This is a genomic window from Blastococcus sp. TF02A-35 (genome assembly GCF_004571075.1).
Taxonomy (GTDB): Bacteria; Actinomycetota; Actinomycetes; order Mycobacteriales; family Geodermatophilaceae; genus Blastococcus.
Genome location: NZ_SPQP01000004.1, coordinates 114,117 through 159,609, shown reverse-complemented (window position 1 = coordinate 159,609; position 45,493 = coordinate 114,117). Strand labels below are relative to the sequence as shown.

Here is a 45,493-nt window from a genome sequence, read left to right as displayed (position 1 = left end):
CACACCGCGCCGTTCGACTCCGTCGCGTCCGCGGGTGTCCAGCCGGGTGCCAGGACCACGGCCCACCTGTCCCGGTGCTCCGGCGCCACCGCGTCCAGCGCGGAGGGGACCGCCGTCAGCGGGTCCCGGCGGCCGGGTCCACCAGCACGAGCGCCGCGGCGGTGAGCACGGTGACGACCGCCGCGACGGCGACCGGCGGGCGCACCCGCACCGTCAGGTCCTGCACGACCCCGACGTCGCCGACGACCCGCGCCAGCGCCGAGCCGGGGGTCCGGTCGGCGGCCAGCCCCTGCGCGGCCAGCGCGCTCCACACCCGCACCCGCAGCGCCGCGGCCTGCCGGAACGCGGCGTCGTGCGCGACCAGGCGCTCCAGCCAGCGCAGGACCGCGCGGGCGATCCCGAAGAAGCGCACGCCGGCGGTGGCGACCAGCAGGGTCAGCACGGGTGGCATCTCGGCGGCCCGGACGATCAGCCACCCGGAGACGGCGGTCAGGGCGATGCCCGCCCCCGCCGAGAGCGCGCCGGCGGCGACGGCCCGGCGCATCGTGCCCGCCACCGGCGCGGGCACGGCGTCGGCCGGAGTGAGCGGCGGCTCCTGCGGACCCGCGGCGGCGAGCACCGGCGCGGCCGGCGGCGGCGGGCCGGGGAGGTGGGGGGCCGGCAGGTCGACGGTGCGGTCGGCCAGGGCCGCGAGCGCGGGGTCGTGGGTGACCAGCACCGTCGTCACCGTCCCGCGGAGCGCGGCCAGCACGGCGGCGACCCGGTCCCGCGCGGCGTCGTCCAGGTGCGCGGTCGGCTCGTCGAGCAGCAGGAGGCCCGCGCCTCGGCGGAGGCGAACCAGCGCCCGCGCCAGGGCCACCCGCTGCAGCTCGCCGGGGGAGAGGGAGTGCGGCGAGCGGCCGGCGAGCTCCTCGGCGCCCACCCGGGCCAGCGCCTCGATCACGAACGCCTCCCCGGCGACCTCGTCGAGGCCGGGGTCGGACGCGGCGTGCCGCCGCAGCTCGTCGGCGACGGTGGCGCCGGTGGTGCGGGGGAACTGCGGGACGACCGCGACGGCGCCCGCCCCGGTCACCGAGCCGCCGACCCGCGCCTCGGGGCCGGTCAGGCCGGCGAGCGCGGCGAGGAGGGTCGACTTGCCCGACCCGCTCGCGCCGCGCAGCACCAGGAGCTCGCCCGGGCGGACGACCAGGTCGGTCGGGGGCAGCGCGGCGACGGCCCGGCCGGGGTAGGAGACCGTGAGCCCCGAGACGGCGACGTCGGCCCCGCGCGGGTCGTCGTGCACCGGCCGGGCGGCGGGGGCCGGGGCGGGCGCGGACAGCACCGCCCGCGCCTCGGCGGCGGCCAGCGCCGCGTCCTCCGAGGCGTGGTGCGCCGAGCCCAGCGCCCGCAGCGGGGCGAACGCCTCCGGGGCCAGCAGGAGAGCGGTCAGGCCGAGGGGAAGCGCCATGTGCCCCTCGGCCAGCCGGATGCCGACGGTGACGGCGACCAGGGCGACCGAGAGGGTGGCGACCAGCTCCAGCACCAGCGCGGAGAGGAACGCGACCCGCAGGGTGGCCAGGGCGCGGGTGCGGTGGCCCTCGCCGAGCGCGGCCAGCGCCGCGGTCTGCTCGGCGGCGCGGCCCAGCCCGACCAGCACCGGCAGCCCCCGCACCAGCTCGGCGACGTGCGCGGCGATCCGGTCCAGGGCCCGCGCGGAGCCCGCCGTCGCCGTCCGGGTGTGCCGGCCCACCAGCACCATGAACAGCGGCACCAGCGGCAGCGTCACCGCGACCAGGACCGCGGAGAGCAGGTCGGTGAATGCCAGCACGAGGAGCAGCGCCGGCGGGACGACGACGGTCTGCGCGAGCGCGGGCAGGTAGCCGGCGAGCGCGGGGCCGAGGTCGTGCAGCCGGGTGGTGGCCAGCACCGCGGCCGGGCCGGGGCCACCCGCCGCGCCCACCGCGGCCGGGGAGGACACCAGCCGGTCGAGCAGGGCACGGCGCAGCACGTCCTCCGCGCGGCGGGCGTCCCGGGCGGCGACCGCCTCCCCGACGGCGCCGGCGGCGGCGCGCAGGGCGGCACCGGCGGCGGCCAGGACGAGCGGGGTGGCCGGCGGGCCCTCGGCCATGCCGGCCGCGCGGGCCACCGCGTGCGCCAGGCCTGCGGCGAGGAGGACCAGGCCGCCTGCCTGCGCCAGGGCGGCGAGCGCGGCGCGGACGAGCGCACCGCTCAGCCCGGGGACGCCGGCGAGCGCGCCCAGCGGCCCCCGCCCCCGAGGGGCCGAAGTGGCCATGTCGGCCCTCATGCCGGGACTTCTTCGTGCTCCTCGTGGACCGGGTCGGCGGTCAGGCGCTCGCGGAACACCCAGTAGGTCCAGGCCTGGTAGCCGAGGACCACGGGGAGGCCGAAGCCCGCGGCCCAGGTCATGACCGTGAGGGTGTAGTCGCTGACCGACGCGTCGGCGACAGTGAGGTCGAAGGCGGCGTCGATGGTGGACGGGACGACGACGGGGTAGGCCGCCCCGAAGATCGTCGCGGCGGCGGCGACCAGCATCGCGCCCCACGCCGCGAAGGCCTGCCCCTCGCGGCCGACCCGGATCCGCGCCCAGGCCACGACCACGGCCAGGGCGGCGACGAGCCAGAGCACCGCGGTGGCCGGCGTGCCGTACCGCAGGTGCGTGACCCCGGCCCAGGCGAGCAGGGGCAGCGCGGCCAGCGGCGACCACCGGACGGCGAAGGCCCGGGCGCGCTCGCGCACGTCGCCGTCGACCTTGAGCGCGAGGAACAGCGCGCCGTGCACCGTCGAGTACGCCAGCACCGCGACGGCGCCGAGCAGCGCCGGCCAGCCGAGCCCGGAGAACGCGCCGCCCACGCGGTTGCCGTCGTCGTCGATCGGCAGGCCGAGGGTGGTCGCGCCGAGGGCGGCGCCGATGCCGAGCGAGGCGATCAGCGAGCCGGCGACGATCACCCGGGTCCACGTGGCGTCCCACTGCTCGGTGTGGTGGGAGTGCCGCCACTCGAAGGCGACGGCCCGGATGATCAGGCCGAAGAGCACCAGCACGAACGGGAGGTAGAGCGCCGGCAGCCAGCTGGCGTACCAGCCGGGGAAGGCGGCGAACACCGCACCGACCGCGGTGATCAGCCAGACCTCGTTGCCGTCCCACAGCGGGCCGATGCTGCGCAGCATCAGGTGCCGGTCGGCGGTGCGGCGGCCGAGCACGGGCAGCAGGGCGGCGACGCCGAAGTCGAAGCCCTCCAGGAGCAGGAAGCCGATCCAGAGGACGGCGACGGCGGCGAACCAGACGGTCTGCAGGTCCATGTCAGCGTTCCGTTCTCAGTAGGCGAACGAGAGGACGTCGTCGTCGGCGCGGCGCGCTGGGCCGTCGGCGCCGCCCGGGGTGTCGTCGTCGGGGCCGCCCTCGGGGGTGTGGCCGGGCACGGGCGCACCGTCGGCGGTGGTGACGCCGCGGCGGACGAAGCGGGTGACCAGCCAGAGCTCGACGACCGCCAGCGCCCCGTAGACGACGGTGAGCGAGACCAGCGACGTCCAGACCTCGGCGGCGGTGATGCCGGGGGAGACGGCCTGGGCGGTGAAGAAGTACACCTGGTCCTCGACCGGCACGTCCGGGTTCGGGTAGACGACGAAGGGCTGGCGGCCCATCTCGGTGAAGATCCAGCCGGCGGCGTTGGCGACGAACGGCGCGCCCATGGCCAGCAGCGCCCCGGTGACGCCGATCCGCGAGGTGGGCACCCGGCCCTTCCGGGTGGACCAGAGGGCGTACGCGGCGACGGCGGCGGACGCGGCGCCCATGCCGATCATGAGCCGGAAGTTCCAGTAGGTGACGGCCAGCAGCGGCGTGTAGTCGATCGGCTCCCCGGCCTTGTCCCCGAAGGAGGGGTCGTCGGGGTAGGTCTCGCCGTAGACGGCGGCGTACTCCTCCTGCAGCTCGTTGACGCCGGGGACCGCGCTGGTGAAGTCACCGTTGGCGAGGTAGGAGAGCAGGTAGGGCACGGTGATCGAGTGCACGTCGTCGCACTCGTTGGAGCCGAACTTGGCGAAGGCGAAGATCGAGAAGGACGCCGGTGCCTCGGTCTCGCAGAGCGCCTCGGCCGAGCTCATCTTCAGCGGCTGCTGCTGGTACATCAGCTTGGCCTGCCAGTCGCCGGTGACCGCGACGAGCAGGAACGCGGCCAGCGACACCCAGCCGCCGAGGCGCACCGACCGCCGCCAGACCCCGTCATCGACGCTCTGGCGCGCGGGGTCGGTGGTGCTCTGCTCGGCCAGCTTCCGCTTGCGCAGGTGCCACAGCCCGATGCCCACCAGCAGCGCGCCGGCGACCATCAGCGCGCCGACGAGGGTGTGCGCGTAGGCGGCCAGTGCCGTGTTGTTGGTCAGGACGGCGACGAAGTCGACCTGCAGCGGCCGACCGGTCGCGTCGTCGGTGACGACGCCCACCGGGTGCTGCATCCACGAGTTGGCGGCGATGATGAAGTACGCGCTGACCCAGGAGCCGATGACCGCCGCCCACAGCGCGGCGAGGTGCACCTTCTTCGGGATCCGGCCCCAGCCGAAGATCCACAGCCCCAGGAACGTGGACTCGAGGAAGAAGGCCAGCAGCGCCTCGAGCGCGAGCAGCGAACCGAAGACGTCGCCGACGAAGCGCGAGTACTCGCTCCAGGCCAGGCCGAACTGGAACTCCTGGACCAGGCCGGTGGCCACGCCGAGGACGAAGTTGATGAGGAAGATGCGGCCCCAGAAGCGGGTCATCCGCAGCCACTCGGGCTTGTCGGTCCGCACCCACATCGTGTGCATGACCGCGACGAGCACACCGAGCCCGAGGGTCAGCGGCACCATCAGGAAGTGGTAGACGGTGGTGATCCCGAACTGCCACCGAGCGATGTCCAGCACGTCCACGGGCCGGCTCCTTCTCCTCGACGAGGCGACCGTCGTACGATCGTCGCGTTCTTTCTACGCCCAGTAGAAGAAGAAGTTCTACAGCACGTAGAAGAGTGTCGTGTGATCCGCGGAACAGGGGGGCCGATGGCATCGCTGGGGGAGCTGGAGCGGGCCGTCATGGAGCGGCTGTGGGCCGCCGAGGGCCCGGTGGCCGCGACCGAGCTGCGGGACCAGCTGGCCGACCGCGGGGTCGCGCTGACCACGGTGCACACCGTGCTCACCCGGCTGGAGCAGAAGGGCTTCGTGCGGCACGACGACGCCCGGCCGCGGCGGTTCTCCGCCCGCGCCAGCCGTGAGGACCACGCCGCCGAGCTGATGCACGAGGTGCTCGGCCAGGCAGCCGACCGGCAGGCCGTGCTGGCCCGCTTCGTCGGCAGCGTGAACGACGACGAGGCCCGCATGCTGCGCGAGCTGCTCGCCGGCGGCCCCACCGGCTGACGGGGTGCTGCCTGCCACCGCGGTCGCCCTCGCCGTCCTGGCCGCGCTGCTCGCGTGGCCCGTACCGGCGCTGCTGGCCCGCGCCCGCTGGCCGGTGCGGGACCCGCTGGTCGCGCTGGTCTGCTGGCAGGCGGTGGGCCTGGCCGGCGGGCTGTCGATGGTCGGCGCGCTCCTGGTGCACGGTCTCGCGCCCTGGGGGCACTCGCTGCCCGAGGCCGCCTGGGCGGTCGTGCGCGGGCACCCGGCCACGGACCCGGTCCGCGGTGACCACTGGGTCGCCCTCACCCTCGCCGGGGTCCTGGCCTTCCAGCTGGTCGGCGTCCTCGTGCTCTCCTGGGTGCGGATCGCCCGCACGCGCCGCCGGCACCGCGAGCTGCTGGAGCTGGTCGTGCAGCCCGGCCCGCAGGCCGACGCGCGGCTGCTCGACCACCCGGCGCCGGTCGCGTTCTGCATCCCCGGCGCCCGGCCGCTGCTGGTGCTCTCCTCCGGCATGGTCGCCGAGCTCGACGAGGACCAGCTGGCCGCGGTGGTCGCGCACGAGCGCGCCCACCTGGCCGAGCACCACCACCTGCTGCTGCTGCCGTTCGTGGCGTGGAAGGCGGCGCTGCCGGTGCTGCCCGCGGCCGAGCGCGCCCACGCGTCGGTGCGGGAGCTGGTCGAGATGCGGGCCGACGACGTCGCGCTCGCCTCGCTGCCCGGGGCGACGCCGCGGCGGACGCTCGCCGAGGCGATCGTCGCGGCCGCCGGTGGGTCCGGGGGAGTGCCGTCGGGGGCGCTCGCCGTCTCCGGTGCCGGGGTGCGGGCGCGGGTCGTGCGGCTGCTGGAGCCCGCCGACCCGTTGCCGCCGGCGGCTCGCTGGTCCGCCCTGGCCGCCGCCGTCCTGCTGCTGCTGATCCCGACCGCGCTGCTGCTGCTACCCGCGCTCTGACGGCGCCATCGCCGGCCCGAGCAGTGCGTACGCCGCGGCCAGCCCGCCGGTGACCAGTGCGAACCTCCGGTAACGGGGGAGCGCGAGCACCGGCAGCATGCTCGCCGCGTGCAGCCCGTCGACGGCGGCGGCGGCCCGGACCACCGCCGGCTCGGGCGCGGCGAGCACCAGGGCGTGCTGGGCGACGAGCCGTGCTCCGAGCACCCGGGCCACCCACAGCCGCTCGCGCGGGAAGCGCGGCGCGACCGCGGCGGCGACCGCGCCCGGCCGGGCCAGCAAGGCGAGGCCGGCCAGGAGGCCCGCACCGGAGAGGGCGCGGGTCAGGTCGCGCCGAGCGGCGTCGTCGTCCATGGGTCGAGCATGCCCCGGTCAGCGACAGGCCGCGTCCCGGTTCTCCGCCAGCGGCAGTATGGGCCGCCGCTGAGGCTTCCCTTCAGATGGACGTCGAGACTGCCGCGGCACCATCTGTCAGGCTGGGTCTGTGACCAACGCTGCTGGCTTGCTGGCGGATCTCCTCGAAGCCTGGAAAATCCCAGCTGGCCAAAATGCCAGGAGTGCAAGGCAGAAGACCGCGGGAGAACGTGGATTCTGGCACCAGCATCGGCTCGCGGTGGGCTACTTGCTTCAGATCGAGCGGGACCTCGACGCGATGGAAGCTGCTGGCGACGTTGTCGAGCACTACCGCGAGACCCTGGGTGACTGGACGGCCGCCGTCTTCTCCTACGAGTACCATTGGAAGTCGGGTCAGACGCAAGACGTCTCTCTCTTGGACGGTCGGGACATGCGACTCCTTCGCGCCCTCGCAGCCCAGATCGACAGCATCAACTTGGCACCAACGGCGGCGGCGGACGAGCTGGCGCAGCTGAGGCTCAAGCTCGGCGAGGCTCGGGAGCTGATCGAGGCTGCGGGGCCCCCGCTGTTGGAGGCTGGTGCGCGGCGCTACCTGCTCGGGCTTGTCTTCGAGGCGGACCGGTGTCTTGACGAGATTCGGACCTTTGGCGCAGCGACTCTTCGGTCTGTCACGTTTGAGCTGGGCGGCGCGATGCACACGGTGGCCGATCATGCGTCCGATGAAAACGATAAGAAGCGCTGGCGAGAAAGGGCGCGGGGCGTCCTCGTGGAATGGGCTGGTTTGATTCCTGCTACGGCGATCACCACGACCGTCGCCGAAGGCATCAAGGCGATCGGAAGTTAGCGGAATCCCCTCTGTGGTGACGATTTCTCGGATCGGCGTCCACGCCTCGGGATTGTGAGGCGACTCGGTCAGTGCTCGGCTGCCTCGCGGTTCTCGGCCAGCGGGGTGAAACCGCGCAGCCGCAGGCTGTTGGTCACCACGAAGACCGAGCTGAACGCCATGGCGGCCCCGGCGATCATCGGGTTGAGCAGCCCGGCCACGGCCAGCGGGATCGCGGCCACGTTGTAGGCGAACGCCCAGAACAGGTTGCCCTTGATGACCGCCAGCGTCCGGCGGGAGAGCCGGATCGCGTCGGCCGCCGCGCGCAGGTCGCCGCGCACCAGGGTCAGGTCGCTGGCCTGGATGGCGACGTCGGTGCCGGTGCCCATCGCCAGGCCGAGGTCGGCCTGGGCGAGGGCAGGGGCGTCGTTGACGCCGTCGCCGACCATGGCGACGACGCGGCCCTCGTCCTGCAGCCGACGGACGACGTCCACCTTGTCCTGCGGGAGCACCTCGGCGACCACCTCGTCGATGCCCACCTGGGCGGCCACCGACCGCGCGGCGCGCTCGTTGTCGCCGGTGAGCAGGACCGGCGTGAGGCCCAGGTTGCGCAGCTGGCGGACCGCCGCGGCCGAGGTCTCCTTGACCGCGTCCGCGACGACCAGGACGCCGCGGGCGGCGCCGTCCCAGCCGACGGCGATCGCCGTCCGCCCGGCCTCCTCCGCCTCGTCGGCGGCCCGGCCGAGCGCCTCCGGCAGGGGCAGCGACCAGTCGGCCAGCAGCCGCGGGCGGCCGACGACGACCGCGGCGCCCTCGACGACGCCGTGCACGCCCAGGCCCTCGACGTTGGCGAACCCCTCGACCGCGGGCAGCGGACCGCGCTCGGCGGCGGCCGCGGCGACGGCGCGGGCGATCGGGTGCTCCGACGCGGCCTCCAGCGCGCCGGCCAGCCGCAGCAGCCGGCCCGCGTCCTCGCCCTCGGCGGGGACGACGTCGAGCAGCGTCATGTGCCCGGTGGTGACCGTGCCGGTCTTGTCCAGGACGACGGTGTCCACCCGGCGGGTGCTCTCCAGCACCTCGGGGCCCTTGATCAGGATGCCCAGCTGCGCGCCGCGGCCGGTGCCGACCATGAGCGCGGTCGGCGTGGCCAGCCCGAGGGCGCAGGGGCAGGCGATGATCAGGACGGCGACCGCGGCGGTGAACGCGGCCGGCAGTCCGGCGCCGGCGCCGACCCAGAACCCGAGCGTGGCCGCGGCGAGGGCCAGCACCACCGGGACGAAGACGGCGGAGACGCGGTCGGCCAGCCGCTGGACGTCGGCCTTGCCGTTCTGCGCGTCCTCGACCAGCCGGGCCATCTGGGCCAGCTGGGTGTCGGACCCGACCCGGGTGGCCCGGACGACCAGCCGGCCGCCGGCGTTGACGGTGCCCCCGGTGACGGCGTCGCCCGGCCGGACCTCCACCGGCACCGACTCGCCGGTGAGCATCGAGGCGTCCACGGCGGAGGCGCCCTCGGTGACCTCGCCGTCGGCGGCGACCTTCTCCCCGGGCCGGACGACGAAGAGGTCGCCGACGGCGAGCTGGTCGACCGGGACCCGGCGCTCGGTGCCGCCGCGCAGCACCGAGACCTCCTTCGCGCCCAGCTCCAGCAGGGCGCGCAGTGCCGCGCCGGCCCGGCGCTTGGAGCGCGCCTCGGCGTAGCGGCCGGCGAGCAGGAAGGTGGTGACGCCGGCGGCGGCCTCCAGGTAGATGTTCCCGGCGCCGTCGGACCGGGCGACGGTGAGCTCGAAGGGGTGCGTCATGCCCGGCTCGCCCGCGGTGCCCCAGAACAGGGCGTAGAGCGACCAGCCGAACGCGGCGAGGGTGCCGAGGGAGACCAGCGTGTCCATGGTCGCCGCGCCGTGCCGGAGGTTGGTCCAGGCGGCACGGTGGAAGGGGGCGCCGCCCCAGACGACGACCGGCGCGGCCAGGGTGAGGGAGAGCCACTGCCAGTACTCGAACTGCAGCGCGGGGACCATCGCCATGGCCACCACCGGGATGGTGAGCGCGGCGGAGACCAGGAGCCGGGTGCGCAGCGGCGCGGTCCCGTCCGGCTCCTCCACCGTCTCGGGCCGGGGAGGCGCGGGCAGCGTCGCGGTGTAGCCGGTCTTCTCGACGGTGGCGATCAGGTCGTCGGTGGTGACGTCGCCCGCGACGCTCACCTTCGCCTTCTCGGTCGCGTAGTTGACGGTGGCGGTGACGCCGTCGAGCTTGTTGAGCTTCTTCTCGACCCGGGCCGCGCACGAGGCGCAGGTCATCCCGCCGATGATCAGCTCGACGTCGGTGGTGGTGCCGGTGGCGGTCATGACCCGTGCTCCTCGTGGCCCTCGACGGTGACCGTGAACGCGGCGGTGCGGACGACGCCGCCGTGGCGGAAGTCGAGGAACAGCCGGTAGGTGCCCGCGGACGGGGCGGTGGTGGCGAAGCGGACGTGCGGCCCGGGCGCGGGCCGGCGGCCGTCCTCCAGCGGGTGGACGTGCAGGTAGCCCAGGTCGCCCTCGCGCAGCGCGACGAGGTGGCCGTAGGCGCCCAGGTAGGGCTGGAGGTCGGTGACCGGAACGCCGTCCCGGCTGACGGCCAGCGTCAGCCGGGACTCCCGGCCGGGGGCCAGCTCCCCGTCGAGCACCACGGTGAAGCCGTCGACCTCGGCGACCGCGGAGGGGGCGGGCAGGGCCCGCGGCTCGTAGGGGCCGGCGACCGAGAGGTCCACGCCGAGCGTGCGGTTCTCGCCGTCGGCCGCCGGGGTGAAGTCGGCGAACAGCCGCCAGGTGCCCGGGTCGAGCGCCAGCGGGGCGCGCCAGGTGCCGTCGGGGCCCAGCTCGGGGTGCACGTGCTGGTAGCCGGACAGGTCGCGGCGGACGGCGACCAGGTGCAGGTCGACGTCGTGCTCGCGCTGGTAGCCGGTGACGGGGTGGCCGTCGGGGCCGAGGACCCGGAAAGCGACCTCGGTGGCCGGCCCGGCGGGCGCGGAGGGGGAGGAGAGGTCCAGCGTGTAGCCGTCCTCGCTCACCTGGAGCCCGCCGGGGCCGGTGCCGGCCGCCCCGGTGTGGGCCGCCTCGGTGTGGTCCCCCTCGGAGTGCGCGCCGTCCCCGTGGGCCGGGGGCGGCGTCGCGGGGGAGCCGACCGGCCCGACCGCCGCGCCCACCCCGGCGGCGGCGCCGAAGACGGCGGTGAGCCCTAGTGCGAACGCGGCGATGCGGGTCGGTGTGTTCATGGCTCCGGCCTCAGCGGCCGCTCACCTCGTACCCGGCCTCCTCGACGGCGGCGCGCACGGCGGCCTCGTCGACCGGCTGCTCGCTGGTGACGGTCAGGCCGCCGGTGGCCAGGTCGACGTCGACGGCGGTCACGCCGGGCACCTGGGAGACCTCCTCGGTCACGGCGGTGACGCAGTGGCCGCAGGTCATGCCGGTCACGGTGTAGCTGGCGGTGCTGCTCACGGGGGTTCCTCTCGGGGTGGGGGAGCGGTCAGGAGCGGACGAGACGGGCGATGGCCTCGGTGGCCTCGCGCACCTTCTCCTCGGCCTCGCGGCCACCGGCCTTGGCGGCGTCGACGACGCAGTGGCTGAGGTGCTCCTCGAGCAGGCCGAGGGACACCGCCTGGAGCGCCTTCGTCATGGCCGACACCTGGGTGAGGATGTCGATGCAGTACTTCTCGTCCTCGACCATCCGCTGCAGGCCGCGGGCCTGCCCCTCGATGCGGCGCAGCCGCTTGAGGTAGTCGTCCTTGCGGTGGATGTAGCCGTGCGCGTGGTCGTGGCCGGCGCAGCCGCTCTCGGTCGTCTCCACGTGGTCCCTCCTGACGGAGCCGCGGGTCCGCGGCGTCACGAGGAACCATACCCCCCTAGGGTTCCTGTCGTCCACCCTCGAGGCGGTCCAGGTCGGCCCGTGCTGCGGCGAGCTCGTCCTGCAGGCCCACGATGACCTCTGCGGAGGCGAGCGGGTGCCCGTCGTCGAGGAGGACGCGGACCCGCGCGGCGAGGGTGAGCTGCTGGCGCGAGTAGCGGCGGTGGCCGCCGCGCGACCGGTGCGGGGAGAGGACGCCGGAGCTGTCCAGGCTGCGCAGGAACGCCGCCTGGACGCCGAGGAGCTCCGCGGCCTGGCTCATCGTCAGCGCGGGGTAGTCCGGGTCGTCCAGCCGGCGCAGCGGGTCGGCGGCCGGGTGGTCGTCCATCGCCGTGCTCCCGTCGTCGGTACCGGTTCGTGGAAGGAAGAGGGGGCCGGGCCCGTGCGGGCCCGGCCCCCGTGGTGCCGTTCCGGTCGCGGTCAGCTCTCGACCGCGGGCTGCTCGCCCTCGATGGTGCGCGCCTCCACGGCGGCCGGCGCGTCCGCGCGGGTCACCGTGATCTTGCGGGCCCGCGCCTTCTCGGCGACCGGGATGCTCACGGTCAGCACGCCGTCGTGGTAGCTGGCCTCCAGCCGGTCGGTGTCCAGGCTGCGGCCCAGCACCAGCTGCCGGGTGTAGCTGCCGTAGGGGCGCTCGGCCGCGACCCACTCGGCGTTCTCCAGCTGCGGCACCGAGCGCTCGGCGCTGATGGTCAGCGTGGTGCCCTCGACGGAGAGGTCGATCGAGCCCGGGTCGACGCCGGGGAGGTCGAAGTGGGCGACGAAGTTGTCACCGACCTTGTAGGCGTCCATCGGCATGCCCGACAGCGGGCGGGCGGTGGTGGACCCGCTGCGGCCGGTGAGCTGGTCCAGCGCGCGGAAGGCGGCGGACGTGGCGGCGAACGGGTCGTAAGCGGTCAGCATCATGGCTGGTACCTCCTCAGACGGTGGGTCCGGTGTTCGCTGCCCGAGGTAGAACCTCTAGTGGCGACTGGAGATTACCTCGGTGGCGCACCCAGGTAAACGTCCGTCGGTGGAAAATGTTCCCGCTCGTCGTTCCCAGGGGACGAGCAGTCGTGCGTGAACCGGCGCCGCCCGGGGCAGAGGGACGACGTGGAGGAGACGACCGTGCCGCAGACCCCGCCCGCCGGCGAGACCCCGGTTGCCGAGCCCAGCGTCAGCCACGAGGTCGACGGCGACACCGCACGGCTCACCGTCACCGGTGAGCTCACCGACGCCGCCCGGCGCCCGCTCGTGCGCGTGCTCACCGACCTGCTCCTGGCCGAGCAGGGCCTGCGCCGGGTGGAGCTGCACCTGGCCGGCGTCGGCTTCATGAACTCCGCCGGGCTGGCGGTGCTCGTGCAGCTGCAGAAGCTGGCCGCGCCCCGCAGCATCGAGATGGTCCTGGTCGAGCCGACGTCCCCGGTCACCCGCCCGCTGCAGCTGACCGGGCTGTGGCACCGCTTCACCGTCGTCGAGGCCGGTGGCGGCGTGACCGCCGAGGCGACCGGCGACGGCGGCCCGCGTCCCGGACCGGCCGACCACTCCTGACCGGTGTCCTGGCGGCCGCCCGGCCGCCGTGCTCCTAGCCTGACCGGGTGTCGTCTCACGCTCACAGCCACGGTCCCGACCCGGACGCGCCGCCGCCGACGGAGGAGGCCCTCGGCCGTCGCCGCCGCGCGGTCTGGCTGATGCTCCTGCTGCTGGTCCCCGTCGGCCTGGCCACCGTCATCGGGTTGTTCGTCCTGTGGCCGGGCGGCGAGCCGACCCGCGCCCAGGAGGTCGCCGCCACCTACCTCCCTCCGGGGACCACCTACCCCGACGGCAGGGTCGTCTCCGTCGAGACCTTCGACTGCGGTGACCCCGAGGGCGTGCCCGCCGACTGCGCCCGCGCGGTGGTGGAGATCCTCGACGGCGAGGGCGAGGGCGACTACCAGCAGGTCGAGCTGCAGTCCGACGTCGTGGCCAGCGGCGTGGAGGAGGGCGACACCCTCGTCCTCACCCGCGACCCGGCAGCCGAGGGCGGGCCGTCCTACCAGTTCTACGACTACCAGCGCGACGCCCCGATCATCACCCTGGCCGTCGCCTTCGCGCTGGTGGTGGGGCTGGTCGCCCGGTGGCGGGGCCTGGCCTCGCTGGTGGGGCTGGCCTTCGCCTTCTTCGTCCTGCTGCAGTTCGTGCTGCCCGGGCTGCTGACCTACGACTCGCCCGCGCTGGTCAGCCTGGTCGGCTCGGCGGCCATCATGTTCGTCGTCCTCTACCTCGCGCACGGGTTCTCCGCGCGGACGACGACCGCCCTCGTGGGCACCCTGTTCGGCCTGTCGCTGGTCGCCGTCCTCGGCTCGGTCGCCGTGGCCACGGCCCGGCTCACCGGGCTGACCAGCGAGGAGACGACCACGCTGAACAACTTCGACCCGACGCTGGACTTCTCCGGGCTGGTGCTCGCCGGGATCGTCGTCGCCGGCCTCGGGGTGCTCAACGACGTGACGATCACGCAGGCGTCGGCGATCTGGCAGCTGCACGAGGTCGACCCGTCGATGACGTGGAAGGAGCTCTACACCCGCGGCATGGCCGTCGGCCGCGACCACATCGCCTCCACCGTCTACACGATCGTCTTCGCCTACGCCGGTGCCGCGCTGCCCCTGCTGCTGCTGTTCGAGCTCTACGACCAGCCCGGCTGGGTCGTGCTGACCTCCTCGGCCATGGCCGAGGAGGTGATCCGCACCCTCGTCGGGGCCATCGCGCTGGTGCTGGCGGTGCCGGTGACGACCGCCGCGGGCGCCTTCTTCGCCAAGGCCGCCGACACCGAGGCCGGCGCCGCGACCGAGCGCCGGGTGACCGCCCTGCGCACCCGGTTCGCCCGATGAGCGAGGCTGTGGGCGTGACCGCCACCGCCACCGACCTGCTCGCCGCCGCCCAGGCCGCCCCCGGGTTCATGCCCGACGACGAGGGCCGCGCGCTCTACGAGGCCGCCCGCGCCGTCGGCGTCCCCGGCCCGCTGCTCGAGGTGGGCAGCTGGATGGGGAAGTCCGCGCTGTACCTGGCGGCCGCGGCCCGGGAGACCGGCCGGCAGGTGGTGACCGTCGACCACCACCGCGGGTCCGAGGAGCACCAGCCCGGCTGGGAGTACCACGACCCGACGCTGGTCGACCCCGCCGTCGGCCGGATCGACACCCTCCCGCACTTCCGCCGGACCATCGCGCAGGCCGGTGCCGAGGACGTCGTGGTCGCCGTCGTCGCCCGCTCGGAGACCCTGGCCCCGCTGTGGGCGACGCCGCTGGCGCTGCTGTTCCTCGACGGCTCGCACACCGAGGAGTCCGCCCGCCGCGACCAGGACGCGTGGGTCGCCAAGCTGGCGGTCGGCGGCACCCTGGCCATCCACGACGTCTTCCCCGACCCCGCCGACGGCGGGCAGGCGCCCTACGGCGTCTACACCCGGGTGCTGGAGTCGGGGGACTTCACCGAGCTGCCGGGCACCGGGTCGATGCGGCTGCTGCGCCGTGAGCGGTGACCCGCTCGGCGCCGAACGGCAGGCCGCGCTCGCCCAGATCGAGGCGCTGACCCGCCAGTTCGACGAGATCGTGGCCGCCTCGCAGTCGTCCAACGCCGACGACGAGCACGACCCGGAGGGCGCGACGATCGCGTTCGAGCGCCAGCAGGTGGCCGCGCTCCTCGACCAGGCGCGGCGGCGGCTGGCCGACGTCGACGCCGCGGTGGCCGCCGTCGAGGGCGGGACCTACGGGCGCTGCGAGTCCTGCGGCCGGCCGATCGCGCCCGAGCGGCTGGCCGCCCGGCCGACCGCACGCACCTGCATCGACTGCGCCCGCTGACCCGTCCCCGGCGAGATCTGCACACTCGTCCCGATCAGGCGGCTGATGGGGACGAGTGTGCAGATCTCGCCTTCGGGGTCAGGAGACGTAGCGGCGGGCCGTGGAGGTGCGCTGCGCCTCCTCGAGGGCGGCGAACCGGGCCTCGGCGACGTCGGGCAGCACCCGCCGCTCGCGCAGCACCCACGGCAGCCCGCGCAGGGCGGCGAGCAGCCCGCGCGCGGTGACCCGGTCCCGCGGCACGGTGCGCAGCAGGTGCACGGTGCGCCGCAGCGCGGGGCGGAACGGCCGTCGCAGCCACGTCGTCCACAGCGTGTTGCGGATGCCGTCGGCCCGGCGCTTGTGCGGGTCGCGGGCCCGGCTGGCCTGGTGGTGCACGGTGAGCGCGGGCAGGTAGCACAGCTCCCAGCCGGCGGCGGCCAGGTCGCCGGCCATCAGCTCCTCCTCGCCGCCCAGCCAGAGCCGCTCGGAGAAGCCGCCGACCTCCTCGAACGCCGCCCGGCGCAGCACCGAGGCGCCCGCGAGGAAGGAGCCGAGGGCCGGGCCGGGCAGCCAGTCGGCCCCGCGCACGGGGGAGTCGCGCAGCTCCGCGACGATCGGGTCCTCGCGCCCGCCGGGCTCGACCAGGATCCGGGCGGTCACCACCGCCAGGCGCGGGTGCGCGTCCAGGACGTCGGCGGCGGTGCGCAGCGAGCCGGGCTCCCACCAGGTGTCGTCGTCGCAGAAGGCGACGTAGTCGGTGTCCAGCCGGGCGACGCCGAGGTTGCGGCCGACGGCGCCGAGGTTCTCCGGCGAGGCGATCAGCTCCACCTGCGGGAACCGCTCGCCGACGGCGGCCGCCGTGCCGTCGGTCGAGCCGTTGTCCACCACGACCACGTGCGGCTGCTCGGGGAGGGCGACGAGACGCTCCAGGGCCAGCAGCAGCTCGTCGCGCCGCTGGTGGGTGATGACGACGACGGCCACCCGCGGGTCGGCGCTCACGCCCCGCTCCCGGCGAGGACCCGCAGCTGCTCCCGGACGCCCGCGGGCAGCGCCTGCCGGGAGCGCAGCGCGGCCGGGACGTCGGGCAGCGCCCCCAGCAGGCCCCGCCGCTCGGCCGGGCCGGTGCGCACCGCCCGCAGCACCACCCGGCCCACCTCGGGCAGGGGCTGCCGCATCACCGCGGTGAGCACCCGGCTGCGCCAGATCGCCGTCCGCCGCTGGTCGGGCGCGGACCGCCGCGGCGAGGGGTGGTGGTGCACGGTGACCTCGTCGACGTAGGCCATGCCCCAGCCGGCCGCCGCCAGGTCGAGGGCCAGCCGCTCCTCCTCGCCGGGGAACCGCACGACCCGGTCGAAGCCGCCGACGGCGAGGAACGCCTCGGTGCGCACCATGGCGGCGCAGGCCACGAAGCCCAGCAGCGCCGGGCCGGGCAGGTCGGCCGGGGTGCCCAGCGGGCTGGCGGCCATCTCCGCGCAGACGGGGTCCAGCCGCTCCTCGGGGCCCACGAGGATCCGCGCGTTCAGCACGGCCAGCCGGGGGTGCGCGCGCATGAGCCCCGCGGCCCGGGCGAGGTCGCCGGGCGCCCACCACGAGTCGTCGTCGGCGAACGCGACGAACTCCGTGCCGGCGTGCTGCACGCCGACGGTCCGGGCGTAGGAGCCGACGTTCTCCGGCAGGGGCACGACCTCGACCGCGGGCAGCGCGGCCCGGACCGCCTCGACGGTGCCGTCGGTCGAGGCGTTGTCGACCAGCACGACCGGCGCCTCGTGGCGGGGCAGCGTGGCGAGCAGGTCCTCCCGCCGGTCGCGGGACATGACGACGACGGTGACGTCGGGGGAGCGGGGCGGGGTCACGGACGGACCGTGCCCGCACCTCCCGCCAGCCAACCCGCCGATCCGGTGGGATCGGGCATACCCGCTCCGGGCAGGTCGCCGGGCGAGGCGAACAGCCCGGACCCCGGCGTCGCGCGGGAGATGGCGTCGGCGGCGAGCACCACCGCGCCGGCGGTCCAGGTGGTGCGCTCGATCGGCCACCGCGCGTCGTCGGCGAACACGAAGCCGGTCCAGTAGGAGCCGTCGTCGTGCCGCAGGTGCTGCATCGCGGCCACCTGCTCCAGGGCGTCGTCCGGCCGCCCGGCCGCCGTGAGCGCCAGGGCCAGCTCGCAGGTCTCCGCGCCGGTGACCCAGGGCCGGTCGGAGACGCACCGGATGCCGAGGCCCGGGACGACGAAGGTGTCCCAGGAGGCGGCGAGCCGGTCCTGCGCGGCGGCGCCGGACAGCGCGCCCCCGAGGACCGGGTAGTACCAGTCCATCGAGAACCGGGACCGGTCGCCGAACGCCTCGGGCCGCTCCCGCAGCGCGCTGCCCAGGTCGGTGACCGCCAGCTCCCAGTCCGGCTGGGCGTCCCCGGCCAGCTCGGCCAGGGCCAGCCCGCAGCGCAGCGCCTGGAACAGGCTGGCGCTGCCGGTGACCAGGGCGAGGTCGTCGGGGGTGCCGTCGGGGCGCAGCGCCCAGCTCACCGCGCCGCCGGGCAGCTGCATCCGGGTGACCAGGTCCAGGGCCCGCCGGACGACCGGCCACAGCTCGCTCACCAGCTCCTCGTCGCCGGTGACCAGCCAGGAGTGCCAGGCGCCCACGGCCAGGTAGCCGGCGTGGTTGCTCTCGGCCGCAGGAGCGCTCTCGGCGCCGTCGCGGTACTCGGCGGCCCAGCTCCCGTCCGGGCGCTGCCGGCCGGCCAGCCAGCGGTAGGCAGCGGCCGCCCGCTGGTGCTCGCCACCGACGTCGAGCGCCATGGCGGCCTCGACGGAGTCCCACGGGTCGAGCTGGCCGCCGTGGAACCAGGGGAGGGCGCCGTCGGCGTCCTGCTGGCCGGAGATCCAGTCGACGGTCTGCCGCACCTGGTCCCCGGACAGGACCCCGGTCAGCTCCGGCAGGAGCACCGACCGGTCAGCGGGCGGCAGCGGACCGCTCCCGCCCCTCGGCGGCGCCGAACGCCCCGGTCCGGAGGTCGGTCCCGGAGCCGGCCGGCTTGTCGGCGTAGACGACGAAGCTCTTGCCGATCAGCGGGTCGAGCACCTTCTCCGCCAGCCGGGTCACCAGCGGGCGGTCGGTGAGGTCCCAGACCAGCAGTCGGTGGTACGCGCGCACCAGCGCGGAGTCCTTCTCGACGCCCACCGCGCACTTCAGCCACCAGAACGGGGCGTGCAGGGCGTGCGCGTGGTGGCTCCTCCCCGGGACCAGCCCGGCCGTGGCCAGCCGGGCGCGCAGCACGCCGCCGCGGTAGATGCGGATGTGCCCGCCCTCGTTGGCGTGGTACTCGTCCGACAGCGCCCAGCACACCCGCTCGGGGCCGTAGCGGGGCACGGTCACGACGGCGCGGCCGCCGGGCTTCAGCACGCGGAAGATCTCCCGCATCGCCGTCGCGTCGTCGGGGATGTGCTCGAGCACCTCAGAGGCCATGACCCGGTCCACGCTGGCGTCGGGGAAGGGCAGGTGCAGCAGGTCGCCGCGGACCACCTCGTAGCGGGCGCCCTCCGGGGCCTCGCCGGCCTCGGCGATCGCACCCAGCCAGCGCTTCGTCGTCTCGACCTCGTGCTGGCCCCAGTCGACGGCGACGACGCGGCCGCCCCGGCGGTAGGCCTCGAAGGCGTGCCGGCCCTCGCCGCACCCGAGGTCGAGGACGGTCATCCCCGGCCGCAGGTCCAGCAGGTCGTAGTCGACGGTCAGCAAGGCCGCCCCTTCCGCTCGAGGATCTCCGCGTACCAGTCGGCGGTGCGCTCGGCCGTGGCCCGCCAGGTGAACATCTCCAGGACCCGCCGGCGGCCGGCGCGGCCGAGCTGCTCGGCGAGCGAGGGCGAGTCCAGGACCAGCTTCAGCGCCGCGGTCAGCTCGCCGACGTCACCGGCCTTCACCCGCAGCCCGGCCTTGGTGCCGACGACCTCGGGCAGCGCCCCGGCGTCGGTGGTGACCAGCGGTGTCGCGCACGCCATCGCCTCGATCGCCGGCAGGGAGAAGCCCTCGTACAGCGACGGGATGGCCAGCACGGTGGCGCGCTGCAGGAGCGTGACCAGCTCGGCCTCGGGGACCGGCCCGGTGAACCGGACGGCGTCGCGCAGGCCGAGCCGCTCCAGGGCGGCCTCGGCCGGGCCGCCGGGCCGGGCGCTGCCGACGACGGTGAGCCGGACCGGGCGCTCGGTGCGGAGCTTGGCCAGGGCCTCGAGCAGGTGCACCAGCCCCTTGAGCGGGACGTCGGCGCTGGTGATGGCCAGGATCGAGTCGGCCTCCCGCGGCTGCCCGTCCGGTGGCGGGGTCAGCCGGTCGGGGTCGATGCCGACCGGGACGACCTGCATGCGCTCCGGCGCCAGGCCCATGTGCGTGGTGATGTCGCGGCGCGAGTTCTCCGAGACGGTCGTGACGCCGTCGAGCCGCTGCACCACGCGGGCCTGCATGCCGGTGAAGGCGTACCAGCGGCGCAGCGTCAGCTTCCTGCGCAGCGTCGGGGCCGCGGCCAGCTCCAGCTCGCGGTCGATCGCGATCGGGTGGTGCACCGTGGCGACGGTCGGGACGCCGGCGTTGACCAGGCGCAGCAGGCCGTAGCCCAGGGACTGGTTGTCGTGGACGACGTCGAACTCGTCGCGCCGGGGGAGCAGGTGGCGGGCGGCGCGCAGGCTGAAGGTCAGCGGCTCGGGGAAGCCGGCGGTGCACATGGTGGCCCACTCGGCGACGTCGACCCAGTCGCGGAACTCCGAGGGCCGCGGGGTGCGGAACGGGTCGGGCTCCCGGTAGAGGTCCAGGCTCGGCAGCTTCGTGAGCGGCACGCCGTCGTCGAGCTCCGGGTAGGGCTGGCCGCTCAGCACCTCGACGCGGTGCCCGAGCTCGGCGAGCTCGCGGGAGAGGGCGCGGACGTAGACGCCCTGGCCGCCGCCGTGCGGCTTGCTCCGGTAGGACAGCAGTGCGATGCGCAACGACCGTCCCATGAGGCGGACTCTAACCAGCCGCGCCCGTGCGCCCGACGCCAGCCGGGCGGTGCCACCCGGTCGGGGCTGGCAAGGTGGCGGGCATGATCCGTCACGTCGTGGTCTTCACCTGGTCCCCGGACGCCGACGCCGAGCGGCGGGCGGCGACCGTCGCCGCTCTCCGCGGCCTGCGCGAGACCGTCGGGGGGATGACGTCGCTCGTCGTCGCGGACGACGCCGGCCTGACCGAGGGCAACGCGGACACGGTGCTGATCGCCGAGTTCCCCGACGCCGAGGCGTTCCGCCGCTACGCGAAGGACCCGGTGCACCAGGCGGTCATCGCCGAGCACGTCCGGCCGATCCTGGCCGCCCGCAGCGCGGTGCAGCACGAGGCCTGAGCGGGCGCCGATCGACGGCGGAGCGGCTAGCGTTCTCCCCATGGCGACTGCTCTCCACGTCCGCGGCCGGCTCCGTCTCCCCGGCGCGCTCGCCGCCGGCCTCGTCTCGGCCGTCGTGCTCGCCGGGTGCAGCGGGGACGGCGGCTCCGAGGAGTCGGCGTCGAGCACGTCCGCGTCCTCCTCGGCGGAGGAGACGGAGGCCGCCTCCGACCTCGCCTCCGGGCTGCTCCCCGCCGAGGCGTTCGGCGCCGAGGCGTCCGTCGTCGCCATCTCCCCGGAGCAGCTGCGCCAGGGCGCCGGCATCTCGGCCCTCACCGAGGGCGTGGAGATCCAGCCGGAGAGCTGCCGGGTCGCGGTCGAGGGCACGCAGCCGGACCTCGACGACTTCGAGGACGTGGCGGCGCAGAGCGCCAGCCTGGGCGGCACGGCGACGGTGGAGATGCTGGTCCGCGGCGGCCCGCTGGAGGACGCCGTCGGCCAGCTCTCCCAGGCCGGCGAGCGGTGCCCGCAGGCTCAGGTGGAGCTGCCCGACATCGGGCAGGCGACGATCACCTTCGAGAACCTGCCCGTCGACGACCTCGGCGACGGCTCGGCGCTGCTCCGGTACACGACGGCGGTCACCGCACCGGACGGCACGCAGATCTCGGTGCCCACGCTGGTCGGCGCGGTGGAGGACGGCGACCGGCTGCTCCTGCTGCTCACGGTCGTGGCCGACCCCACCGCCGGCGCCGAGCTGGACGCGGCCGCTTTCGCCGACCTCCTCGCGCAGGCCTACGAGACGCAGGCCGACGCGCTCGGCTGACCCGCGCGTCCACACCCGCCGGGGCCGTCCACAGGCCGCGGCCGACCCTGGTCAGCCCCCGGCGGCGTGACCAGGGTCGGGGCATGGACACCTCGACCGCCCACCCCGCCCCGGACCGACCCGAGGTCCGGATCTCCGACCCCGGCGAGGTGGCGGCGGCGCTCCCGCACCTGCTGGGCTTCCACCCGCAGGAGTCCGTGGTCCTCATCGGCCTCGGCGGCCCGTCCGGGGGCCGGGTGGGGCTGACCGTGCGCGCGGACCTGCCCGCCGCGCACGACGCCGCGGCTGCGGCCGCGGTGCTGACGAGGAGCCTGCGGACCGACCGGCCCGACGCCGCGCTCGTGGTCGTGGTCTCCGAGGAGCCCGATGTCCTCGAGCCCTGGGAAGAGGAGCCCCTGGCCGGCGCCGCGCTACCGCACCGGTCGGTGGTGCACGCCCTGGTCGGAACGCTGGCCGCCGCCGGGGTCGCCGTCCGGGACGTCCTGCTCGTGCGTGGCGGGCGGTGGTGGTCCTACGACTGCCCGTACCCCTGCTGCCTCCCCGGGGCGGGCACGCCGGTGCCCGGCGGGGTCAGCCCGCTGGCCGCCGCGGCGGTCAGCACGGGCCAGGTGCTCGCCCCCGACCGCGCCGCGCTGGCGGCGCGGCTCGACCCGCCGCCCGGTGCGCGCGAGGGCGTGCGGGCGGCCTGCTCCCGGGTGGCGTCGCGTCGGGCGGCCCGGGCCCGGGGCTCCGGCTGGGCGGCGCTGCTGGAGGAGTCGTGGACGGCGGTCCTCGCGGCGGTGGCGCGCTGCGGACCCGGGGCGCCGTCGCCGGCCGGCCCGCTCACCGACGAGGAGACGGCGATGGTGCTCTGGGCGCTGCGGGACGCACGGGTGCGGGACCGGGCGCTCGCCCTGGCCCTGGGTGACGACGCGGCCGCCGCCGAGACGCTCTGGACCGAGTGCACCCGTCGCGGGTCGCCCCCGCTGGACGCGGCGCCGGCGACCCTGCTGGCCGTCAGCGTGTGGCTGCGCGGGGACGGCGCCATGGCCAACGTGGCGCTGGGGCGGGCGCTGGACAGCGACCCCGGCCACGTCCTGGCCCGCCTGCTGCGGCAGGGCCTGGACGCCTGCCTCACCCCCGGCGACCTGCGCGAGCTGGTCGAGCAGGCCGTGGGCCGGGGGTGACGGGCGCGCCGGCCTCAGAGCAGCTCGGGCCGCCGCCACTCCTCGCCGAGGACGTGCTCGGCGAGGAAGGCGAGCACCGCCTCGTACCAGATGCGGCTGTTGCCGGGCGTCAGGACCCAGTGGTTCTCGTCCGGGAAGTAGAGGAACTTCGAGGGGATCCCGCGCTTCTGCAGCGCGTACCAGAGGGCCAGCCCCTCGCCGATCGGCACGCGGTAGTCCTTGTCGCCGTGGATCACCAGCATCGGTGTGCGGATCGCGTCGGCGAACCGGTGCGGCGAGTTCTGCTCGTACCGCTTGGGGTCGGTGAGCGGGTCGCCCCACTCCTTCTCCCAGTAGTAGGCCGCGTCGGTGGTGCCGAGGAAGCCCTCGAGGTTCCACAGGCTGGCGTGGGTGACGATCGCCTTGAAACGGTCGGTCTGCGTGGCGATCCAGTTGGCCATGTAGCCGCCGAAGGAGCCGCCCATGGCCGCGGTGCGGGTCTCGTCGACGTCCGGGCGCTGCTCGGCGGCGTCCACCGCCGCCATGAGGTCGGTGTAGGGCGCCTCGCCCCACTCGCCCCAGCCGCGGCGGACGAAGTCCAGCCCGAAGCCCTGCGAGAGCGCCGGGTTGGGCAGCAGCACCGCATAGCCCCGCGCAGCGAGGACCCAGGGGCACCAGCGCCAGGACCAGGAGTTCCAGCTCATCAGCGGGCCGCCGTGCACCCACAGCACCAGCGGGGCCGGCGCGTCGGCGGAGGCTCCCTCGGGCAGCACCAGCCAGGACTGCACCTCGGCCCCGTCGGCGGCCGTGGTCCTGAGCTCGTGCAGCGTGCCGGGCAGCGTCCCCACGGAGGCGGGGCTGGGGATGGGGGCGGGGTCCTGCATCGGCGTCGCCGGGTCGAGCCGGACCGGGACGGGCGGGGAGTCGTAGGCCGACCGGAGGGCGAACAGCGCACCGCCGTCGCGCGCGACCTGCAGGTGGCTGTAGGCGCCGTCCCCGGTCAGCCGGAGCGGCTCACCACCGTCGACCGGCACCCGGAAGACGGCGTGGCGGCCCTGGTCGTCGGCCAGGAAGTAGACCGCCGCGCCGTCGGCGGCGAACTGCGGAGCGCTGGGCCACCGGTCGAAGCCCGGCGTGAGCTCGCGGGCGGAGCCGTCGGCGACGTCCACCAGCAGCAGCGTGTAGTCCGGCGGGTCGGCGTAGGTGGACATCGACTCGCGCACGCACACCAGCCGGCTGCCGTCGGGGGAGAACGCGGCCCCGTAGACGTCGGCCAGCGGGTCGTCCACCAGCACCCGGGTCTCGCCGGAGGCGGTGTCGGTGACCACCAGCCGGGTGCGCCGGCCGGCCGGCCCGTCGGGCACGTCGTCGGCACGGGCGAGCAGGCTGCCGTCGGGGGAGAGCGTGACCTCCTCGCCGGCCCCGTTCGGGGGCAGGGCGTCGGGCGTGAGGTCCCGCAGCGCGACGGCCGCGGGGCCGGTGGGGTCCTCGTCGGCGGGCAGCCGGCCGGCCCAGAACACGTGCGGCGCCGCCGGTCCGAGGTCGTGGTCCCAGTACCGCACCGGGTAGGCCTCGTGCAGGATCGCCGTCACCCCGGCGTCGGCCCGGGCCTTGCGCCGCTCCTCGTCCGCCTCGGGCTCTGCGCCACCGGCCAGGGTCGAGGAGACGACCACCACGTCACCGCTGTCGGCGGCGACCGCGAAGGCGCCGATGCCGCCCGGCCGGGCCACCACCGGCCGGGCCTCACCGCCCTCGGCCGGCAGCCGCCACAGGGCGGGCCTGGGCTCGTCGGATGCCGGCGCGCCGGGGTCCGGCCGGGCGGAGGTGAAGAGCAGGGAGCCGTCGGGCGCCCAGGTGGGGGACGACTCGCCGGGCGCGCTCCGGGTCAGCCTGCGGGCCGGCCGGCGACCCTCCGGGTCCAGCTCCCAGAGCGCGGACTGCCACTTCTTGCCCTCGCGGTCGAGCGTGACCAGCGAGACGGCCAGCCGGCCGTCGGGCGAGAGCGCCAGCGAGCCGATCCGCGGGATCGCGACGAAGTCGGCCAGCCGGTGGAAAGGGCTGGGCGCCGGCTCGGGGGCCGGGTCGGCGGACGGGGACGCGGACGAGGTCACCAGGGCCTTCTCTCACCGTGGAGCAGGGACGCGCCCACCGTAAGAGCCGGGTCCCCCCGGCGCCGCCCGGGTGCCCGCCCGCGCCCGCCGCGGTCAGAGCAGGGGAGCCGCCTCCAGCGGGGTGAGCTCCTCGTCGACGGCGCTCACGAACATGTGCTGGGCGATGCCGACCGGCAGCACGTAGCCGTCGAGGCTGACCGACCCCTCCACCAGCTGGGCGGTCATGGTGACCCCGGGGCGCACCCCGTGGTCGGCCAGGGCGCGGAGCAGCTCCGCGTTCTCCTGCAGCTGCTCGCTGATCCGGCGGACCACCACCGGCCGTCCCTCGGCGCTGGCCGTGGTCGACAGCAGGGTCAGCGAGTCCAGGACGGCCGAGGTCTCGCCGCCCAGCGGCTCCTCGCCGCGCAGGGCGTCCAGGCCGGGGATCGGGTTGCCGAACGGCGACACCGTGGGGTTGCCCAGCAGCGAGAGCAGCCGGCGCTCCACGGCCTCGCTCATCACGTGCTCCCAGCGGCAGGCCTCCTCGTGGACGTCGGCGTAGTCCAGGCCGATCACGTCCACGAGCAGGCACTCGGCCAGCCGGTGCTTGCGCATGACGGCGGTGGCCAGCTGGCGGCCCTCCTCGGAGAGCTGCAGGTGGCGGTCGCCCTCCACGGTGAGCAGCCCGTCGCGCTCCATGCGGGCCACGGTCTGGCTGACCGTCGGGCCGCTCTGGTGGAGGCGCTCGGCGATGCGCGCGCGGAGCGGGGTGATCCCCTCCTCCTCCAGCTCGAAGATGGTCCGGAGGTACATCTCCGTGGTGTCGATGAGGTCGTTCACAAGCACTCCTCCGTGTCAGCGGACAGTCTACGGGGCCGAAGGCCCCTGGCCGCCCCTCCCGGGAGTGGTCTCGGTGACCAGCGCGGAGGGCCCGGCGGCAGCCCACGGCGGGGACGGCGAACCGGTAGCGTCCGGCCCGAGCGGGCGCGCCCGGGGCGCCGGCAGGGGAGGGGGCCCGTGAGCGACTCGATCACCGTCGTCTGGGACGACGCGCTGCTGGGCTACACCATGGGTGGTGACCACCCGCTGCACCCGGTGCGGCTGGACCTCACCATGCGGCTGGCCGACAGCCTCGGCGTCCTGTCCACCGACCGCCTGCGCGTGGTGGCCCCCACGCCGGCCGACACCGAGCTCCTCACGCTCGTGCACGACCCGGCCTACCTGGAGGCCGTGCGCCGGGCGCCGGGCGACCCGGGGGTAGGGCACGGGCTCGGCACCTCCGACAACCCGATCTTCGAGGGCATGTACGACTCCGCCGCCCTGATCACCGGTGGCAGCGTGCTCGCCGCGCAGCAGGTGCACAGCGGGGCCGCGCAGCACGCGGTCAACATCTCCGGCGGCCTGCACCACGCGATGCGGGGGAGCGCGTCGGGCTTCTGCGTCTTCAACGACGCCGCCGTCGCCATCGCCTGGCTGCTGGGCCAGGGGTACGAGCGGATCGCCTACGTGGACCTCGACGTGCACCACGGCGACGGCGTCCAGGCCGCCTTCTACGAGGACCCGCGGGTGCTCACCGTGAGCATCCACCAGACGCCGCTCACCCTGTTCCCCGGCACCGGCTACCCCGAGGAGACCGGCGACCCGGACAAGGCCCTCGGCAGCGCGGTCAACCTGGCGCTGCCCAACGGGACCGACGACTCCGCCTGGCTGCGCGCCTTCACCGCCGTGGTGCCCAGCGTGCTCAAGGCGTTCGAGCCGCAGATCATCGTCACCCAGTGCGGCTGCGACGCCCACCACGAGGACCCGCTCGCCGACCTCGCGCTCACCGTCGACGGCCAGCGCGCCAGCTACAAGGCGATGCACGAGCTGGCCCACCAGCTGTGCGACGGCCGCTGGGTCGCCCTCGGCGGCGGCGGCTACGGCCTGGTGCGCTGCGTCCCCCGCGCCTGGACCCACCTGCTCGCCGAGGTCAGCGGCTCCCCGCTCAGCCCGGCGACGGAGATCCCGGAGTCGTGGCGGGAGGACGTCGTGCGCCGCGGGCTGCGGGCGCGGCCGCCCACGCACATGACCGAGGGCGGGTACACCGGCTTCTCGCGCTGGGACACCTTCACCGAGTCCCGCGTGGACCGGGCGATCATGCGCACCCGCCGCGCCGCCTTCCCCTACTTCGGCCTGGACCCGGACGACCCCCGTGACTGAGCAGACCACCACCCCCGGCACCACCGACGACGACGGCGTCCCCACCCCGCCGCCCGGCTGGGAGGCCGACATCGTCGCCGCCGACGGCGGCACCGTGCACCTGCGCCCGATCTGCCCGGACGACGCCGAGGGGCTCACCGGGCTGATGGAGCGCAGCAGCGACCAGACCCGCTACTACCGGTTCTTCGGGCCGATGAAGCGGCTCTCGGACAAGGACCTGCACCGGTTCACCCACGTCGACCACGACAAGCGGGTGGCGTTCGTGATCCTGCTCGGCGAGCAGGTCATCGCCGTGGGCCGCTACGACCGCTACCCCGGCACCGACGACGCCGAGGTCGCCTTCCTCGTCGAGGACGCCCACCAGGGCCGGGGGCTGGGCTCGGTGCTGCTCGAGCACCTGGCCGCGGCCGGTCGCGAGCGGGGCATCCGCCGCTTCGTGGCCGAGGTGCTGGCCCAGAACAGCAAGATGGTCCGGGTCTTCCGCGACGCCGGGTACGACGCCGAGCGGTCCTACGAGGACGGCGTCGTCCACCTGACCTTCCCCATCGAGCAGACCGAGGACGCCCTCGCCGTCGCCTACGAGCGGGAGCAGCGCAGCGAGTCCCGGTCGATCGCCCGGCTGCTCACGCCGTCGTCGGTCGCCGTCGTCGGCGCGAGCAACGACGAGGGGAAGATCGGCAACGCGCTGCTGCGCCACCTGCTCGACTACGGCTTCGCCGGCCCGGTCTACCCGGTGAACCCGACCGCCCGGCACGTCCGCGGGGTGCCCGCCTACGCCGACATCGAGTCGATCCCCGACGACCTGGACCTCGCGGTCCTGGCCGTGCCCGCCGACGAGGTGGCCGGGGTCGTGGAGGCCTGCCGGCGCAAGCGCGTCCGCGGGCTCGTCGTGGTCTCCGGCGGCTTCGGCGAGGCCGGGCCCGAGGGCCGCGCCCGCGAGCGGGAGCTGGTCGCCGCCGCCCGCGCCTCGGGCATGCGGGTCGTGGGGCCGAACTGCCTGGGCGTGGTCAACACCGACCGCGAGGTCCGGCTGAACGCCAGCCTCGCGCCCATGGTGCCCGCGCGCGGCCGCGTCGGGTTCTTCGCCCAGTCGGGGTCCCTGGGCGTGGCCCTGCTGGAGCGGGCCCGGAGCCGCAACCTGGGGCTGTCCACCTTCGTGTCGGCCGGCAACCGGGCCGACGTGTCCGGCAACGACATGCTGCAGTACTGGGCCACCGACCCGGGGACCGAGGTGGTCCTGCTGCACCTGGAGAGCTTCGGCAACCCGCGCAAGTTCGCCCGGCTGGCCCGCACCGTGGGCCGCACCAAGCCCGTCGTGGCGGTGAAGAGCGGCCGGCACGTGCAGGTGACCCGGGGGCTCGCCGGCACGTCGGTGGCGGTGCCGGAGCAGTCGGTGGCGGCGCTGTTCGCCTCGGCCGGCGTCATCCGTGTGGAGACCGTCGCCCAGATGTTCGACGTCGGCACGCTGCTGGCCTACCAGCCGCTGCCGGAGGGGCGACGCGTGGCGGTCGTGGGCAACTCCACGGCCATCGGCTGGCTGGTGGCCGACGCCGTCCTGGAGGAGGGGCTGGAGCTCGCCTGCGAGGAGCCGGTGGACATCGGGGTCACCGGCACGCCGGAGGACTTCCGGGCCGCGCTCCAGCAGGCCGTGGACGACGACGGCGTCGACGCCGTCGTGGCGGTCTTCCTGCCGCCGCTCATGGCCGGCTCGGCGGAGTTCGGCCCCGCCCTGCGCGACGTGGCCAGGAGCTCGGCCAAGCCGGTGGTCGCCAGCTTCCTCTCCACCGAGGGCGTCCCCGAGGAGCTCGCCGTCCTGGACGAGCAGGGCGTGGCCGCCCGGGGCTCGGTGCCGTCGTACTCCACACCGGAGCGGGCGGTGATCTCGCTGGCCAAGGCCGTGGAGTACGCGGAGTGGCGCCGGCGCCCGGTCGGTGACCTGCCCGAGCTGCCCGACGTCGACGAGCCGGCGGCGCAGCAGCTCGTGCGCCGTGTCCTGGCCGAGGAGCCCGCCGGGCGGGAGCTCCGCGACGACGAGCTGCTGGCCCTGCTGGGCGCCTACGGCGTGCCGCTGCTGGGCACCCGCACGGTCACCGACGCGGAGGCGGCCGTGGCCGCCGCCGAGGAGATCGGCTACCCGGTGGTCCTCAAGTCCACCGCGCCGTGGCTGCGGCACCGCTCCGACCTCGGGGGCGTGCGGCTGGACCTGGTGGACGCCGAGGCGGTGCGCCAGGCGTTCGCGGCGATCCCCTCCGGCGACCCGGTGATCGTGCAGGAGATGGCCGCACCCGGGGTGGCGACCGTCGTGGAGATCGTCGACGACCCGTCGTTCGGTGCGCTGGTCAGCTTCGGCGTCGGGGGAGTGGCCACCGACCTGCTCGGCGACCGCGCCTTCCGGACGCTGCCGCTGACCGACCTGGACGCCGCCGAGCTGGTGCGCGCCCCCCGGGCCTGGCCGCTGCTCGACGGCTGGCGCGGCTCGGAGCCGGTCGACACCGACGCGCTCGAGGACCTGCTGCTGCGGGTGGCCCGGCTGGCCGACGACCTGCCCGAGGTGCTGCGGCTGACCCTGGAGCCGGTGATCGTCGGGCCGCCGAACCCGTGGCACGGCGGCCGGTCGCTGGTGGTCGCCGGGGGCACCGCGCTGGTCGGCCCGCCCACCGCCCGGGTCGACCCCGGCCCGCGCCGGATGCGCTCGCCGGTCTAGCCGGGAACGACGACGGGCCGCCTCCCGGTGGGGAGGCGGCCCGTCGTGGCGCGGCTGTCAGGCCAGGTAGTCGCGGAGGGCGTCGGCGCGCTGCGGGTCGCGCAGCTTGGCCATCGTCTCCCGCTCGATCTGGCGCACCCGCTCGCGGGACAGACCGAACTGCTTGCCGATCTGCTCGAGCGTGCGGGGCTGGCCGCCGTCCAGGCCGAAGCGGAGGACGACGACGTCGCGCTCGCGCTCCTCGAGCGTGTCCAGCACGTGCCGGACGTCGCCCTTCATCATCTGGAAGGCGACCGCGTCCTCGGCGACCGCGGCGTCGGCGTCCTCGATGAAGTCACCGAGGCGCGACTCCTCGTCGGTGCCGACGGTCTGGTCGAGGCTGACCAGGTCACGGCTGTACTCGAGCAGCTCGACGATGCGCTCCTCGGCCATGTCCAGCTCGAGGCCGAGCTCCTCGGCGGTGGGCTCGCGCTCGAGCTCCTGGTGCATCCGCCGGCGGGTGCGCACCACCTTGTTGACCTGCTCGGCCAGGTGGACGGGCAGCCGGATCGTGCGGCCGGAGTCCGCCATGGCGCGGGTGATCGCCTGGCGGATCCACCACGTGGCGTAGGTCGAGAACTTGAAGCCCTTGGTGTAGTCGAACTTCTCGACCGCGCGGATCAGGCCGACGTTCCCCTCCTGGATGAGGTCCAGGAAGGTCATGCCGTGCCCGGTGTAGCGCTTGGCCACGGAGACCACGAGCCGGAGGTTGGCCTCCAGCAGGTGCGCCTTGGCGGCCTTGCCGTCGGTGGCGAGGATCTTGTAGTCGCGCTTGCGCGCGGCGGTGAGGTCCTTCTTCTCGTCCAGCAGCCGCTCGGCGTAGAGGCCGGCCTCGATCCGCTTGGCGAGCTCCACCTCCTGCTCGGCGGTGAGCAGCGCGGTCTTGCCGATGGTGTTCAGGTAGACGCGCACGAGGTCGGTCGAGACCAGACCGCTGGCGTCGGGCTCACGGCGCGGGGCGCGCACGTCGAGCGAGTCGGAGGGGGAAGACTGCAGCAGCGTCACGATGGGTCTTCGTCCTTGCCTTGGATTCGGATGCATCCGCGCCGCGTCGGTGACGGGCGGAAGGTCATCCAGGCGTTCAGCGGGTGGGCCCGGGGTGTCCGGCCGGTTCCGCTCTTCTCTGTCCGGTGTGGTACGCCCTGCACAACGGTCGCCAGGGGGCCTGGTGTTCCAGGAACCCACCCTTGACAGCAAACCGACAGGGAGTGTCTTCGGTCACCCGCACATACCCGGTGACGCAGAGTCCCAGACATGTAATTCGGCCGGAGCCGTTCCCCGAGGTCAGACCTCCAGGAGCAGGGTCATGGGGCCCTCGTTGACCGACGAGACCCGCATGCTCGCCCCGAACCGCCCGGTGGCCACCGTCGCCCCGCGGCGGCGCAGCTCGGCCACCACCTCGTCGACGAGCGGCTCGGCCAGCTCACCGGGGGCGGCGTCCTGCCAGGACGGCCGGCGACCCTTCCGGGTGTCGGCGTAGAGCGTGAACTGGCTGACGACGAGCACCGGCAGGCCCAGGTCGGCGGCCGACACCTGGCCCCCCTCGGCGGGGAAGATGCGCAGCTCGTGGATCTTGCGGGCCAGCGCCCGGGCCGCGTCCGCGTCGTCCTCGCGGCCCACTCCGACCAGTGACAGCAGCCCGGGGCCGATCTCCCCGACCACGACCCCGTCGACGGTTACAGCGGCTGTACTGACTCGGCTCACGACGGCGCGCACCTGGGCATTCTCCCGTGCCGCCACGGCGGGCCGCCCCGCGGCGCCGCGACCTGTTGCGCGCAAGAGTTTCGAAAACCATGGAAATCGTTGACGTAACAGAATGTGAGCCGCTTCACTCCCCTCGGTTGCATCACGGCGAGGTCACGACGGCCCGCCGAACGATCGGGGCGAGGGGTTCACATGTCAGGACGTCGTCTGGCCGCCGGGGGTCTCGCCCTCGGCATGACCGCCGGGCTGGCGGTGATCGGGGCGCCCGTCGCGGGAGCCGCTCCGGCCACCGTGCACGAGACGAGCTTCGAGAACGGCACCAGCAGCTGGTACGGCCGTGGTGGCGCGAAGGTGGCGACGACGACCGACGCCGCCCGCACCGGGGCGCAGAGCCTCGCCGTCACCGGCCGCACCCAGAACTGGGAGGGGCCGGGGCTGAACGGGCTCTCGCTCATGCCTCCCGGGAACTACAGCCTGGAGGCCTGGGTGCGGCTGCCCGCCGGCAGCGGCACCGACAAGGTGACCTTCGCGGTGAAGCGCACGCCCACGGGCGGCGCGACCGCCTACGACTGGATCCAGCAGGGCGACGTCACCGACGCCGGCTGGACGAAGCTCTCCGGCACCTACTCGATCGCCGCGCCCACCTCCGAGCTGGAGGTCTACCTCGAGAGCCCCGACGCCACCCAGAGCTTCTACGTCGACGACGTGAAGATCGTCGGCGAGGCGGCGCAGCCGCCGGCCGAGCCGGGCACCGTCCAGCCGGTCAGCACCGACTTCGAGAGCGGTCTGCAGGGCTGGGGCCCCCGGGGCGACGCCAAGGTGGAGGTCGTCACCTCCGACGCCCACGGCGGGGCGCAGAGCCTGCTGGCGACCAACCGCCTGCAGTCCTGGCAGGGCCCGGTCCTCGACCTCACGAAGAGCGTCGCGGTCGGCAAGACCGTGCAGGTCTCCCTGTGGGCGAAGCTGGCCCCCGGCCAGGGCTCCGCCTCGCTGCTGGCCTCGGTCCAGCGTGACCGCGCCGGCGCCGCCACGGGCTACGACAACGTCGCGGGCGCGAGCGCGGTGGTCACCGATGCCGCGTGGGTCCAGCTGAAGGGGACCTACACGCTGGGTGCTCCGGTCGACAAGGCGCAGCTCTACGTCGAGGGGACCGCCGGCGCGAGCTTCCTCATCGACGACGTCACGGTGAAGGAGTTCGCCGAGACGCCGATCCAGGACGTCCCCGCGCTCAAGGACGTGCTCGGCGCCCAGGGCTTCGAGCACGTCGGCGTCGCCGTCGACGCCCGCGAGACCGTCGGCCGGCCCTCCCAGCTGCTGCAGAAGCACTTCAACGCGATCACCCCGGAGAACGACGGCAAGCCCGCCGAGATCCAGCCGACGGAGGGCACCTTCACCTTCGGTGACCTCGACGCGCTGCTCGACTACGCCGACAGGAACGGCGAGAAGGTCTACGGCCACGTCCTCGCCTGGCACTCCCAGACCCCGGCCTGGTTCTTCAAGGACGGGGAGCGCGACCTGACCAACAGCCCGGCCGACCAGGCGCTGCTGCGCTCCCGCATGGAGACGCACATCAAGGCGATCGCCGACCACGTGAACGCGCGCTACCCGAACGGCACCAGCCCGATCTGGGCCTGGGACGTCGTGAACGAGGTCATCGCCGACGGCGACAACGCCAACCCGCACGACATGCGGGACAGCCGCTGGTTCCAGGTGCTCGGCGAGACCTTCGTCGACGACGCGTTCCGCTTCGCCGACAAGTACTTCCCGCAGGCGAAGCTGTTCATCAACGACTACAACTCCGAGATGCCGGAGAAGCGGGCCGACTACCTGTCCCTCATCTCCGCCCTCATGCAGCGGGGCGTCCCGATCGACGGCGTCGGCCACCAGGCGCACATGGACTTCGCCCGCCCGGTCCAGTGGCTCGACGACTCGCTGACCGCCGTCGAGAAGCTCGACCCGACGCTGCTGCAGGTCATCACCGAGCTGGACATCAGCACCTCGGCGGAGAACAACGGTGCCGACGTCAGCGCCGGGACGGTGCCGCAGCACCGTCCCGGGATGGCGAACCAGGCCGAGTCGGAGACGGAGAACGGGTACTACTACCGCGACCTGTTCCAGGTGCTCCGCAAGCACTCGGGGTCGATCGAGTCGGTGACCTTCTGGGGCATCAGCAACGCCCGCAGCTGGCTGCGGACGTGGCCGGCCGCCCGCCCGTGGGAGGCGCCGCTGCCCTTCGACGACGACCTGCAGGTGACCCCCGCCTACTGGGGCATCGTGGACCCGGCCAGGCTCGCCCCGCGTCCGGCCGACCAGCTGGCCCCGCGCATCGCCGGCAAGGACCCCGTGCGGGTTCCCTCGACGAGCGTCAACGGCGCGAAGGTCACCTACTCGGTCGTCGCCGGTGACACGCGGGACGGTGCCGTCACCCCGGTCTGCTCGCCCCGCTCGGGCTCGCAGTTCCCGCTCGGCACCACGACGGTCACCTGCACCGCGACCGACAAGGCCGGCAACAAGGCCAACCCGATGACCTTCGACGTGGTGGTCACCGCACCCGCCACCCGCACGAAGCTCGTGCAGGAGGTGAACATCGGGCTGCCCGTGCAGGGCAGGGTGGGCAAGCCCGTCGCGCCCGTCGTCATCTTCGGCAACATCGGCTCCGGGAAGCTGCTCGGCAGCACGCTGGAGTACGGCTGCGTGCAGACCAACGCCGGTGCGCCCGGAGCCGGTGCGCTGTCGCTGACCGCGAAGCCGGCGACGGTGCAGAAGGCGGCCAGGCGCGACTACTCGGCGTGGCAGTTCGGCAACCTCTCCCTGCAGGGGACGCCCACCGCGGCCGGCACCGCGCGCTTCGAGTGCACGATGTCGATGACCGACAGCCTCGGGGCGGAGGTCACGGCCACCGACACGGTGACGGTCACCATCCGTCGCTGACCGCTGCCGCACCGACCGGCCCCCGACCGCAGCCGCGGCCGGGGGCCGGTCCGCGTCGGGGGGCAGGCCCCCGGGTCCCGCCGGTCAGTAGGGGGCGACGGCGGGGACGTCGGGCACCGAGGCGTCCAGCCGGTGGGCCGCGCGCTGCCCGCGCGCGGCGAGGGGGACCAGGCCGGTGGCGCCGCCGAGGCCGAAGCCGGCGGGCATGTTGACGTAGACGCTCTCGGAGCGGTCCAGGACGTAGGTCTCGTGGAAGATGCCGACGTCGCCGTTGTCCCGGACCCGCTTGTTGAACTCCCGCCAGGCGGGCAGGTGGGCGTGGTCCCGGGCGCGGGCGTAGCGGTCGAGGTCCTCGGCGCTGCGCCAGTACTGGACCGTGAGCACGATGCGCCCGCTGACGTAGGTGCGGGCGGCGAGCAGCCCCAGGTCGGGCTGCGCGAGCAGCTCCTGCAGCATCCGAGGCATCGCCGTGGCGACCGGCAGCCACTGCCGGACCTTGCGCAGCCGGTTGACCCGCATGCCGATGAGGAAGGCGACCGTGCCGGGCGGTGCGTCGGCGGTCACCCGGCCGGCGAGTGCGGTGCTGCTCATGGCGGTTCTCCTGTCGGTGGCGCGGAGGCGGAGGAGGGGAGCGCCGATGTGGGCACCGGCAACATGGACACCACAGCACGGAAGGTGGACACTGTCAACATGGTCGAAGGTCCCGGCGCCGCTCGCCGCTACCACCACGGCAACCTGCGGGCCGCGCTGATCGACACCGCCGTCGACCAGGCGCGGGCCGGAGGCGCCGACGCGGTCGTGCTGCGCGACGCCGCCCGGCGTACCGGCGTCTCGCACAACGCGGCCTACCGCCACTTCGCGGACCGGGACGACCTGCTCGCCGAGGTCTCCTCGCGCGGCATGGCCGAGCTGGAGCAGCGGATGCGCGACCGGCTGGCCGACCTCCCCGCCGACGACCACGGTCGGCCCGCCGCCGCGCGGCTGCGTGCCGTGGGCCGCGAGTACGTGCACTTCGCGCTCGCGGAGCCGGGCCTGTTCGCCACGGCCTTCGCCTGCGGCCGGCCGGAGGAGGGGGCACCGGGCCAGGGCCCCTACGGGGTGCTCTCCACCGTGCTCGACGAGATGGTCTCGGCCGGAGAGCTGCCCGCCGAGCGACGTCCCGGTGCGGACCTCACCTGCTGGGCCGCGGTGCACGGGTTCGCCGTGCTGTGCCTGCAGGGCCCGCTGCAGGAGCTGTCGGAGCAGGAGCGCGAGGCCCAGCTGGACGGGCTGCTCGAGCGGGTGGCGCGGGGGCTCTAGGCGCCGGGACGCTGCCCGGGTCGGTGCTCCAGGACCGGGGTGGGGCACGATTCCGGGCGTGCCGACCCTTCGCATCGCCCAGGACGACGCCGCGGACGAGCTGCTCGGACGCGACCCGCTCGCGCTGCTGATCGGGATGCTGCTGGACCAGCAGTTCCCCATGGAGCGCGCCTTCGGGGCCCCGCGGCTGCTGGCCGACCGGCTCGGCGTGGACACGCTGTCGGCCGAGCAGATCGCCGCCACGGACCCCGAGGAGCTCGTCCGGCTCTTCCAGGGGCCGCCGGCCCTGCACCGCTACCCCGGCTCCATGGCCGGGCGGGCGCAGGAGGTGTGCCGCGCCCTGGTGGAGCAGTACGACGGCCAGGTGGCCGGCCTGTGGGCCGACGGGCCGGACGGCGCCACCCTGCTGAAGCGGCTCAACGCGCTGCCCGGCTTCGGTGCGCAGAAGTCGAAGATCTTCCTGGCGCTGCTCGGCAAGCAGTACGGCGTGACCCCGCCGGGCTGGCGCGAGGCCGCCGGTGACTACGGCGCCGACGGGTCCCGGCGCTCGGTCGCCGACATCACGGGACCGGAGTCGCTTGCGGAGGTGCGGGCGTTCAAGCAGGAGCAGAAGCAGGCAGCGAAGGCGGCCCGCCAGGCCTCCGCCGGCTGAGCACCGGCGCCCCGCCGCCGGACCGCGTTCCGGTGGCACCATGGGAGGGGTCCGGGGCGCCCCGAGCGACCCGGCCGGCGGAGGGAAGGTACCCGTGGCCTCGAGCCAGCAGTCCGCGCGCGCACGCAGGTCCGAGCCCCTGCTCATCACGGAAGCCCAGACCAGCCTCGCCGACCAGCACGCCGCCCGTAAGCGGCGGTACGCGATCACGATGGCCATCCGCGCAGTGGCGCTGATCCTGGCCGCCGTCTTCTACAAGATCGTGTGGCTCATGATCATCCTGGCGATCCTGGGCACCGTGCTGCCGTGGATCGCCGTGGTCATGGCCAACGACCGTCCGCCGAAGAAGAAGACGGAGATGCGGGGCTACACCCCGCGGCCGGACCGGGTCCTGGAGAACCCCGCCCGGTCGACGCGGATCATCGACGTCTGACCGGTGCCCGGGCTGGGCCGAGCTGGGGGAGCCCGCCCTGTCATCATGGTCGCCGGGTGCGGGGGCACCGAGGCCGACCGCCGCCGGACCGCCCGCACGACACGACCGCCGAGCAGGGAGCCCGCATGACCAGCAGCGACATCCTCGAGCGCCCGGACGTCCGCGACGCCGACACGGGCAACGCCAACGAGGTCTTCCACTACGTCCGCAAGAACAAGATCGCCGAGAGCGCGGTCATGGGGACGATGGTCGAGGCGCTGTGCGGCGAGGTCTTCCCGGTCACCAAGAGCCCGAAGCCCGGCAGCCCCGTCTGCCCGGCCTGCAAGGAGATCTACAACCAGCTCAAGAAGTAGGAGCACCCCGGCCGCCCCCACCACGCGCGGGCTCGCGGCGGGACCCGCCACCGGGGCCGCTAGCGCAGGCCGAGGCGGCGCGCCTCCTCCTCGAGCTTGGCCGCCCGCCGGGCCCGTCGCCGGCGGTCGTGCCGGCGCAGCGGTGCGGGCCACCGCGACTGGATGGTCGCGTTGAGCTCGGCGCCCAGCAGCACGGCCATGCCGAAGAAGAAGCAGAACAGCAGCGCGCCGATGGGCGCCGCGAGCGCGCCGTAGGGCAGCGCGGTGGTCAGGATGTCGCCGATGTAGGCGCGCAGCAGCAGGGCCGCCACGAGGAAGAAGCCGAGGCTGAGGAACGCGCCGGGCAGGTGCCGGCGCCACGGCAGCCGGTGGGGCAGGACGACGTGGAAGAAGCTCGTCAGGGCCAGCAGCAGGCCGACGAGCACCAGCGGCCAGTAGACGGCGTCGATGAACATCGCCGTGGGCCCGCGCCAGTCGGGCGGGGCGAGGGCCACCAGCACCTCACGGCCCAGCACCAGCAGCGGCAGCGTCAGCACGGCCACGACCATGCCGACCACGAACAGCCACAGCGCCTTGAGCCGCGTCCGGATCGGCCCGCGGACGTCGCGCTGGTCGTAGGCGATGACGATCGTGTTCATGAACGTCGCGGTCGCCGAGGACCCCGCCCACAGAGAGAGCACGAAGCCCAGGCTCACGACGTCCAGCCGCCCCGATCCCAGGATGTCGGCCAAGGTGGGGGCGACCAGCGAGTCGACGACGCCCGGGGTCACCGCCTCGGCGGAGGCGTCGAGCAGCTGGTCCTCGATCTGACGGACCGCGTCGCTGCCGATGACGTCCCCGAGGTAGCCCAGCGACCCGAGCAGCCCGATCAGCAGCGGCGGGATGGAGAGGATCTGCCAGAACGCCGCCTCCGCCGACAGGCCGAGGATGCGGTCGTGCCAGGCCTTGGCGACGGTCTGCCCGAGGACCTCGAGGGGGATGCGCAGGACCGGTGGCCAGCGCCGCAGCCGGGACTCGTCCTCCGGGGACCCCGGGCCCCCGTCCGGGCCGGTGGCCGTCGACGGCGCCGGGCCCTCGTCGGGCGCCGCGTCCGGCCCGGCCGGCGCGACCGGGCCGGTGGGCAGGACGGGACTCACCACGACAGTGTGCACGCCGCGGCCCGGCCCGGCCGACGAGGTGCTGCCCGGCGCGGCCGCCCGAGCAGCACCTACCGCCCGGTCAGGCCGCGCGGGGACGGGCCGGACGACGGCCGCCCGGGGACGGCGGGCCGCCCGGGGGAGTGCCCTCGGGGGCCGGCGGGGCCGGTGCCGGCGGTGCGGTGCACGTGAGCACCGCCTCGGCGGCGTAGCTGGTCCGGAAGTTCTCGCGCTTGATCTCCGAGCCCGAGCCCAGGTCCCGGAACACCCTTGTGACGGTGATGTCGAAGCCGCGCACGCCGGACTGGGGGATGCAGTTGTCGCCGGCCGGCTTCTCCAGCCGGGCGGGCTCCCGGAAGTTGGTGCGCGGCCCCTCGATCGCCTGGATCTCGTAGCGCTTCGTGCCGTAGAAGCTGACCGTCAGGGAGCCCGGGGTCCAGGCGGTGTCGACGTAGATGCCGGTGTCGGTGTCGTTGCGCCACTGCAGGTCGATCAGACCCTCGTACACGGTCGCCTCGCGCCCGGCCGGGTAGCGGTCGATGTAGAAGCTGTGCGGCTTGTGGTAGACGTCCTCGAGGCCGGCGAAGAAGACGGCGTTGAACATCGTCGTGGCGAACTGGCTCACCCCACCGCCGACCGCCTTCGACAGCTGGCCGCCGCTGATGACCGTGGCCTCGACGTAGCCCTGGGCGGTCCCGCGGGGGCCGGTGTACTCGTTGAGGCTGAAGGTCTCGCCCGGCATGACCAGCGCGCCGTCGACCTCCGCGGCGGCCACGCGGATGTTCGTGCCGCTGACGGGGTTGCTGATCCTCGTCGTGAACGTGCTGACCTGCTCCTTGATGCCCAGGGCCTGGGCCTCCTCGGTGGTCAGGTCCGCGGGCACCGGTCCGAGGACGGCGGTGACGGTCCGCGGGGCGTCCTCGGTGAGCACCGGCAGCAGCTGCTCGGCGAGGTTCGCCGGGTCGATCCCGGTGCCGTCCACCGACGGCACGATGGAGACGGTGCTGCCGTTGATCTCGAACCCGGCGTCCTTGGCCGGCGTGCCGAAGCGGCCGAGCTCGTCGCCGAGGGCCTGCACCAGCTGCTCCGGGCCGACCGCGACACCCAGGGTGCCGTCCTCGCCCGGGGTGAAGGTCAGCGAGGCGGCGATGGCCGCGACCGGGACCTCGGCCGAGACGCTCCCGTCCTCGCTCACGATGCCGACCGGAGCCGACAGCGCGGGGGTCACGGTCTCCTCCAGCACGCGCTGGGCCTCCGCCTCGTCGACCGAGACACCCTCGACGTCGACCGGCAGGTCGATGGCGGTGGCGGGGTCCTGCCCGGAGGCGAGCGCGGCGATGATCGCGTCGGCGGCGCCGTCGCGGTCCAGCGTCCGGCCGTCCTGGGGCGGCACGACCGACGGCGTGGTGCCCTCGATGGCGATGGTGGCGTCCACCGGCGCGCGGTCGACCTGCTCGGCCAGCGTGTCCATCTGGGCGGCCAGGGCGGTCGCCTCGCCGGTGAGCACGGGCTCGACCGGACGGTCGGAGAAGAAGCTGGTCAGCCGGGTCCAGGGGTTCAGGGGCTGGTCGTCGGCCGCGTCCACGGTCGCGTCGACGTCCAGCGCGATGCCCGCCGTCACCGGGGTGAAGGGGACGGTGACGTCGTCGGCGCGGACCTGGTGCTCGGCGGTGACCCGCTCGGACAGCTCCTGCTCCAGCGTGCTCGCCGCCGCCGAGGGGGACAGGCCGCCGATGTCGACCCCGGCGACGACGGTGGACCGGGGGATGTCGCCGGAGGTCGTGGCGAGGTCGACGCCGTAGAGCGCGGCCAGGACGGCGACGGCGCCCGCGGGGACGAGCACGGCCCGCCGGCGCCACCACGGGCCGCTGGGGCCGTCCACGGGGGGCTGCTCGGGCGGGGGAGCGTCGGCCGGCCCGTCGCGCAGGTCGAGCGGCGGCACGACGGCGGTGCGGCCGGCGGCCTCGGCGGGCGGCAGGTGGGCGGTGCGGTCCTCGTCGCCGGAGGACAGGTCGATGCGGCCCGTCGCGTCGTGCTCGGTGGTGACCGGCGCGGCCACCGGGGCCGTGGGGTGCTCCGCGGCGGCCGGCTCCGGGCGCTCGTCGGCGGGCTTGCCCTGCAGCCACTCGCGGGTCACCGGACGGGTGTCGTCGGGCTCCTCGCCGAAGCCCTGCGCGGGCGGTGCGGGCACCGGGCGGGGGTCGGTGCCGCTGGGGCGCATCCGGACCGTCTCGTCCGGTGCCGGGTACTGCTGGGACATGGGGTCTTCCTCCGGTCGCCGCGTACCGGGGGTCCCCGGAGACGACGGAGCCGCCGGCCCGACACCCGCACGGGGCGGGGAGTCGGACGCGGCGGCGTCGTCAGGTGAGGCGGTCATCGCGGGCGCGACGATAGCGCCTCTCTCACGCGGTCAGGTGCTGGTCGCCCTCTGTGTCGATGATGTCGACAGCAATGTCACGGAGCTTGCTCTCGTACTCCCGGGCGTGGTGCCCGCAGAACACGAGGTCGCTACCGCTGGCGAGCACGACACGGACCTTGGCCAGGGCGCCACAACGGTCGCAGTGGAAGGGCACGACCAGGTCGTCGGCGGCGGGGGTCGTCGTCAGCGTCTGGGTCATCTGGGTCATCACTCGCTCTCTACCGCACGGACCCGCGGCTGCGGATCGGCCTCCTGCACAGCGCCAGGATGGCCCCTCGTGTTCCCGTTGCGGATGCGTTCGTCGCGGACTCGCCGAAAGAGATGAGTCCGTGACCGACGGGTGCACCGCGGTCGGTTCCAGCAGGGGACGTCACTGGCTTCTTACGGGTGGAGCACTTGCTGGTCGTCGTCGGAGCCCCGGGTGGGAGAGCCGGGACGACCGTCGGTCCTCTGCTGTCTTGCGTCTCCCACGCTACGCCGTCTACCCGACAGCTGTCGGGCTACACCGGTCGTCACCCAACCGACACCATGTGCATCCCCGTACGGGGGACGCCGGCCGGTGGACGACGACGGCCGGTGACCCGGGAGGGTCACCGGCCGCCGTGCGGTGCCTCTGGACGGGCCTCGCTCAGTCCAGGTAGTCGCGCAGGACCTGCGACCGGCTGGGGTGGCGCAGCTTCGACATGGTCTTGGACTCGATCTGGCGGATCCGCTCGCGGGTCACGCCGTAGACCTGGCCGATCTCGTCGAGGGTGCGGGGCTGGCCGTCGGTCAGGCCGAACCGCAGCCGGACGACGCCGGCCTCCCGCTCCGAGAGCGTCTGCAGCACGCTGGTCAGCTGGTCCTGCATGAGCGTGAAGCTCACCGCGTCGACCGCCACGACCGCCTCGGAGTCCTCGATGAAGTCACCGAGCTGGCTGTCGCCCTCGTCGCCGATGGTCTGGTCGAGGCTGATCGGCTCCCGGGCGTACTGCTGGATCTCCAGCACCTTGTCCGGGGTGATGTCCATCTCCTTGGCCAGCTCCTCCGGGGTGGGCTCGCGGCCCAGGTCCTGGAGCAGCTCGCGCTGGATGCGGCCGAGCTTGTTGATGACCTCGACCATGTGCACCGGGATGCGGATGGTGCGGGCCTGGTCGGCCATGGCGCGGGTGATGGCCTGGCGGATCCACCACGTCGCGTAGGTCGAGAACTTGTAGCCCTTGGTGTAGTCGAACTTCTCCACCGCGCGGATCAGGCCGAGGTTGCCCTCCTGGATCAGGTCCAGGAACGCCATGCCGCGGCCGGTGTAGCGCTTGGCGAGGGAGACGACGAGGCGCAGGTTGGCCTCGAGCAGGTGGTTCTTGGCGCGCTCGCCGTCGCGGACGATCCAGTTGAGGTCCCGGCGCATCTGCGGCGAGATCTTCTGGCCCTCCTCCTCGACCTGGCGGAGGCGCTCGGAGCCGTAGAGACCGGCCTCGATGCGCTTGGCGAGGTCGACCTCCTCCTCGGCGTTGAGCAGCGCGACCTTGCCGATCTGCTTGAGGTAGGCGCGGACGGAGTCGGCGGACGCGGTGAGCTCGGCGTCCTTGCGGGCCTGCCGCAGCGCCTCGGACTCCTCCTCCTCGTCCCACTCGAAGTCGCCGGAGGCGGCCTCCTCGGCGGCCGGCGCCTCGGCCTCGGGGCCGTCGGTGCCCGCGACGATCGTCTCGTCGAGCTTGAGGCCCTCGGTCCCCGCGGCGACGACGGCGACGGCGGAGTCGTCGGTCGCCACCGCGGTGAGCACGGTGCCCTCGGCAGCGCCGGGGGACGGGGTGATCGCCGGCTTGGTGCGGCTCTTGGCCGGCGCCTTCGCGGCGGCGGACTTGGCCGGGGCCTTCTTCCGGGCGGAAGCCGGCTCGGCGGCCGTCTTCGTGGCACGGGTACCGGTCGCGGCCGTCCTGGCGCGCGGGCTGGTGCTCGCTGCGGCTGCTTCCGGTGCTGGCTGGTCGGCGGGCACTCAGGTTCCTTCCCGTGCTGGGTTCGTTCCCCGGGGGACCGTGTGGTCCGCGGGCAGCGGCTCCGGCCAGCGCCCCGGGCGGGGGAGGACCCGGCAGATCCGCACGGCGTTTGACCGTGGCGGAGGCAGGGGATCCCTCCCGGCTGGAAGGGCGTCGGGCTGGGGCTTCACCATTGTAACGGCGTCCGGCGGCGAAACCATCGCCTCGGATCGCTGGCCCTGCCTCCGACGGGGCGGTCGGGCCTCCCCCCGGAGGGTGAGCGGGGCTTGCTCAGGGGGCCAGGCGCTCCACGGCGGCGAGCGCGGCACCCACGATCCCGGCGTCGTTCTGCAGCTGGGCCGGGACGACCGGCGTGCGGGTGCTGAGGAGCGGCACCCACTTGTGCGCCTTCTTGCTCACACCGCCGCCGACGATGATCAGGTCGGGCCACAGCCCCGCCTCCAGCACGTCGAGGTAGCGGTCCACCCGCTGCGCCCACTCGGGGTAGCCGAGCTCCTCGCGCTCGCGCGCGGCGGCCGAGGCCCGTCGCTCGCCGTCCTCGCCGTCGACCTGGATGTGCCCGAACTCGGTGTTGGGCACCAGCCGGCCGTCGACGAACAGCGCGCTGCCGATCCCGGTGCCGAACGTGAGCATCAGCACGACGCCGTTGCGGTCCCGGCCGGCGCCGTAGCGCATCTCCGCCAGGCCGGCGGCGTCGGCGTCGTTGAGGGTCTGCACCGAGCCCGCGATGCGCTGCTCCAGGCCGGCGTCGACGTCGGTCCCGATCCAGGTCTTGTCCACGTTGGCCGCGGTGTGCGCGACCCCGGCCTTCATGACGCCGGGGAAGGTCACGCCGACCTGCCCGCTCCAGCCGAAGGACTCGACGATCGTCGCGACGACGCCGTAGACCGCGTCCGGCACGGACGGCTGCGGCGTCTCGATCCGTACCCGCTCCCCGACGAGGCGGCCCTCGTCGAGGTCGACGAGGCACCCCTTGATGCCGCTGCCGCCGATGTCCACTCCGAAGCCCTGCACGCGGACAGGCTAGTAGAAGGCCCCCTCGCCCCCCGCCACTCGCGAGCTCGCAGCGGGCCCCTGCGAGGGAGCCGGTCGCTGGGGCAGGATCGGCGTCGTGACCTCCGCGCGCGACCAGGGGCCCTCGCCCGCCGAGCTGCTCGGGCTGGCGGTGTCGGCGGCGCGCGAGGCGGCCGACCTGGTGGCCCGCGGACGGGAGGGCGCGGGGGAGCACGTGGGCACCAAGTCCAGCCCCGTCGACGTCGTGACGGCGGTCGACGCGGCCAGCGAGGAGCTGCTTGTCGGGCGGCTGCTCGCGGCCCGGCCGGACGACGGGGTGCTGGGCGAGGAGGGCGCCGCCCGGGAGGGCAGCAGCGGCGTGCGCTGGATCGTGGACCCGATCGACGGCACCGTGAACTTCCTCTACGACGTGCCGGCCTACGGCGTCTCCGTGGCCGCCGAGGTGCACGGCACGGTGCGCGCCGGGGTGGTGCTCAACGTGGCGACGGGCGAGCTGTTCACGGCCACCGACGGCGGCGGCGCGCGGCTGGCCGCGCCGGGCCGCCCGGAGCGCCGACTGCGCGCCGGTCGGCCGCCGTCGCTGGAGCAGACGCTGGTGGCGACCGGGTTCGGGTACCGGGCCGAGCAGCGGCGGGCGCAGGGCCGGGTCGTCGCCGAGCTGCTGCCGAGGGTGCGCGACATCCGCCGGTTCGGCAGCGCGGCGCTGGACCTGTGCGCGGTGGCGGCCGGGCGGGTCGACGCCTACTACGAGCTGGGCCTCAACCCCTGGGACCACGCCGCCGGCGCGCTGGTCGCGGCCGAGGCGGGCGCGGTGGTCACCGGTCTGCGGGGGACGCCGGTGGGGCAGCCGATGGTCATCGCCGCGGCGCCGTCGGTGGCCGGGCCGTTCGCCGACCTGGTGGCCGAGCTGCACCCCTGAGCGGGGGCGGGTGCCTCAGCAGCCCAGCGGTGCGTCGTCCCCGGCCTCGATCGCCGCGGCGACCTCCTCCTCGGCGGCCAGGCCGGTGAACTCGGGCCCGAGCACCAGGTCGACCTCGGACGTGGCCCGGGTGTCCTGGTGCAGCTCGACGCCGGGTGCGTAGGCGCCGAGGAAGCGGGCCTGGTCCCGGCCGCGGGAGCCGTACCGCACCTCGCCCACGCCCTGGACCTCGCGCTCGCTGGAGTCGTTGGCCACCTCGCCGATGGTGAACCCGCGGGCGCCGAGCTGGTCCGACACCCGCTGGGCCAGGCCGGCCTCGTCGGTCGCGTTGAAGATCCGCACCGACACCGTGCCGGGGTCCAGCGCGGGCGGCGCCTCCTCCGCCTCGGCGCAGGCGGCGGCCTCCTCGGCCTGGAGGGCGCGGTCCTGGCGGATCACGGTCCACCAGACGGCCGCGGCCGCGACGGCCAGCACGAGCAGGAAGATCAGCGGTGGCAGCGGCCGGCGACCGCTCCGGGGACGCACCGAGGGACGGGCGGCGGTGCGCTCGGTCACTGCGTACTCCTCGACGAGGTCCCGGTGGGCGGCTGACGCCCGGAGCTTAGGGGCGCGCCGCGCTCCTAGATCGCACCGTCCTCCAGCGCGGCGCGTCCCAGCTCGACGCAGGGGCCGATCCGCTCGGCGTAGCCGCTGGTGTCCTTGCCGGCCATGGCGCCGGCGGCGGAGCGGGCGAGGATCCCGGCGATGATCGCGGCGAACTTGAAGAAGGCGAACCCCACGTACCAGTTGAGGTCCGACAGGTCGGTCCCCGTGCGGGCGGCGTACCGGTCGGCCACCTCCAGGCGGGTGGGGAACCCGGGCAGCGTCGTCACCGGGCTCAGCGTGGAGGGCCGGCGCTCCCCGGCCTCCGGCCAGTAGACGAACATCATCCCGATGTCGGTGAGCGGGTCGCCCAGCGTCGACATCTCCCAGTCGAGGACCGCGGCGATGCGACCGGGCTGCGCCGGGTCGAGCAGGCAGTTGTCCAGCCGGTAGTCGCCGTGCGTGATGCCCGGGCGCTGCGTCGCCGGCACCGTCTCGGCCAGCCGGGCGGCGAGCGCGTCGAGGTCGGGCCGGTCCCGGTCGCGCGTCGCCTCCCACTGGGTGGTCCACCGGCGCACCTGGCGGGCCAGGAAGCCCTCGGG

45 protein-coding genes (1 of these 45 running past the window's edge) are annotated in these 45,493 nt (G+C 74.7%); 18 read left to right on the top strand and 27 right to left on the bottom strand.

What is annotated here, in order from left to right:
* Positions 1–115: 115 nt before the first annotated feature.
* Genes E4P43_RS03315 through E4P43_RS03305 form a run of 3 tightly spaced genes read right to left on the bottom strand, consistent with a single transcriptional unit; the run spans position 116 to position 4,893 of the window.
* Positions 116–2,272, bottom strand: a complete 2,157-nt coding sequence (locus E4P43_RS03315; protein WP_135144001.1) for an ATP-binding cassette domain-containing protein — start codon at positions 2,270–2,272, stop codon at positions 116–118.
* 8 nt (positions 2,273–2,280) lie between these two features.
* Positions 2,281–3,297: a cytochrome d ubiquinol oxidase subunit II gene (gene cydB, locus E4P43_RS03310; protein WP_135144000.1), complete on the bottom strand. Its 1,017-nt coding sequence runs from the start codon at positions 3,295–3,297 to the stop codon at positions 2,281–2,283.
* Between the two features lie 15 nt (positions 3,298–3,312).
* Complete coding sequence (locus tag E4P43_RS03305; RefSeq protein ID WP_135143999.1) at positions 3,313–4,893, bottom strand: cytochrome ubiquinol oxidase subunit I; 1,581 nt, start codon at positions 4,891–4,893, stop codon at positions 3,313–3,315.
* Between the two features lie 126 nt (positions 4,894–5,019).
* Between E4P43_RS03305 and E4P43_RS03300 the strand changes: the two genes are divergently transcribed.
* Positions 5,020–5,373: a BlaI/MecI/CopY family transcriptional regulator gene (locus E4P43_RS03300; protein ID WP_135143998.1), complete on the top strand. Its 354-nt coding sequence runs from the start codon at positions 5,020–5,022 to the stop codon at positions 5,371–5,373.
* A gap of 4 nt (positions 5,374–5,377) precedes the next feature.
* A complete protein-coding gene (locus E4P43_RS03295) occupies positions 5,378–6,301 on the top strand; it encodes a M56 family metallopeptidase (protein ID WP_135143997.1) in 924 nt (307 codons plus the stop codon).
* Here the strand turns inward: E4P43_RS03295 and E4P43_RS03290 are convergent.
* A complete protein-coding gene (locus tag E4P43_RS03290; protein WP_135143996.1) occupies positions 6,287–6,652 on the bottom strand; it encodes a hypothetical protein in 366 nt (121 codons plus the stop codon). The genes E4P43_RS03295 and E4P43_RS03290 overlap by 15 nt on opposite strands.
* Before the next feature lie 130 nt (positions 6,653–6,782).
* On the opposite strand from E4P43_RS03290, the gene E4P43_RS03285 reads away from it, so the two are divergent.
* On the top strand, positions 6,783–7,496 hold the full coding sequence (locus E4P43_RS03285; RefSeq protein WP_135143995.1) for a hypothetical protein: 714 nt from the start codon (positions 6,783–6,785) through the stop codon (positions 7,494–7,496).
* Positions 7,497–7,564: 68 nt separating this feature from the next.
* Here the strand turns inward: E4P43_RS03285 and E4P43_RS03280 are convergent, their stop codons facing one another.
* The 6 genes from E4P43_RS03280 to E4P43_RS03255 all read right to left on the bottom strand — a co-directional run bounded on the left by E4P43_RS03280 (position 7,565) and on the right by E4P43_RS03255 (position 12,260).
* The gene (locus E4P43_RS03280; protein ID WP_135143994.1) at positions 7,565–9,817 is read right to left on the bottom strand and encodes a heavy metal translocating P-type ATPase; all 2,253 of its coding nucleotides are present in this window, start codon (positions 9,815–9,817) and stop codon (positions 7,565–7,567) included.
* Positions 9,814–10,725: a hypothetical protein gene (locus tag E4P43_RS03275; protein WP_135143993.1), complete on the bottom strand. Its 912-nt coding sequence runs from the start codon at positions 10,723–10,725 to the stop codon at positions 9,814–9,816. Before E4P43_RS03275 ends, E4P43_RS03280 begins: the two co-directional genes overlap by 4 nt.
* 10 nt (positions 10,726–10,735) lie before the next feature.
* Positions 10,736–10,948 (bottom strand): heavy-metal-associated domain-containing protein, encoded by a 213-nt coding sequence (locus E4P43_RS03270; protein ID WP_245158912.1) that lies wholly within the window; start codon positions 10,946–10,948, stop codon positions 10,736–10,738.
* A 28-nt stretch (positions 10,949–10,976) separates the two neighbouring features.
* Complete coding sequence (locus E4P43_RS03265) at positions 10,977–11,246, bottom strand: metal-sensitive transcriptional regulator (RefSeq protein WP_209313698.1); 270 nt, start codon at positions 11,244–11,246, stop codon at positions 10,977–10,979.
* Between the two features lie 106 nt (positions 11,247–11,352).
* A complete protein-coding gene (locus E4P43_RS03260; protein WP_135143991.1) occupies positions 11,353–11,682 on the bottom strand; it encodes a MerR family transcriptional regulator in 330 nt (109 codons plus the stop codon).
* A 92-nt stretch (positions 11,683–11,774) separates the two neighbouring features.
* Positions 11,775–12,260, bottom strand: a complete 486-nt coding sequence (locus E4P43_RS03255; RefSeq protein ID WP_135143990.1) for an Hsp20/alpha crystallin family protein — start codon at positions 12,258–12,260, stop codon at positions 11,775–11,777.
* A gap of 201 nt (positions 12,261–12,461) precedes the next feature.
* Between E4P43_RS03255 and E4P43_RS03250 the strand changes: the two genes are divergently transcribed.
* Genes E4P43_RS03250 through E4P43_RS03235 form a run of 4 tightly spaced genes read left to right on the top strand, consistent with a single transcriptional unit; the run spans position 12,462 to position 15,163 of the window.
* Positions 12,462–12,884, top strand: a complete 423-nt coding sequence (locus E4P43_RS03250; protein ID WP_245158911.1) for an STAS domain-containing protein — start codon at positions 12,462–12,464, stop codon at positions 12,882–12,884.
* A 47-nt stretch (positions 12,885–12,931) separates the two neighbouring features.
* Entirely contained in the window at positions 12,932–14,200 is a 1,269-nt protein-coding gene (locus E4P43_RS03245; RefSeq protein ID WP_135143989.1) for a YibE/F family protein, read from the top strand.
* A complete protein-coding gene (locus tag E4P43_RS03240; protein WP_135143988.1) occupies positions 14,197–14,844 on the top strand; it encodes a class I SAM-dependent methyltransferase in 648 nt (215 codons plus the stop codon). Before E4P43_RS03245 ends, E4P43_RS03240 begins: the two co-directional genes overlap by 4 nt.
* Positions 14,834–15,163: a TraR/DksA C4-type zinc finger protein gene (locus E4P43_RS03235; protein ID WP_135143987.1), complete on the top strand. Its 330-nt coding sequence runs from the start codon at positions 14,834–14,836 to the stop codon at positions 15,161–15,163. The genes E4P43_RS03240 and E4P43_RS03235 overlap by 11 nt, the downstream gene beginning before the upstream one ends.
* 78 nt (positions 15,164–15,241) lie before the next feature.
* On the opposite strand, the gene E4P43_RS03230 is transcribed toward E4P43_RS03235, so the two are convergent.
* The 5 genes from E4P43_RS03230 to E4P43_RS03210 are packed head-to-tail and all read right to left on the bottom strand — an operon-like array spanning position 15,242 to position 20,117.
* On the bottom strand, positions 15,242–16,141 hold the full coding sequence (locus E4P43_RS03230) for a glycosyltransferase (RefSeq protein ID WP_135143986.1): 900 nt from the start codon (positions 16,139–16,141) through the stop codon (positions 15,242–15,244).
* On the bottom strand, positions 16,138–16,995 hold the full coding sequence (locus E4P43_RS20745; protein ID WP_280790925.1) for a glycosyltransferase: 858 nt from the start codon (positions 16,993–16,995) through the stop codon (positions 16,138–16,140). The genes E4P43_RS03230 and E4P43_RS20745 overlap by 4 nt, the downstream gene beginning before the upstream one ends.
* Complete coding sequence (locus E4P43_RS03220; RefSeq protein ID WP_135143985.1) at positions 16,992–18,080, bottom strand: prenyltransferase; 1,089 nt, start codon at positions 18,078–18,080, stop codon at positions 16,992–16,994. The genes E4P43_RS20745 and E4P43_RS03220 overlap by 4 nt, the downstream gene beginning before the upstream one ends.
* Positions 18,081–18,087: 7 nt before the next feature.
* A complete protein-coding gene (locus E4P43_RS03215; RefSeq protein WP_135143984.1) occupies positions 18,088–18,870 on the bottom strand; it encodes a class I SAM-dependent methyltransferase in 783 nt (260 codons plus the stop codon).
* Positions 18,864–20,117 (bottom strand): glycosyltransferase family 4 protein, encoded by a 1,254-nt coding sequence (locus E4P43_RS03210; RefSeq protein WP_135143983.1) that lies wholly within the window; start codon positions 20,115–20,117, stop codon positions 18,864–18,866. Before E4P43_RS03210 ends, E4P43_RS03215 begins: the two co-directional genes overlap by 7 nt.
* 83 nt (positions 20,118–20,200) lie before the next feature.
* Between E4P43_RS03210 and E4P43_RS03205 the strand changes: the two genes are divergently transcribed.
* The 3 genes from E4P43_RS03205 to E4P43_RS03195 all read left to right on the top strand — a co-directional run bounded on the left by E4P43_RS03205 (position 20,201) and on the right by E4P43_RS03195 (position 22,462).
* Positions 20,201–20,494 carry a Dabb family protein gene (locus E4P43_RS03205; RefSeq protein WP_135143982.1) on the top strand — a complete coding sequence of 98 codons (294 nt, stop codon included), beginning with the start codon at positions 20,201–20,203 and terminating at the stop codon, positions 20,492–20,494.
* Positions 20,495–20,534: 40 nt separating this feature from the next.
* The gene (locus E4P43_RS03200) at positions 20,535–21,296 is read left to right on the top strand and encodes a hypothetical protein (protein WP_135143981.1); all 762 of its coding nucleotides are present in this window, start codon (positions 20,535–20,537) and stop codon (positions 21,294–21,296) included.
* Between the two features lie 83 nt (positions 21,297–21,379).
* The gene (locus tag E4P43_RS03195; protein WP_135143980.1) at positions 21,380–22,462 is read left to right on the top strand and encodes a DUF4192 domain-containing protein; all 1,083 of its coding nucleotides are present in this window, start codon (positions 21,380–21,382) and stop codon (positions 22,460–22,462) included.
* Positions 22,463–22,476: 14 nt separating this feature from the next.
* Here E4P43_RS03195 and E4P43_RS03190 read toward each other — a convergent pair whose 3' ends face one another.
* Both E4P43_RS03190 and E4P43_RS03185 read right to left on the bottom strand, forming a co-directional pair.
* Positions 22,477–24,552: a S9 family peptidase gene (locus tag E4P43_RS03190; RefSeq protein ID WP_135143979.1), complete on the bottom strand. Its 2,076-nt coding sequence runs from the start codon at positions 24,550–24,552 to the stop codon at positions 22,477–22,479.
* Between the two features lie 93 nt (positions 24,553–24,645).
* Positions 24,646–25,371, bottom strand: coding sequence for a metal-dependent transcriptional regulator (locus tag E4P43_RS03185; RefSeq protein WP_135143978.1), 726 nt, complete (start codon positions 25,369–25,371; stop codon positions 24,646–24,648).
* A 177-nt stretch (positions 25,372–25,548) separates the two neighbouring features.
* Between E4P43_RS03185 and E4P43_RS03180 the strand changes: the two genes are divergently transcribed.
* Both E4P43_RS03180 and E4P43_RS03175 read left to right on the top strand, forming a co-directional pair.
* Positions 25,549–26,730 carry an acetoin utilization protein AcuC gene (locus E4P43_RS03180; RefSeq protein ID WP_135143977.1) on the top strand — a complete coding sequence of 394 codons (1,182 nt, stop codon included), beginning with the start codon at positions 25,549–25,551 and terminating at the stop codon, positions 26,728–26,730.
* Positions 26,723–29,434 (top strand): bifunctional GNAT family N-acetyltransferase/acetate--CoA ligase family protein, encoded by a 2,712-nt coding sequence (locus E4P43_RS03175; protein ID WP_135143976.1) that lies wholly within the window; start codon positions 26,723–26,725, stop codon positions 29,432–29,434. The genes E4P43_RS03180 and E4P43_RS03175 overlap by 8 nt, the downstream gene beginning before the upstream one ends.
* Positions 29,435–29,491: 57 nt before the next feature.
* On the opposite strand, the gene sigB is transcribed toward E4P43_RS03175, so the two are convergent.
* A complete protein-coding gene (sigB, locus tag E4P43_RS03170) occupies positions 29,492–30,478 on the bottom strand; it encodes an RNA polymerase sigma factor SigB (RefSeq protein ID WP_135143975.1) in 987 nt (328 codons plus the stop codon).
* A gap of 279 nt (positions 30,479–30,757) precedes the next feature.
* Positions 30,758–31,177, bottom strand: coding sequence for a D-aminoacyl-tRNA deacylase (dtd, locus tag E4P43_RS03165; RefSeq protein WP_348522087.1), 420 nt, complete (start codon positions 31,175–31,177; stop codon positions 30,758–30,760).
* A 192-nt stretch (positions 31,178–31,369) separates the two neighbouring features.
* On the opposite strand from dtd, the gene E4P43_RS03160 reads away from it, so the two are divergent.
* The gene (locus tag E4P43_RS03160; protein WP_209313693.1) at positions 31,370–34,108 is read left to right on the top strand and encodes an endo-1,4-beta-xylanase; all 2,739 of its coding nucleotides are present in this window, start codon (positions 31,370–31,372) and stop codon (positions 34,106–34,108) included.
* A gap of 84 nt (positions 34,109–34,192) precedes the next feature.
* On the opposite strand, the gene E4P43_RS03155 is transcribed toward E4P43_RS03160, so the two are convergent.
* Positions 34,193–34,699 carry a DUF4188 domain-containing protein gene (locus tag E4P43_RS03155; RefSeq protein ID WP_135143973.1) on the bottom strand — a complete coding sequence of 169 codons (507 nt, stop codon included), beginning with the start codon at positions 34,697–34,699 and terminating at the stop codon, positions 34,193–34,195.
* A 99-nt stretch (positions 34,700–34,798) separates the two neighbouring features.
* On the opposite strand from E4P43_RS03155, the gene E4P43_RS03150 reads away from it, so the two are divergent.
* From E4P43_RS03150 to E4P43_RS03135, 4 genes are all read left to right on the top strand, one after another.
* The gene (locus tag E4P43_RS03150; RefSeq protein ID WP_135143972.1) at positions 34,799–35,407 is read left to right on the top strand and encodes a TetR/AcrR family transcriptional regulator; all 609 of its coding nucleotides are present in this window, start codon (positions 34,799–34,801) and stop codon (positions 35,405–35,407) included.
* Positions 35,408–35,465: 58 nt separating this feature from the next.
* A complete protein-coding gene (locus E4P43_RS03145; RefSeq protein ID WP_135143971.1) occupies positions 35,466–36,059 on the top strand; it encodes an HhH-GPD-type base excision DNA repair protein in 594 nt (197 codons plus the stop codon).
* A gap of 94 nt (positions 36,060–36,153) precedes the next feature.
* Complete coding sequence (locus tag E4P43_RS03140) at positions 36,154–36,492, top strand: DUF3099 domain-containing protein (protein ID WP_135143970.1); 339 nt, start codon at positions 36,154–36,156, stop codon at positions 36,490–36,492.
* Positions 36,493–36,617: 125 nt separating this feature from the next.
* The gene (locus E4P43_RS03135) at positions 36,618–36,845 is read left to right on the top strand and encodes a DUF3039 domain-containing protein (protein ID WP_135143969.1); all 228 of its coding nucleotides are present in this window, start codon (positions 36,618–36,620) and stop codon (positions 36,843–36,845) included.
* 59 nt (positions 36,846–36,904) lie between these two features.
* Here E4P43_RS03135 and E4P43_RS03130 read toward each other — a convergent pair whose 3' ends face one another.
* The 5 genes from E4P43_RS03130 to ppgK form a co-directional block, all read right to left on the bottom strand.
* Positions 36,905–37,981: a YihY/virulence factor BrkB family protein gene (locus E4P43_RS03130; protein WP_135143968.1), complete on the bottom strand. Its 1,077-nt coding sequence runs from the start codon at positions 37,979–37,981 to the stop codon at positions 36,905–36,907.
* A gap of 82 nt (positions 37,982–38,063) precedes the next feature.
* Positions 38,064–40,241: a VanW family protein gene (locus E4P43_RS03125; protein ID WP_135143967.1), complete on the bottom strand. Its 2,178-nt coding sequence runs from the start codon at positions 40,239–40,241 to the stop codon at positions 38,064–38,066.
* Positions 40,242–40,383: 142 nt separating this feature from the next.
* Positions 40,384–40,608, bottom strand: a complete 225-nt coding sequence (locus tag E4P43_RS03120) for a hypothetical protein (RefSeq protein ID WP_135143966.1) — start codon at positions 40,606–40,608, stop codon at positions 40,384–40,386.
* 420 nt (positions 40,609–41,028) lie between these two features.
* Positions 41,029–42,375, bottom strand: coding sequence for an RNA polymerase sigma factor (locus E4P43_RS03115; protein WP_135143965.1), 1,347 nt, complete (start codon positions 42,373–42,375; stop codon positions 41,029–41,031).
* Between the two features lie 271 nt (positions 42,376–42,646).
* Positions 42,647–43,390: a polyphosphate--glucose phosphotransferase gene (ppgK, locus tag E4P43_RS03110; protein ID WP_135143964.1), complete on the bottom strand. Its 744-nt coding sequence runs from the start codon at positions 43,388–43,390 to the stop codon at positions 42,647–42,649.
* A gap of 97 nt (positions 43,391–43,487) precedes the next feature.
* On the opposite strand from ppgK, the gene E4P43_RS03105 reads away from it, so the two are divergent.
* Positions 43,488–44,309 carry an inositol monophosphatase family protein gene (locus tag E4P43_RS03105; RefSeq protein ID WP_167759043.1) on the top strand — a complete coding sequence of 274 codons (822 nt, stop codon included), beginning with the start codon at positions 43,488–43,490 and terminating at the stop codon, positions 44,307–44,309.
* Between the two features lie 15 nt (positions 44,310–44,324).
* Here the strand turns inward: E4P43_RS03105 and E4P43_RS03100 are convergent, their stop codons facing one another.
* Together E4P43_RS03100 and E4P43_RS03095 are read right to left on the bottom strand one after the other, a co-directional pair.
* Positions 44,325–44,864 carry a LytR C-terminal domain-containing protein gene (locus tag E4P43_RS03100; protein ID WP_135143963.1) on the bottom strand — a complete coding sequence of 180 codons (540 nt, stop codon included), beginning with the start codon at positions 44,862–44,864 and terminating at the stop codon, positions 44,325–44,327.
* 65 nt (positions 44,865–44,929) lie between these two features.
* Positions 44,930–45,493, bottom strand: partial view of a phosphotransferase family protein gene (locus E4P43_RS03095; RefSeq protein WP_135143962.1) — the 3' portion only. Its footprint extends 483 nt past the window's final position; 564 of the gene's 1,047 nt are visible here — the last part of the coding sequence; its start codon lies beyond the right edge, outside the window; the stop codon is at positions 44,930–44,932.

What these genes read in the sequence shown, in the direction of transcription:
- E4P43_RS03200 (WP_135143981.1), top strand. Translation starts at nt 20,535, where the DNA reads ATGGCGACTGCTCTCCACGTCCGCGGCCGGCTCCGTCTCCCCGGCGCG.
- E4P43_RS03205 (WP_135143982.1), top strand. Translation starts at nt 20,201, where the DNA reads ATGATCCGTCACGTCGTGGTCTTCACCTGGTCCCCGGACGCCGACGCC.
- E4P43_RS03260 (WP_135143991.1), bottom strand. Translation starts at nt 11,682, where the DNA reads ATGGACGACCACCCGGCCGCCGACCCGCTGCGCCGGCTGGACGACCCG.
- E4P43_RS03135 (WP_135143969.1), top strand. Translation starts at nt 36,618, where the DNA reads ATGACCAGCAGCGACATCCTCGAGCGCCCGGACGTCCGCGACGCCGAC.
- E4P43_RS03290 (WP_135143996.1), bottom strand. Translation starts at nt 6,652, where the DNA reads ATGGACGACGACGCCGCTCGGCGCGACCTGACCCGCGCCCTCTCCGGT.
- E4P43_RS03195 (WP_135143980.1), top strand. Translation starts at nt 21,380, where the DNA reads ATGGACACCTCGACCGCCCACCCCGCCCCGGACCGACCCGAGGTCCGG.
- E4P43_RS03300 (WP_135143998.1), top strand. Translation starts at nt 5,020, where the DNA reads ATGGCATCGCTGGGGGAGCTGGAGCGGGCCGTCATGGAGCGGCTGTGG.
- E4P43_RS03315 (WP_135144001.1), bottom strand. Translation starts at nt 2,272, where the DNA reads ATGGCCACTTCGGCCCCTCGGGGGCGGGGGCCGCTGGGCGCGCTCGCC.
- E4P43_RS03150 (WP_135143972.1), top strand. Translation starts at nt 34,799, where the DNA reads ATGGTCGAAGGTCCCGGCGCCGCTCGCCGCTACCACCACGGCAACCTG.
- E4P43_RS03160 (WP_209313693.1), top strand. Translation starts at nt 31,370, where the DNA reads ATGTCAGGACGTCGTCTGGCCGCCGGGGGTCTCGCCCTCGGCATGACC.
- E4P43_RS03120 (WP_135143966.1), bottom strand. Translation starts at nt 40,608, where the DNA reads ATGACCCAGATGACCCAGACGCTGACGACGACCCCCGCCGCCGACGAC.
- E4P43_RS03280 (WP_135143994.1), bottom strand. Translation starts at nt 9,817, where the DNA reads ATGACCGCCACCGGCACCACCACCGACGTCGAGCTGATCATCGGCGGG.
- E4P43_RS03125 (WP_135143967.1), bottom strand. Translation starts at nt 40,241, where the DNA reads ATGTCCCAGCAGTACCCGGCACCGGACGAGACGGTCCGGATGCGCCCC.
- E4P43_RS03210 (WP_135143983.1), bottom strand. Translation starts at nt 20,117, where the DNA reads ATGGGACGGTCGTTGCGCATCGCACTGCTGTCCTACCGGAGCAAGCCG.
- E4P43_RS03255 (WP_135143990.1), bottom strand. Translation starts at nt 12,260, where the DNA reads ATGATGCTGACCGCTTACGACCCGTTCGCCGCCACGTCCGCCGCCTTC.
- cydB (WP_135144000.1), bottom strand. Translation starts at nt 3,297, where the DNA reads ATGGACCTGCAGACCGTCTGGTTCGCCGCCGTCGCCGTCCTCTGGATC.
- E4P43_RS03275 (WP_135143993.1), bottom strand. Translation starts at nt 10,725, where the DNA reads ATGAACACACCGACCCGCATCGCCGCGTTCGCACTAGGGCTCACCGCC.
- E4P43_RS03240 (WP_135143988.1), top strand. Translation starts at nt 14,197, where the DNA reads ATGAGCGAGGCTGTGGGCGTGACCGCCACCGCCACCGACCTGCTCGCC.
- E4P43_RS03155 (WP_135143973.1), bottom strand. Translation starts at nt 34,699, where the DNA reads ATGAGCAGCACCGCACTCGCCGGCCGGGTGACCGCCGACGCACCGCCC.